This window comes from Paracoccus liaowanqingii (assembly GCF_004683865.2).
Lineage (GTDB): Bacteria > Pseudomonadota > Alphaproteobacteria > Rhodobacterales > Rhodobacteraceae > Paracoccus > Paracoccus liaowanqingii.
Genome location: NZ_CP038439.1, coordinates 3,066,656 through 3,121,458, shown reverse-complemented (window position 1 = coordinate 3,121,458; position 54,803 = coordinate 3,066,656). Strand labels below are relative to the sequence as shown.

Genomic DNA, 54,803 nt, shown 5'->3' with positions numbered 1-54,803 from the left:
CGCGGGCGTGGAATAGCCCAAGGCGGACAGGTCGTTGATCAGCCGCACCTGGTCGGCATCGGTCAGCCGCGCCAGGTTGTCCTCGTCGAAGGACCAGTCGCGGTTGGTCAGCCGCGCTTGGCCGCCGCTGACCGGGCCCGCCACGGCGATGCACATGGACGAGACATGGGGCTGGTGCTGTTCGGCCATGAACTGGCGCACCACATCGTCGAAGCTGGCGAAGTCGTCGCCCCGGAAGCGGGTGACGGTGCCGGCGTCGATGGTCCCGTTGCGCGCGATCGCCAGCCGCGCATTGGTTCCGCCCACGTCGCCCAGAAGCATCGCCATCCTGTCATCCCTTCAGTTCAGCCGTTCCCCGTCTGTAGGCGAGAAGTAGGACACTTTCGAGAGGTCGAAGGCCAGAGGGAACATCGCCCGGGGCCGGACCGCGCTTTCGGCGCGCAGGCGCGCGGTGACCGCCTTGCCGCCCAGATGGGTGACGGCGAAGGTGTCGGCGCCGGCGGGCTCGACGATCTCGATCATCACGTCGCCGCCCGCGCCTTGCGCGGTGCCGGGCAGGTGGGCGTTGCCGGTGGCCTCGTGGATGTCCTCGGGGCGCACGCCCAGCACGATCTGCGCGGGCAGGTCGCGGGCCACCGGGTCGGTGATGACCAGAGGCTCGGCCCCGTCGCGTTCGATCTCGATTCGGGTCTGGCCGCCTTCGGACCGGACGCGGGCGGGGATCAGGTTCATCGCCGGGCTGCCCATGAAATCGGCCACGAACATGTTGGCGGGGCGGTTGTAGATCTCGGCCGGCGTGCCGATCTGCTGGATCACGCCGCCCTTCATCACGACGATCTTGGTGGCCAGCGTCATCGCCTCGATCTGGTCATGGGTGACATAGACGATGCTGGCGTTCAGGTCCTGATGCAGCTTCTTGATCTCGGTCCGCATGCTGACGCGCAGCTTCGCGTCCAGGTTCGACAGGGGTTCATCGAACAGGAACAGCTTGGGGTCGCGGACCAGTGCCCGGCCCATGGCGACGCGCTGGCGCTGGCCGCCCGACAGCTGGCCCGGCTTGCGGTGCAGCAGCGGCTCGATCTGCAGCTGGCGCGAGACCTCGGCCAGTTTGCTGGCCTGCGTGGCCTTGTCGACGCCGCGCACCTTCATGCCGAAGGTGATGTTCTTGGCGACCGTCATGGTGGGGTAAAGCGCATAGGACTGGAACACCATCGCGATGTCGCGGTCCTTGGGGCTGACGCCCGTCACGTTGCGCCCGGCGATCTCGATGTCGCCGCCGGTGATCGGCTCCAGCCCGGCGATGCAGTTCAGCAGCGTGGATTTCCCGCAGCCCGAGGGGCCGACGAGGACCAGGAAGTCGCCCTCGTCGATGCTGATGTTGATGTCGTGCAGGATATGGGTGTCGCCATAGGCTTTCTGCAGGTGGTCGATCTGAAGGATGGGCATGGGTTATCCCTTGACGCTGCCGGCGGTCAGGCCGCGGATGAAATACTTGCCGGCGACGACATAGACCAGCAGCGTGGGCAGGGCGGCGATGATCGCCGCGGCCATGTCCACGTTGTAGGCCTTCACGCCGGTGGTGGAGTTGACGATGTTGTTCAGCGCGACGGTCACGGGCTGCGATCCGGCCCCGCTGAAGCTGACGCCGAACAGGAAGTCGTTCCAGATCTGCGTGAACTGCCAGATGACCGACACGGTGATGATCGGCAGCGAGATGGGCAGGAAGATCGACCAGAAGATGCGGAAGAACCCCGCCCCGTCGACCTTGGCCGCGCGGACCAGTTCCTGCGGGATGGTGACATAGTAGTTGCGGAAGAACAGCGTGGTGAAGCCCAGGCCATAGATCACGTGGACGAAGATCAGCCCCGGGATCGTGCCTGCCAGCCCCATCAGGCCCAGCATCTGCGCCATGGGCAGCAGCACCACCTGGAACGGGATGAAGCAGCCGAAGAGGATCGCGGCGAAGAGCAGGTTCGCGCCCCGGAACTTCCACTGCGCGAAGACATAGCCGTTCAGGGCGCCGATCACGGTCGAGATCATCACCGCCGGCACGGCCATCAGGACCGAGTTCCAGAAGAACGGCCGCAGCCCCTCGCACTGGGTGCCGGCGCAGGCGGTGGACCAGGCCTCGGCCCAGGGGGCGAAGGTGATGTCGCGCGGCAGCGCCAGAAGGCTGCCGGTGCGGATCTCCTCGAGGCTTTTCAGCGAGGTCGTCAGCATGACGAACAAGGGCATCAGGTAGAACAGGGCGAACAGGATCAGGATCCCGTAGAGGCCCCAACGCAGCAGGGTCTTACTGGTCACGGCGCGGCCTCAATTCACTGTAAAGATAGGGGACGACGATGGCGAAGATGACCATCATCATGATCATGGCGCTGGACGCCGCCTGCCCCAGATCGCCGCGCGAGAAGGCCATCGCATACATGTAGGTCGCGGGCAGGTCGGTGGCATAGCCGGGCCCGCCGCCGGTCAGCGCGATGACCAGATCGAAGGCCTTGATGGCCAGATGCGCCAGCACGATGAAGGCCGACAGGAAGATCGGCGCCATCGTCGGGATGATGATCGCGGAATAGATGCGGTGGGTGGGGATGCCGTCCACCTGGGCGGCGCGGATGATCTCGCTGTCGACCGACCGCAGACCGGCCAGAAACAGGGCCATCACAAAGCCCGAGGCCTGCCAGACGGCGGCCAGAACGACGGTATAGATCGCCATGTCCGGCTGGATCAGCCAGTCGAAGGTGAAATTCTCGAACCCCCAGCCCCGCACGGCCTCCTGGATGCCCAGACCGGGGTTCAGGATCCATTTCCACGCGGTACCGGTGACGATCAGCGACAGGGCCATGGGATACAGATAGATGGTGCGCAGCACGCCCTCGGCCCGGATCTTCTGATCCAGGAAGATCGCCAGCATCAGCCCGATCACCATCGAGATCACGATGAACAGCCCGCCGAAGAGGAACAGGTTGTTCATCGCCACGTCCCATCGCGGCGCGGCGAACAGGCGTTCGTATTGCGTCACCCCGTCCAGCTCGTAGCGCGGCATCAGCCGCGAGCGGGTGAAGCTGATCCAGGCCGTCCAGGCGATGAAGCCGTAGACGAAGACCAGGATCGCCACGAAGGACGGCGCCAAGACGACCTTGGGCACGTTGCGTTCAAGCCATTCCATGTTTCCGGATACCCCCAAAGGAAAACCCCGCGCCCGGACCGGGGCGCGGGGTCGTCAGACGCAGATCACATCGCGTTGGCGACGGCGTCCGACAGTTGCTGCACGGCGTCGTCCGACGACATGTCGCTGTTGAAATGCGCGGTCACCACGTCGGTGATCGCACCGGCCGGCGCGCCGCGGAGCGCCATGCCATGGGCGTAGCTGGGCAGCAGCGAGCCCGCCTCGGCATCCGCCGTCATGTCGGCATTGGACTGGGTGGCGCAGTCGTCGAACCCGTCCAGCGCCACGTCGGTGCGCGCGGGGATCGAGCCCTTGTTCAGGTTGAAGGTCTGCTGGAAGTCCGGCCCCATGATCAGGTTGGCCAGCAGCGCCTGGCCCTGCTGCTTGTCCTCGCCCTCGAGCTCGAAGAAGGCGAAGCTGTCGACGTTGTAGAGGAACCCCTCGCCCGGGGTCGGTGCGCAGACGAAATCGACGCCCGGCTCCTTGCCGGCGGCCAGGAACTCGCCCTTGGCCCAGTCCCCCATGATCTGGAAGGCGGCCTCGCCGTTCATGACCATGGCGGTGGCCAGGTTCCAGTCGCGGCCCGAGAAATTGTCGTCGACATAGCCGCGGATCACCCGCATCTCGTCGAAGACCGACTTCATCGTGTCCGAGGTCAGCGCTTCGGGGTCCAGATCGACCAGCGCCTGTTGATAGAATTCCGGCCCGCCCAGGCCCAGCACGACGGTCTCGAAGATGGTCGCGTCCTGCCAGTTCTGGCCGCCATGGGCCAGGGGCGTCACGCCCGCGGTCTGCAGCTTCTCGGCGGCGGCGTTGAACTCGTCCCAGGTGGTCGGCATCTCGATGCCATGCTCGTCCAGGATCTGCTTGTTGCCCCAGATCCAGTTCACGCGGTGGACGTTCACGGGCGCGGCGCACCACTGGCCTTCGCATTTCATGTGCTCGGCAATCTGCGCGGGCAGGACGTCGTCCCAGCCATTCTCCTCGGCCACGGGGCCGATGTCGGCCAGACCGACCTCTTCGTACCATTCCTGGATGGCGGGGCCCTTCAGCTGCACGGCGGTGGGGGCGTTGCCCGACAGCACGCGGGCGCGCAGCGCGGTCATCGCCGCATCGCCGCCGCCGCCCGCGACGGGCATGTCGGTCCAGGTGCCGCCTTCGGCCGCGAACTGTTCCTGCAGGACGGCGACGGATTTCGCCTCGCCGCCCGAGGTCCACCAGTGCAGCACTTCGGCGGTGGGTTCGGCCAGGGCGGGCCCGGCCAGCATCACGGCGGTCGAGGCCGCCAGCACGGATTTCATGTTCATGGATCCTCCCAGATCTCTGCCGCGCGGACATCGGTGATCCGCGTGTGGCGCCATCATGCCAAACCGGCAACCATGTCCGCAACGCAGCACAGCCATGCGCCCGGCAGATTTCACGACCTTGCGTTACACTCTGTTACGCAAGCCCCCCGACCGGTGTAGAACGCCCCGAGGGAGGACCCGGGATGAGCCTGCACCGCCTGCTGCTGGTCGAGGACGACGCCGACATGGCCGCCATGCTGGCCGCCTATCTGCAGCGTCAGGGCTTTCACGTGGCCCGCGCCGCCGACCGGGTGGGCGCGCTGGCGGCGCTGGCGGGCGCGCGGGTCGATCTGATCCTGATGGACGTGTCCCTGGGCGACGACAACGGCGTCGCCATCTGCGCCGAGATCCGCGAGGCGCAGGACGTGCCGATCATCATGGTCAGTGCCCTGTCGGCCGATCACCAGCGCATGGCGGGCTACGAGGTTGGCGCCGACGACTACATCGCCAAGCCCTTCAACCCCGAGCTGCTGCTGGCGCGCATCCGCGCCGTGCTGCGCCGGGCGGGCCGCGCGCCCAGCCTGTCGCATCGGCGCCGCGACAGCCTGCTGACCTTCGGCGGCTGGCGCTATGACGCGCGGCGCGACGAGGTGACGGCGCCCGGCGGCTGGCAGGTGTCGCTGTCCTCGCGCGAGACCGCCCTGCTGCGGGTGTTTCTGGCCAACCCCCTGATTCCCCTGACGCGCGAGGAGATCGCCGCCGCGCTGGACGACGACGAGGCCGCCGACAAGGCGTCGGGGGGCCGCGCCATCGACATGCTGGTGGGCCGGTTGCGCCACAAGACCGAGGCCGGGCTGATCCGGACCGAGCGCGGAACCGGCTATGTCCTGACGACCGAGGTCACGCGTGAGCCTCAGTGACCGCTTCAGCCTGCGCGTCTTGGCCAGCCTGTGGGTGGGGCTGGCGATGGCGGCGGGGGGGCTCGCGGTCTGGCTGTGGATGGCCAGCGACGCGGCGTGGCGTGGGCATCTGGACCGCGCCTATGTGGCGGGGCTGGCCTTGGCCGACAGCCTGGACAACAGCAGCGGCCTGCCCGAGGGGATCCGGCTGGTGCAGCTGCGCGACGCGCCCGCGCTGCCGCCGGGCTGGCGGCAGACGGTCATCACCCTGACCGGCGGCGGACGCCCCGATCTGGCGCGCGGCGCGCGGCTGTCGCTGCGCATCCAGTCGCCCGACATCCTCTATCCCGTGGCCGAGGTGCAAAGCCTGGGCGGCGGCAGCCAGGCGGCGGGGCTGGCCTCGGTCGCGCGGACGCTGGCGCGGTTCTGCAGCGATCCGCACCTGTTCGTGCAGCAGGATTCCGGGCCGTGGCTGCGGGTCGAGGGCGCGGCGATCTGGGGCTGCGACGCGGCCCCGCCCGACCGCCGCCTGTGGGCCGGGGCGGCGGCCGTGGCGGCGCTGGCCGTGCTGCTGGGCTGGGTGGCCGAGGTCTCGGGCGCCTTCGCGGCCTTCGCCCGCGCCCTGGGCGATCACCGAGCCCGCACCGCCGCCCTGCCCGAGGGCGGGGTCGAGGAGTTGCGCCAGACCGCGCAGGCGGTGAACGCCTATGTCGCGCAGGACCGCGCCGCGCTGGAGAACCGCGCGCTGGTCCTGTCCGGCGTCAGCCATGATCTGGGCACCCCCGCCACCCGGCTGCGCCTGCGTTCCGCGATGATCGGGGATGCCGACCTGCGCGCCCGGCTGGAACGCGACATAGACGAGATGACCGCGATGATCGACGGCGTGCTGACCTATACCCGGGCCGAGATCGGGGCCGAGCCCTTCCGCGACCTGTCCCTGACCTCGCTGGCCGAGGCGGTGGTGGCCGATTACCAGGACGTGGCCCTGCCCGTCACCCTGCGCGCGGCACCCTCGCGCCCCGCCCGCGCGGGCACGCTGTTCTCGCGCACGACCAGCCGGGCCGCGCCCGACGGGCATGCCATGCTGATGCGCGGCCAGCCCACCGCCCTGCGCCGTGCCCTGTCGAACCTGATCGACAACGCCCTGAAATACGGGCGCGAGGCGGTGGTGATGGTCGGCGGGGATGCCGACGAGCTGTGGATGACCGTCACCGACCGCGGCTCGGTCCTCAACGGCGAGGATCTGGCGCGGCTGACCGGCGCCTTCCAGCGCGGCGAAAATTCGGGGGCCCTGCCGGGGGTGGGCTTGGGTCTGGCGATCGTGTCGACCATCGCCGCCCAGCACGGCGGGCGGTTGGAGTTCGACCAGGCCCCCGAGGGGCTGGAGGCGCGGATGATCCTGTCGCGCCGATGGGCGTGACGTTGCGGCGCTTGCCACAAGGGCGGCGCCGACCGGGAACCTGCACGGCGGACCCTGCGTTTTCCTGCATAATACGCAAGAAAAGGCTGTCACCATGACCCGCGCAGATCGCATCGTCCGCCTTGGCCTCGCCGGCAGCGTCGTGCTGCTTGGCGCCATGCCCGCCTTGGCCGCCAGCCGTTCCGACCAGCCCGTTCAGGTCTGGAGCGCCATGCAGGGGATCGCACCCGCGGCCCTGCTGGAGGATGTCCAGGACCTGCCGCTGTCCGACATGGCCATCGACGATCAGCCCTATTGCGCTGCCGATCAGGAGATCGCCGCGACCCTGACCACCGATTTCAATGAGGTCCCGGTCGACCAGTCGGATGCCAGCGGCACTGAGCTGTGGGGATCGGACCAGCTGGGCACCTGGACTCTTGTCGCGCCCCGCACCGACAATACTAGCTGCATCATCGCCAGCGGAATCGGCTTTACCGCCGACCGCCAGACCGAGGCCTATTACACCGTCGCCGGTCTCTGATCAGCCGACCCGGCGCAGGAAGGCCCGCGTCCGGTCGTCCTGCGCGCGCCCGAACAGCTGTTCGGGCGGCCCCTGCTCGACGATCCGCCCTCCCTCCATGAACACCACGCGGTCCGCGATCTCGCGGGCGAACTGCATCTCGTGCGTGACGATCATCATGGTCTGGCGTCCGTCCGCGATGCGCCGGATCAGGTCCAGCACCTCGCCCACCCATTCCGGGTCCAGCGCGCTGGTCGGCTCGTCGAACAGCAGCAGGTCGGCGTCCAGCGCCATGGCGCGCCCGATTCCCACCCGCTGCTGCTGACCGCCGGACAGGGCGGCGGGATAGCTGTCGCCCCGATCGGCCAGCCCGATCTGCGCAAGGATGTCGTCGGCCCGCGCCTGCGCCTTGTCCCTGGGCCAGCCGCGCACGGTCGTCAGTCCTTCGGTGATATTGGCCCGCGCCGTCTTGTTGGCGAACAGCGCATAGTTCTGGAAGACGAAGCCCGTCCGGCGCCGCAGGGCCAGCACATCGGCATTCCTGGCCCGCGCCGCATCGACGGTCAGGTCGCCCACGCGGATCACCCCTTCCTCGGGGCGGTCCAAATAGTTCAGGCAGCGCAGCAGCGTCGACTTGCCGGTCCCCGAGGGGCCGATGATCGCCACCCGTTCGCCGGGCTGCAGGCACAGGTCGATACCGTCCAGCACCGTATTGGTGCCGAAGCGCTTGACCAGGCCGGTGATCTCGATCTCGCAGCTCATCGTGCCACCGCCTTTCCCAGACTGATCTCAAGCCGCCGCTGCCCGATCGACAGCGTCTCGACGATGACCCAGTAGAAGAGCGCCACCACGAGGAACGCCTCCAGATAAAGAAAGCTGCCGGCGGCCTCCTTCTGGGCGGCGCCCATCATCTCGGTCACCCCCAAGGTGAAGGCCAGCGAGGTGCCTTTGATCATGTCGATGAAATAGTTCATCAGCGTCGGTGCCGCCGTGCGCGCGCCCTGCGGCAGGATGATGCGGCGCAGCACCTGGCCCCGGGTCATGCCCACGGATTGCGCGGCCTCCCACTGGCTGCGGTCCACGCCCAGGATCGCGCCCCGGATGCTTTCCGCCATGTAGGCCGAGAAATGCAGCGTCAGCCCGATGATCGCCGCCGTCACGCCGTCGATCCCGGTCAGCGCGGGCATCACCTGCGGCAGGCCGAAATAGAACAGGAACAGCTGCACCAGCAGCGGGGTGGCGCGGAAGAAGCTGATGAACACCGCCACGAAGCGGTCCAGCACCGGAATGCGCAGGACCCGGACGATGGCCAGCGCGGCCCCCAGGGTCAGCGCGCCCACCATGGCCACGATCGCCATGAACATCGTCAGCGGCACATAGCCCGCGATGACCGGGACCAGGTCCCACATGTAGGCGGTGTCCAGAGGCCGCATCTTACTCGGACGCGGGCTGGGTCACGTCGGCATCCAGCCAGCGCTGCGAGATCTCGGCCAGGGTGCCGTCCTCCTTCAGCGTGGTGATGGCGGCGTCCACGCGGTCGCGCAGGGCCTGTCCCTCGGCATCGTTGCGGAACGGCAGGGCGTTCTGGATCTCGGCGAAGGGGGCACCCGCCAGGGCCAGGGGCAGCGGGCTTTGCGCGATCACCTGGGCCGAGGACACGCGGTCCATGACGAAGGCATCGACGCGGCCAAGCGCGGTGTCCTGCTCAATGTTGCTTTCATAGGTGCGGATCTCGATCTCGTCCGCATTGGGCAGCTCGCGCAGCAGCTGTTCGAAGTTAGACCCCAGGTTCACGGCCACCGTCCGGCCCGACAGGCTGTCGGGGCCGGTCACCTCGCCCTCGTTGCCCGCGCGGGTCACGACCTGCGCGCCGTCATAGACATAGGGCTGGGTGAAGGCGAAGGCGGCCTCGCGGTCGGGGGTGATGGTGATCTGGTTGGCGATCGTGTCGATGCGCCCCGATTCCAGCGACCCGATCAGCCCGGAAAAGGACATGGTCACGAACTCGACCTCGTCCCCGGTCTCCTCGGCGACGGCATTCAAGAAATCCACCTCAAAGCCCTGCAACTGATCGGCGCGGGTGAAGGTGAAGGGGAAATAGCCCCCCGACATGCCCACGCGGATCGTGTCGGCGGTGGCGGGAAGGGCGGTGGTCAGGGCAAGGGCTGCGGCGACGACAAGCTTGCGCATCGGAATTCTCCTGTAACTTCTGGCCCTTCAGGTGCGGGCGGGACGGGCGGTTCGCAAGCCGGGCGCGCGCAAATAAGGACGGCGTCGGCGTCCCGCGCAGCCCGAAGGGACGCGGTGATGCCGGGTAACGGCGGGGCCGGAACTTCGTTCCCGGAGCCTGCGGGGCCGAAGCCCTCAGATCGGGCCGTGCATCGCCTTGATCGCCGCGACATGCGCGGGCGTGGCGGCCAGCGCGTCGGCGGCCAGCGCCAGGGCGGCCGCATGCAGGTCGGCCTCGGGCAGGATGCGGTCGACCAGCCCCCAGGCCAGCGCCTCGGCCGCGTCGATCCGCGCGCCGCCCATCAGGATCATCCGGGCGCGCGAGGACCCGACCAGCCGCACCAGCCGGGCCGGATCGCTTGGCTGGGGCAGAAAGCCCAAGCGCATCACCGGATAGAAGAACCGCGCGCCGGGCACCGCCAGCCGGATGTCGCAGGCCAGCGCCATGCCGAAGGCGCCGCCCGCCAGCGTGCCGTTCAGCGCCGCGATGGTCAGGCAGGGCAGGCTGGCCAGCGCGCCCGACAGCGCCTCCCATTCGGGGGCGGTGGCCAGGGTGCCGGTCTGCGCCTCGGTCAGGTCGGCGCCTGCGGAAAAGACCCGCCCGGTCCCGGTCAGGACCAGCGCACGGGCCTCGCGGCGCCGGGCCTCCTCGACGCCCGCATGCAAGTCGCGCAGCAGGGCGGCGGTCAGGGAATTGGCCTTGTCGGGACGGTCGATCGTCAGCAGGGACAGGCCCTGATCGTGGTGGCTGCGGATCACGATTTGTTCCCTTTCCCTTTCGAAGGCACTGTGTCAGGAATGCCACGGACTCTGGGTTTGCGAAAGGTCTTCCTCATGTATCGTCCCCTTGCAACCTCGGCCATGGCGCTGATTCTGGGCGCAGGCCCGCTGTTGGCCGATGTCACGCCGAACGAGGTCTGGCAGAACCTGCGCGATGGCTATGAACAGATGGGCTATCAGGTCCAGGTCGGGTCCGAGGAAGGCTCGGGCGACCGTTTGACGCTGACCGACGTGGTGCTGACCGCCGAGGAGGAGACCGCGTCGGACATGACGCTGACCCTGCCCCGCATCGACCTGGCCGCCACCGGCGACGGCACCGTACGCTCGGTCGTCGAGGGCCAGATGGTGCTGCAGATGCGCGACACCGATCCCGAGGGCGAAGAGGTCGGCATGACCCTGACCCTGGACGCGCCGGGCAACGAGACGCTGTCCTCGGGCACCGCAGACGAGATGCAGCACAGCTTCGTCATGCCGACCCTGGTGCTGGAAGGCCGCGCGCTGGACGACACCAACGAGGTGCCCGTCACCGCCACCCTGACCAATGTCGAGGGCACGCAGACGACCGCCACCGCTGCCGATGGCAGCGCGACCCAGACCTATCAGGGCAGCGCCGACATGCTGGAGATGCAGGTCAGCGCCACCGGCCCCGCCGCCACGATGCCCGAGGATGAGGCGACCGGCGACGCGGCGCCCGAGGGCGGGGCGGATGCCACCGCCCCGGCAGACGGCGACACGGACACCGCCATTGACAGCTTCGACGCGACCATCCGCATCAGCGACCTGACGCTGGAGGGAGAGGGCACCTCGCCCGCGGGCGAGATCACCTTCGGCAACCAGCCCGCCGCTGCGCTGGAGGCGGGCGCCTCGGGCGCGGGCCGGTTCGCGATGGGCGCCATCGCGGGCAGCTTCACCTCGGCCACGACCGGCCTCGAGGGCGAGGACGCCACGGCCAGCGGCGAATTCACCGCCGCCAGCGGCGCGCTGGCCGTCTCGATGAGCGCCGAGGGGCTGACCTACGAGGGCAGCGCCACCGACATGGCGACGCAGATGACCTCGTCCGGGATGCCCTTCCCGATCTCCTATGCGGCGGCGCTGAACAGCTTCCGGCTGGCGATGCCCGTCGTGGCCTCGGAGGAGGAACAGCCCTTCGCGCTGCGCTATGCGCTGGAAGGGCTGACGCTGGACGACGCCATCTGGCAGGCGCTGGACCCCGAGGCCGCCCTGCCCCGCGATCCCGCCAGCCTGACCCTCAACGTGGACGGCCAGACGATCCTGTCGCAGAACTTCATGGACCCGACCTTTGCGGACGGCACCCAGACCGGGCCGGACGGCCAGCCGCAGATGCCCTTCCTGCCGCGCAGCCTGTCGATCAACAACCTGTCGCTGGACGCGGTTGGGGCCAGCGTCCAGATGTCGGGCGACCTGACCTTCGGCGACGATCCCAGCCAGCCGGTCGGCACGATCACCGGTCTGTTCAGCGGCATCGACACCCTGCTGGACAGCCTGGCCGCGATGGGCATCGTCCCGCAGGACCAGCTGATGGCGCCGCGCATGATGATGGCGATGTTCGCCCGCCCGGTCGAGGGCAAACCCGACCAGCTGCAGACCGAGATCGAGTTCCGCGAGGGCGGGTCCATATTCGCCAACGGCCAGCAGATCCAGTAGACCGCGATCCGGCGGCCGGGGCCCCTGCCCCGGCCGTCCGTTTTTGTCCGACCTCCATTCAGATGAGCCCTTCCATGACCGCCGATCCGACCGATCCGTTCCGCCTGAAGCATCTGGCCGAGGCTCTGGTCCAGGCCGCCCGCAAGGCCGGGGCCGATCAGGCGGATGCGCTGGCAGTCGATGGCCGGGCCATCGGCATCGATGTGCGCGCGGGCGGGCTGGAACAGGCCGAACGCTCCGAGGGGATCGAGATCGGGCTGCGCGTTCTGACCGGCGGGCGGCAGGCGGCGGTGTCATCCTCGGATCACGGGGACGAGGCGATCGCGCAGATGGCGCAGCGTGCCGTCGCCATGGCTCGCGAGGCGCCCGTCGACGACGATCTTGGGCTGGCCGATCCGTCACAGCTGACCGCGCGCCGCGACGCGCGCCATCTTGACATCGCCGAGGAAGGCGCCGAGCCAGACCCCGCCCATCTGCAGGACATGGCCCTGCGGGCCGAGGCCGCCGCCCTGTCCGCGAAGGGCATCTCCCAAGTCGAGGCCGCCAATGCCAGCTACAGCCACCGCCGCATGTGGCTGGCGGCGTCGAACGGGTTCTCGGGCGGCTATGCCCGGACCGGGCACGCCCTGTCGGTCGTGGCCATCACCGGCGAGGGGCTGGGGATGGAACGCGACTATGCCGGGGAATCGCGCGTCTATGCCGCCGACCTGCCCAGCCCCGAAGAGATCGGGGCGCTGGCCGCCGAACGCACCCTGGCCCGCGCGGGCGCCCGCAGGCCGCCGACCGGGGCCTTTCCGATCCTCTTCGACCGCCGCGTGTCGGCCTCGCTGATCGGGCATCTGCTGTCGGCGGTGAACGGCGCCGCCGTCGCGCGCGGGGCCAGCTGGCTGCGCCGCGACCTGGGCGAGGCCGTGCTGCCCCCCGGCATGGACCTGACCGAGGATCCGCTGCGCCCGCGCTATCCCTCGTCGCGCCCCTTCGACGCCGAGGGGCTGGAGACGCAGGCCCGCCGGATCGTCGCGGATGGCGTGCTGCAGGGCTGGACGTTGGATCTGGCCACCGGGCGCAAGCTGGGCATGGCCAGCACGGCGGCGGCGGCGCGCGGGCTGGCCTCGGCCCCCGCCCCGGGCCACAGCAACGTCATCCTGACGCCGGGCACGCACAGCCGGCAGGACCTGATCGCGCAGATGGGGCGGGGGCTGGTCGTGACCTCGATGCTGGGGGCCTCGGTCAACGGCACGACGGGGGATTACTCGCGCGGCGCCGCCGGGTTCTGGGTCGAGAACGGCCAGATCGCCTGGCCGGTCAACGAATGCACCATCGCGGGCAACTTGCGCGAGATGCTGATGACGCTGGTCGCTGCCGACGACGCCCTGCCGTGGCGCGCGGCCGAGGTGCCCAGCCTGCTGGTCGGGGGCATGACCGTTGCCGGCGCCTGAGGTCGATCTGGCCCTGCTGGCCGAGGCCGCCCGCGATGCCGGGCGGATCGCCCTGCGCTATTGGCGGCGCGATCCCCGGGCCTGGGACAAGGGCGGCGATGCCGGCCCGGTGACCGAGGCCGATCTGGCCGTCAACGACGCGCTGGAGGCCCGGCTGATGGGCGCGCGCGCCGATTACGGCTGGCTGTCCGAGGAAAGCGAGGCCGATCCGGCGCGGCTGGATGCGCGGCGCTGCTTCATCATCGATCCCATCGACGGCACCCGCGCCTTCATCGACGGGCAGGAGGGATTCTCCCATTCGCTGGCCGTGGCCGAGGGCGACCGCATCATCGCCGCCGTCGTCCATCTGCCGGTGCTGGACCTGACCTATACCGCCGTCGCGGACGGCCCGGCGCTGCTGAACGGCGTCCCCATCGCGCCGACCGGAGCCGATATCGATGGCGCCACCGTGCTGACCTATCGCGCCGTGACCGAGGCTGCGAACTGGCGCGGCGTACTGCCGCCCTTCCGGCGCGAGTTCCGGTCCTCTCTGGCATGGCGGCTGTGCCTGGCGGCCGAGGGGCGCTTCGACGCCGCCCTGTCACTGCGCGCGGCCTGGGAATGGGACATCGCGGCGGGCAGCCTGATCGCGGAACGCGCGGGCGCCGCGGTCAGCGATCGGCGCGGCCAGCCGATGCGCTTCAACAGCCCGCGCGCGCAGGTGGACGGGCTGATCGTCGCGGGCGACCGGCTGCACGGCCAGCTGCTGGCCGCGCTGGCCTGACCGCCCCAGACCTTCCGGATCAGAACAGCGGCGGCAGGCCGAATTCGTCCGTGGCGGGCTGCGTGGTGGCGATCGTGGCGCCCGGCCCCGACAGCGTGGCGATCTGCTGCGCCAGGATCGAGATCGCCTGGCTGAGCGCCACCGCCGTCTCGCCCGGCCCCTGCGCTGTCATCGGCACCCGGATGTCGAAGCTGCGTGCATGGTTGGTGCCGCCGCCGGTCAGCCCGTCATCGGACACGAAATAGCGCCCCGACAGGCGATAGCTGTTGTCGGCTTGGGCGAGCGCGCGTTCGACCCGCACCTCCAGCCGGCGCGCGGGGGGCTGGGCCAGGGGCCAGGGCTCTCCGATCACGGTGGCGCCGGACACCTCGCCGATGGCCCGGGCCAGCGTCGTGGTGAAGGCGCGCGAGGGGCTGTCGGCCCACAGGTTGTCCGGGTTCGACCGCACCGCGCCGTCGGGCGACTGGTAGGCCACCTCCTGATCGCCCGCATATTCGGGCAGGGACACGTCCTTCAGCTCGGCGGTGCCGAGGCGGTTGGCGACCTGCACCCCGGCGGTGGGCGGATCGATCAGGAAGCGGCCCGTGTCCTCGGGGTTGGAACAGGCGGCCAGCAGGGCCGATCCCAGCAGGGCAAGCACGGGAAAAGAAGGTTTGATCATGACTATCGTCCCAGAATGAAGGCGCGGGGATTGCGTTCGATCAGCCGGGCGACCGAGCCGATGGATTGGGTGGCACGGCGCAGCTCGCGCAGCGCGCCGATCAGTTCGCTGTTGAAGGCGGACCGGTCGCCATAGCTGGCGAACAGCGTCTCGGCGCGCGAGGCGGTCTGCTGCAGGCTGCCGATCAGCTGCGGCAGCTGCTGGACCGAGGCCGCGATCTGGTCCGCCGCCCCGCTGGCCGAGGTCAGCGCATTGTTCAGGCTGCCCACCGCCCCGCCGTCGCGCAGGTCGGTCAGCAGGCCCGTGGCGGCCTCCAGCGTGTTGGACAGGTTGCGCGGCAGCTCTTCGGCATCCTCGCTGCCCAGCATGGCGCGCAGGTCGGCCAGGATTCCCTCGGCCTGCAGGCTGATCTCGGCAAAGCCGAACTCCTCGACCGAGGCCGCGGCGACGTCGATCTGCTCGACCATCTCGGGCACGCCCACGGCGGCCTCGCTGACGGCGGTGAAGGCGGCCGAGGCCTCGTCCAGCATCCGCGCCAGCGTCTGGCCGCTGTCGGCGGCCCGCAGATCGCCGGTGATCGCGCTGATGTCGGCCAAGGCCAAGCTGCCATCCTCGATGGCCTGCAGCACGGCGCCCGGAATCGCGCGGGTGTCCTGCGAACTGGCCAGCACCGTCACGCTGTCCAGCATGTCGCGGGCCGAGGTCAGCACCTCCTCGATGGGCAGGTTGCCGATGCGGTTCACCAGCCCCTGCGCGCTGGCGGTGAAATCGTCCAGATCGCCCTCGACCGAGGGGATCAGCGGGTTTGGATCCGCGCCCGTGTCGATGGCGGCCTCGGCGGCGCCGGGGATCTGCACCAGCTCGACCATCAGCGTGGTGCCCAAGAATCCGGCGCTGGCCACGCGACCGCGCAGGCCGCCCGCGACCTCCTCGGTCAGAAGGGCCAGCGCATCCTCGGCCGTCGCGCCGTCGGGCAGGCCCAAGCGGCGCGGCGAGATGATCATCGTCACCAGCTGGCGGGGCTGGGGGGTGCCGCCCGGACCTTCGGTCAGGCTGACGGCCAGATCGACCACGCGCCCGACCCGCAGGCCCTGGAACTGCACGTCGGCCCCCTGCTCCAGCCCCTCCAGGCTGTCGTCGATCAGCATGCCGACCCGCAGCAGCGAGGCATCGTCGTCATCGAAGCGCGAGGCGCGGGCCGTGCCTTCGTCGGGCTGGACGGCGAATTCCTGCCCCGGCTCGATGGGTGCGCCGCCGCTGACGAAGGTCTCGAAGGCGACGCCGCCCTGCAGCAGCGAGGACAGCGAGTTCACGTTCAGCGCCACGCCCTGCGCGCCAAGCGACACGGAAAAGCCCGAGGTGTCCCAGAAGACGCTGGCGCTGCTGAGGCGTTCGTTATGAGGCGCGTTCACGAAGGCATCGGCCAGCACGCGGTCGCTGCCCTCGTCCAGACGGATGTTCTCCAGCCGCCCGACCTCGACCCCCCGGAACAGCACGGGCGCGCCCTCGGACAGGCCGTCCGCGCTGTCCATCGACAGGGTAACCCAGCTGCCCGGCTGGTCGTCGCGGATCAGGGGCGGGCGTTCCAGCCCGATGAACCGGTCGGCGGGGGCCGACAGATTGGAATCCCAGTAGCCCTCGATGAAGGCGCCGCTGAGGACGGTGTCCAGCCGCGTCACGCCCTGCGCGCTGACCTGCGGGCGCACGATCCAGAAGGCGGCCTGATCGTCGATAAACTGCGCGATCTCGGTATCCACGCGGACCGAGACGACGACCCGGGCCAGATCGTCGGTGAAGCGGACGCCCTCGACCCGGCCCACGGTGATCTCGCGAAAGCGCAGGGTGGTGTCGCCCGGCGTGATGCCGGTGGCATCGGCGAACTCGATCTCGACCACGCTGCCCCGGTCGCGGAAGGCGTTCCAGGCGATGCCAAGCGTCACGATCAGTGCCACGATGGGCACGATCCAGACCACGTTGATCCCGGCCTGCGCCGCCTTGGCCGCAGTCTTCCGGACCGGGCTGGCCGGCTGCAGGGGCGGGGGGGTCTCACTCATCGGTCGCTGTCCTTGGTCGTCATTTTCAGGGACCGATCAGTCGGTCTTGCTGCGCAGGGGCAGGCCCCGCCAGATCAGTCGGGCATCAAAGCTTTGCGCGGAAAGCATCGTGAAGGCAACCGACAGCGCGAACGAGACCGCCGCCGGGCCGGGATGGATGGAGGCCACGAAACCCAGCTGCACCAGCGCCGACAGGATCGCCACCACGAAGACGTCGATCATCGACCAGCGCCCGATGAATTCCACCACCTCGTAGATCTTCAGCCGGGTGTGCGCCTGCTCGACCGTCGCGGGCCGCCCGGCCACCGTCGCCAGCCAGGCGATGGCGATGAACTTGCCCATCGGCACGATGATCGAGGCCACGAAGACGATGATCGCGATGTCGTAGCTGCCGTAATGCATCAGTTCGGCCACGCCGCCCAGGATCGTCGCCTCGGAATTGCCGGCGAGGCCCGCGAAGGTCTGCGTGCTCATCATCGGGAAGACGTTGGCGGGGATGTAGCAGATCAGCCCGGCCAGCCACCACGCCCAGACCGCCTGCAGCCCGCGCCGGTCGGGCGGGACCAGATGCGCGCCGCAGCGTTGGCAGTTAACTTGGGCCGCAGGCCAGACCCGCCCGCAGCGCGCGCAGCCGGCCAGACCGGCGCGATGCGCGGTCATGATCGGGGCTGTCGGCTGTTCGGCGGGCGCGCTCATGCGTCCTCGGGACGGGGCAGGGGTTGGGGGGCCGCGGGCGCGCGCGGCCCGAATTCGGTCTGCAGCCCGGCATCCTCGATCGCGTCCCAGATCGAGGTCTGGCACATGAAGGCCCGGCTGGCCAGGTTGACGAAGATCAGCGCGCAGAAGGCCCAGAAGGCCGGGCCCAGATGCACGGTCGCCAAGCCCGCGACCTTGACCAGCGCCACCGCAGTGCCGATCACGAAGATCTCGGCCATGGACCAAGGGCGCAGGATTTCCGACCAGCGATAGGCACGGGCGGCATGGCGGCGGGGCGGGCGCCCCTGCGCCAGCGGCACCAGCGTGTAGAGCAGCAGGACCGACCGCAGGATCGGCAGGCCGATGATCATGGCCAGCACCGCCAGCACCAGGGGCAGCAGCACCCCCTCGGCGAAGGCCAGCGCCACGTCGAAGAGCGAGCTGGCATTGCCGAAACCCATGGTCGAGACCTCGAGGAACGGGAAGAACACCGCCCCCACCAGAAGCACGACCGAGGTGAAGGCCAGCGCGATCAGCTGCGCGAAGGCCCCGTCGCGGGGCTTGGCCAAGACCGTGCCGCAGCGGATGCAGCGGGCCGTCTCGCCCAAGTCGAGATCTTCCTCGACATGCAGGGCATCGCAGCGCGGGCAGGCCATCAGCCCCCGTCCGGTCGTCAGGTCATAGGTCGGTTCGCGTTCCATTTGCAGAAGATAGCCCAGCACAGCCTTAGCGCAAGCAGGCTGCACGCCGATTTGAGCTGGGGCGCGGCCCTAATGCCGCGATCCGGCCCGCGCGGCCGAGGTCAGGACCACCTGCCGGGGGCTGCCGGCGGGGCCGAGGTTGCCCTGCGCCAGCGTGAAGGCCAAGGCCAAGCGATAGGCACCGCCCTCTTCCGAGGTGCTGATTTCACCCTCCAGCTGCATCGAGAAGGCCTCGATCAGCTGACTGCCCAGCCCCGTGCTGCCCGCGGCGCCACCCGGGCCGGTCGAGTTCACGACCTCCAGCAGGCCCTGGCCCGGGCTGGGCGAGGTCAGCGAGACGCGGACCCAAGGGGGGCCGCCCTCGGACGGCCTGCCCGCATATTTGACGGCATTGGTGAAGGCCTCGGTCGTCAGCAGGGTCAGCGGCACGGCCTGGTCGGGCAGCATGGTCAGCGGCTGGATGTCGGACTGGATGCGCAGGTCGCGCCCCGACACGCGGGTCGCGGTGCTCAGTTGCGCGATGATGTCCGAGATCAGCCGGTCCGCGTTCACCGCGTCCAGCTGTTCGGCCTGATAGAGGTTGCGATAGATCGTGGCCAGCGCCGCCACCCGGTCCTGGACCGAGCGCAGCACGCGCTTGGCGTCCGGATCGTCGATCAGCCGGCTCTGCATGTTGATGATCGAGGCGATCAGCTGCAGGTTGTTCTTGACCCGGTGGTGGACCTCCTTCAGCAGGACGGTCTTTTCGGCGACGGCCTTTTCCATCGCCTCCTCGTCGCGGATCAGGATGCGCGCCATGTTGTGAAAGGTCTGGCTGACATCGGTGATCTCGGTCGGCGCATCCTCCAGCACCGGGGGGGCGGTGTCGCGGTTGCCGATGGCAAAGCGGCGCATCTGGCCGCGCAGCACGGTGATGTGGCGGAGGACCAGACGGAAGACCGCGAAATAGGCGACCGCAAGCGACACGATCCACAGAGCGGCGGGCAGCATGACGGCACCGAAGCGCGACAGCTGGAAAAGGTTGCCCCCGGCGATGCGCGGGCTCCAGCTGCCCAAGGCGTAGACGAGGCCCGGTACGACCGGCACCACCGTGAACACCCGCGATTCGCCGTTGTTGTCGATCGCGCGGAATGTCGACTCGACATCGCCCGCAAGGCTGGCCAGCGTGACGTCGCGGGGCAGCAGGCCGGTCGGATCAACGTCCTGCACATTGTCGGCGATCAGGATCCGACCGGCATGGTTGAAGGTCAGGATCCGCGCGCCCTCGGTGCCGAAATCCAGCGTATGCGTGGATTGCAGCAGATCCTGCGACAGCGACAGCGCCGTCAGACCCAGGAAGGTGCTGTCCCTATACAGGGGTTGCAGGACCACCACGACCGGCTCTCCACTGGCAGGGCCGCGCGCCATCGATGTGACGCTGGTCATCGGATCTTGCAGCAGTTCGGTGATGAAGGGCAGCCCGTTCAGGTCCAGGGGTGCGGCCCCGGGTTCCACCGAGAGGCACCGGACGATGCCGTCGACGGGGATCAAGGCCGCATGCTGGTAGGTGCCGCTGCGAAGGGCGAAATTGCGCAACAGTTCGGAACAGGCCTCGGGCCGGTCAAGCGTCTGCAGAATCGACGGACCCAAGGCGTCGGCGGATCCGAGCGCACTTTGCAGCAAGGCCCGTTCGCCCGAGGCCGCCGAGGCGGTGCGGCTGAGAAGCGCGGTCTCGATGCTGCGCTCTGCCTGACGCGACAGATGCAGGTTCTGGACCAGAGAGATCAGACCGATGGGCAGGATCGCCACGGACAGCAGCGCCCCGAGCCGAAACCCGAGGCGCCGCGTGAAGTCCATCCGTTCGATGATCCGCCGCAGCACCGCCCCCGCCTCAGCGCGAGTGCGAGTTGTTCTGGGCCATCACGGCAAGGGTGGCCTGGTCGGTCATGTTAAGTTCCTCGCCCTGTTCCAGATGCAACAGTTCGGCCAGCTTGCGCCGCCCGCGATTGGCGCGCGACTTGACGGTGCCGACGGCGACGCCGGTCATGTCGGCAGCTTCCTCGTAGGAAAAGCCCGAGGCGCCGACCAGGATCAGCGCCTCGCGCTGCTCGTCGGGAAGCTTCTGGAAGGCGGTGCGGAAATCGCGCAACGCCAGACGGCCGTCATGGTCGGGGCGGGTCGCCTGCCGGGCGGCGTGGATGCCGTCGCTGTCGCTGACCTCGCGCTTGGTCTTGCGGCGCGACGAATAGAAGGTGTTGCGCAGGATGGTGAACAGCCAGGCGCGCAGGTTCGTGCCGGCCTGGAACTTGTCCATGTTCGTCCAGGCCTTGACGATGGTGTCCTGGACAAGATCGTCCGCCGCTGCGCCCTCGCGGGTCAGGGACAGGGCGAATGCCCGCAGCGCCGGCAGGTGATCGACCAGCTGGTCGCGCGGATGGGCCGTCGAGGGTTGGGTCATGAGATTGTCTTACCGGCAGGCTGAATCGGAAAAAGGGACGCTGTCCGGGACACCGTCATTCCTGATCTTTCAGCTTTTTCAGCAGATCAAGAAACCGGTCGGGGATCTGGTCAGTGGCATCCTGCTCGTAGACCCGCTTGAGATTCTCGTCGATCTGTTTTTCCACTGCCGCTCTCCGACGGTCGTCTCGTTTGGCTGTCATATTATTGTTAGTCCCGACAAACTTGTGCGCACGCTATGCAACCGATAGGGGGTTCCGATGGTTCCTTGCAAGACGCGAAATAAGAGGACTGTGTGATGACTGCTGCCGATCTGGCCCAATCCATCGGGCGCGAGCTTCCGTTCCTCCGCCGCTACGCGCGCGCCCTGACCGGCAGCCAAAGCGCCGGTGACAATTATGCGGCCGCCACGCTGGAGGCGATCCTGACCGACCGCAGCGTGCTGGACGGCGAGGATGACCTGCGCATCGCGCTGTTCAAGACCTTCCACGCGATCTGGCAGAGTTCCGGCCAGCCGGTCGAAGAGGCGGACATGAGCGCGCGGGAACGCCGCGCCCAGGATCACCTGCGCGGCCTGACCCCCAATTCGCGCGAAGCCCTGCTGCTGCGCACGATCGAGGAGCTGCGCAGCGACCAGATCGCCCGCGTCATGCAGGTCGAGCCCGCCGAGGCCGAGGAGCTGGTCCAGATCGCGCTGAGCGAGATGGGCAGTTCGCTGCGCGGTCGCGTCATGGTCATCGAGGACGAGATGATCATCGCAATGGACCTCAAGGGCATCGTGCAGGCCATGGGCCACGAGGTCACGGGCGTCGCGCGCACCCATACCGCCGCGATCGAGCTGGCGGGCAAGCACCGCCCCGACCTGATCCTGGCCGACATCCAGCTGGCCGACGGATCGTCGGGCGTGGATGCCGTCAACGAGCTGCTGGGCAGCATGGGCGACATCCCGGTGATCTTCATCACCGCCTTCCCCGAGCGCCTGCTGACCGGCGACCGGCCCGAGCCGGCCTTCCTGATCTCGAAGCCCTACAGCGAGGAGCAGGTCCGCTCGGCCGTCAGCCAGGCGATGTTCTTCGCCTCGACCGAGGGGCTGGAGGCCTGAGGGCACCCCAACCCGCCGACCGGACAGGGCGCCCCTCGGGGCGCCCTTGTCATTTCGACTTCTCGGCCAGCAATTCGTCGAAGCCGCGCCGCGCCTCGCGCGCGGCCCTCAGGCGGCGGCGACGGGCCAGCTCGACATTGATCAGCGCGCCCAGAAGCACCGAGAACCCTGCCAGATAGAACCACATCAGCAGCGCCACGACCGTCCCGATCGAGCCGTAGATCCGGTTGTAACTGTTGAAGCTGCCCAGATAGGCCGAGAAGGCCATCGATCCCGCCGACCACAGCACGGCGGCGAAGAGCGCCCCCCAGGTGAAGATCCGGGTGCGCGGCGTCTTCACGTTGGGGCCATAGCGATAGAGGACGCCGATGGTCAGGATCACCAGCAGGAACATCCCGGCCCAAGGCAGGACCGTCAGCAGGCTGGTCCGGTAAGGCGCGAAGACCACGAAGTTCAGCAGCACCGGCACGACCACGATGGTCGCCAGCCCCGCCAGCGAAATGCCCACGATCACCAGCGTCAGCAGATAGGCCAGCAGGAAGCCGAAGATGGTGGAATGCGCCCGCACCCCATAGGCCGCGTTCAGCCCCCGGATCAGCGCATCCACCCCGGCGCGTGCCGCGATGGTCGCGATCAGGAAGGACACGAACGAAGTCCAGCCGACCGAGGTCTGGCCGTTATCCGTCAGCGTGGCCACCTGGTCGTCGACGATCTCGGCCGCGCCGCCGGGCAGGAATTCATGCGCCACGTCCAGATAGGTCAGCACCACGAGGGGATCGAACCACAGGCTCCACAGGGCGATGATCGCGGCCAGTCCCGGAAAGACCGCGAACATCGCGTAGAAGGCCACGCCCGCCGCGATCAGGGTCATGTGGGTCTTGTCCATCCGTTCGAAGATGGCACCCCAGAACGAGCCTATGTCGCGCAACCAGTCCAGCATCATTCCCCGCATCGCTTTCGGCCAGCATGGGGCCGGGGGCGCTTGCGTGCAAGAACAGCCTCAGGGTGCGGCAAAACGCGCCCAGATGGACTGATCGCCCAAGGCGGCGACGAACTCGGCATGGGCCTGGGCCTCGGCCGGGGTCAGGCGCGGCGGCAGGGGCCGCGGGCGCGGCGCGCGGGGCTGGATGCGGCCATCGGGATCGCGCGGGGCGTCGTCTTCGGCGGGCGTGTCCAGCACCAAGTCGGGCTGGCGGCCACCGATCAGCTCCAGATAGACCTCGGCCAGCAACTCGCTGTCCAGAAGCGCGCCGTGCAGCTCGCGTCCCGAATTGTCGATTCCGAAGCGGCGGCAGAGCGCGTCCAGCGAGGCCGGAGAGCCGGGGAACTTGGTCCGCGCCATGCCGACCGTGTCCAGCGCCCGCGACCAGGGCAGGACCGGATGGCCTGCGCGCTTCAGTTCGGCATTGAGGAATTTCATGTCGAAGCTGGCATTGTGGATGACCAGCTTGGCCTCGGACCCGATGAAGTCGATGAAATCCCGCGCGACGGCCGCGAATTTCGGCTTGTCGTGCAGGAAGTCGTCGCCCAGCCCGTGGACGTCGAACGCCTCTTTCGGCATCGCGCGTTCGGGGTTGATGTAGACGTGGAAGGTGCGGCCGGTGGGCAGGTGGTTCAGCAGCTCCAGCGCGCCGATCTCGACGATGCGGTCGGCGCCCTCGGCGTCGAAGCCGGTGGTTTCGGTGTCCAGCACGATCTCACGCATGGGCGGTGACCTCCTTCACGATGCGGGCGACGGCGGCACGGGCCGCCTCGGGCGTGTCGGTCGGAATGATCCAGTCGGCCCGACGGCGTTTTTCCACATCGGGCATCTGGCGCGCAAGGATCATCCGCAGCGTCTCGGGCGTCATGCCGGGACGGGACAGCACGCGGGCGGCCTGCGTGTCGGCATCGGTGGAGACCACCGCGACGCCGTCCAGATCGGGGGGCGCGGCGCTTTCGAACAGCAGCGGGATGTCCAGCACGACCAGCGGGCGGTCGGCATGGCGCGCGACGAAGGCCTGCCGGTCGCGGGCCACCAGCGGATGGACCAGAGCCTCGAGCCGCGCCAGGGCGCCCGGATCGGCGGCCAGCGCCTGCTTGAGCGCCGCGCGGTCGATCCCGCCGTCGCGCAGCGCCTCCGGAAAGGCCGCCCCGACCGGCCCCACCGCCGCGCCGCCGGGGGCGTAGAGGTCATGGACGACCGCGTCGGCGTCCCAGACCGGATGGCCCAAGTCGCGGAACATGGCCGCGGTCGTGGATTTGCCCATGCCGATGCTGCCGGTCAGCCCAAGCCGGTAGGTCATCCCAAGGCGATCCGCCGCGCCTCGTCATCGACCTCGGGGCGCTGGCCGAACCAGCGTTCGAAGCCCGGGGCGGCCTGGTGCAGCAGCATGCCGAGGCCGTCGACCACGTGGCAGCCCCGTGCCTGCGCCTCGACCAGGAAGGGGGTCATCAGGGGCGTGTAGACCAGATCCGTCACCAAGGCGCCGGGCAGCAGCGCGTCCAGCGGCACGCGCAGGGGCTGCTTGCCCTCCATCCCCAGGGAGGTCGCATTGACGACCGTGGTCGCGCCCTCCAGCATGTGGCCGACCTGCGCCCAGTCATAGACGACCAGCCGGGCGCCGAACTCGGCCTTGATCTGTTCGGCCCGCAGCCGCGTGCGGTTGGCGATGCGCAGCTCCCTGACACCGCTGTCCAGAAGCGAGGCCACCACGGCCCGCGCCGCCCCCCCGGCCCCGATCAGCGCCGCCGGACCCCGGTCGGGCTGCCAGTCCGGCGCGTGCTGGCGCAGGTTGGCGATGAAGCCGTAGCCGTCGGTGTTGTCGGCATGGATCTTGCCGTCGGGGCGGAAGATCAGCGTATTCGCGGCCCCGATCAGCGCGGCCCGGTCGGTGACCGTATCGGCCAGGGTCAGCACGGCCTCCTTGTGGGGGATGGTGACATTCGCGCCGACGAAGCCCGCACGGGGCAGGATGCGCAGAACCTCGGCCAGATGCTCGGGCATCACGGGAAGCGGCATGTAATGCCCGGGCAGGCCATAGCGGGCCAGCCAATGCGCATGCAGGCGGGGCGAGCGCGAATGCGCGATCGGCATGCCGATGACCCCCACGAGGGGCGCATGGCTGATCTGGCTGGCGGGCACGGCGTCTTGCATGGGTTCGTTCATCGCTGACCGGATTGAACCTGCAGACTAGGGGCAGGACGGGCCCGGCGAAAGACCTTGTTCGCCCCGTCGGCGGCCGATGTCACCGGACGGGTGCGGACGGGCTGTGGACGAAAGGCGGGGGGAATCGGTGCGGGGCCTGAAGACAAGATGCGTCAAGCCCTCGCGTATGCTGATTTCGCCCTGGAACGGATCCGGAACGGGCAGGGCCTCTCCACAGGTGGACAACCGGGACGGCGCCACAGGCCGATCTGTGGACAGATTGCAGGCGCGGTCATTATCCTCAACCTTATCCACATTCGATCGCTTTGTTTACAAACGATTATCAAGCTGCGTGCCGCTTTGCCCACGACATTGTCCACAAGCGCTGATTCTGAGGAAATCACGGTGGGCAGAGTCCAGATCCTTCTGTCCACAGCCCCTACTACAACAACATTCCTTTCTCTTTTCTTTTTATTTAAGTGGGAGGGAAGAGAGGTGGCGTGATGTTCGACTGGCTGGCCCTGATCTATCCCTATGCAAAGGCATTCCACGTCATGGCCGTCATTTCGTGGATGGCCGGGCTGTTCTATCTGCCCAGATTGTTCGTCTATCACGCGGAACGGGGGCCCAACGGCCCCGAGCCGACGGCCAGCTTCGTGATCATGGAGGACAAGCTGCTGCGGGTGATCATGCGCCCGGCGATGATCGCGACCTGGATCAGCGGGCTGAGCCTGGTCCTGACCCCCGGGATCGTGGACTGGTCGATGATCTGGCCTTGGGTCAAGGCCGCCGGGGTGATCGGCATGACGGTTTTTCACGTCTGGTGCGCCCGCGAACGCCGCGCGCTGGAGGGCGGCGCGGCGCAGACGGGCCGCCGCTACCGGATGATGAACGAGGTGCCGACCCTGCTGATGATCGCGATCGTGACGGCGGTCATCGTCAAGTTCTGATCGAAAAGATTGACTCGCCGGGGGTGGCGGCTTATGTGCGCCGCAACCCCGGCCGTCCGGTACGGGATTCCCGGAACACCCTGTCTTCCCCGTCCGATCCGTCGCGCGGCTGAAAGTATTTGCCCAAATGACCGAAGAACGCCTGAACCTGCTTGATCTGAAAGCCAAAAGCCCCGCCGACCTTCTGTCGATGGCCGAGGAATGGGAGATCGAGAACGCCTCGACCATGCGCAAGGGCGAGATGATGTTCTCGATCCTCAAGGAACATGCCGAGGAAGGCTGGGAGATCGGTGGCGAGGGCGTGCTGGAGGTCGTCCAGGACGGGTTCGGATTTCTGCGCTCGACCGAGGCGAACTATCTGCCCGGACCGGACGACATCTATGTCAGCCCCGACATGATCCGCCAGCATTCGCTGCGCACCGGCGATTCGGTCGAGGGTGTCATCCGTGCGCCCGGCGAGAACGAGCGCTATTTCGCGCTGACCAAGGTCGAGAAGATCAACTTCGAGGATCCTGAGAAGGCGCGCCACAAGGTCGCCTTTGACAACCTGACGCCGCTGTACCCTGACGAGCGTCTGACGATGGAGATCGAGGATCCGACCCTGAAGGACCGCAGCGCGCGGATCATCGACCTAGTTGCGCCGATCGGCAAGGGCCAGCGGTCGCTGATCGTTGCCCCGCCGCGGACCGGCAAGACGGTCCTGCTGCAGAACATCGCGCATTCCATCGAGCGAAATCACCCGGAATGCTATCTGATCGTGCTGCTGATCGACGAGCGGCCCGAGGAAGTCACCGACATGCAGCGCAGTGTGCGTGGCGAGGTCGTGTCCTCGACCTTCGACGAGCCGGCCAGCCGCCACGTCGCCGTGTCGGAGATGGTGATCGAGAAAGCCAAGCGCCTGGTCGAGCATAAACGAGATGTTGTGATCCTTTTGGATTCGATCACAAGACTTGGTAGAGCCTTCAACACTGTTGTGCCAAGCTCGGGCAAGGTGTTGACTGGTGGTGTCGATGCGAATGCCTTGCAGCGCCCCAAGCGCTTTTTCGGCGCCGCGCGCAACATCGAAGAGGGCGGCAGCCTGACCATCATCGCAACCGCGCTGATCGATACGGGCTCGCGGATGGATGAGGTGATCTTCGAAGAGTTCAAGGGCACCGGCAACAGCGAGATCGTTCTGGATCGCAAGGTCGCCGACAAGCGCGTCTTCCCGGCCATGGACATCCTGAAATCGGGCACCCGGAAAGAGGAACTGCTGGTCGACAGCAAGGACCTGCAGAAGACCTATCTGCTGCGGCGGATCCTCAATCCGATGGGGACGACCGATGCGGTCGAGTTCCTGATTTCGAAACTGAAGCAGACCAAGAGCAATTCCGAGTTCTTCGACTCGATGAACGCCTAGACGGGGCAGCGATGGACCTGATTTTCGCAGAAGCCACCCCGCCCGGGCGGGGGGGCGTTTCCGTCATCCGCCTGAGTGGAGATGGCGCGCGGGAGGCTGCCGAACGTCTGGTGGGACCGCTGGAACTGCCGAGGCATGCCTATTTCCGCGATCTGGCGCAGGATGGTGACCTGATCGATCAGGTACTGGCCCTCTGGTTCGCGCAGGGGTCCAGCTTCACGGGCGAGGAGGTGGCCGAACTGCACCTGCACGGCGCCCCCGTGATCGCCCGGCGCGTCGCGCGTGCCTTGATCGAGATGGGCGCGCGCCCGGCGGAGGCCGGAGAGTTCACGCGGCGTGCGTTCCTGAACGGACGGATGGATCTGGCCGAGATCGAAGGCCTGGGGGATCTGCTGGCCGCCGAGACCGAGGCGCAGCGCAAGCTTGCCCTGCGGGGGGTCTCCGGAGAGTTGGCCAGACGGGCGGAAGAGTGGCGGGCCCTGTTGATCGAAGCGGGGGCGCTGGTCGAGGTCAGCGTGGATTTTGCGGACGAGGATGTTCCGGATGAGGTCCCCGATCGGGTGTTCGAAGCGGTCGCGGAGTTGCGGGTCAGGATTCAGAAGGAGATCGACGGGTTCCAGGCCGCAGAGCGGATCCGGGAGGGGTTCGAAGTCGCGATCATCGGACCACCGAATGCCGGAAAGTCGAGCCTGCTGAACCGTCTGGCACGGAGGGAGATGGCGATCGTTTCGGAGGTGGCGGGGACGACACGCGACGTGATCGAACTGCGCTTCGACCTGAAGGGTCTGGCCGTCACCTTTCTGGATACGGCAGGTCTGCGCGAGGCATGCGATGCGGTCGAGTCTGCGGGGGTTGAACGTGCCCGTGGTCGTGCCCGGGATGCGGATCTTCGGATCCACCTGTCCCGGGATGCGCAGGCTGTGACGGATTTGTGGATGCCCGGGGATCTGACGGTTCGAAGCCATGCGGATGACGGTCTTCCGTCCGCCGGCTTGTCCGTCTCGTCCCTGACCGGCGCTGGTATCGACAACATGCTGGCAGACATTCAACGCGAGGTTTCCGGTCGTATCGCGGGAGCGGGGATCGTCAGCCATGATCGGCAGCGGGCGGAACTCGTCGGGGCAATCACCGCCCTGGACGGGTTGGAAAGGCTTCCTGCCGAACTGGTTGCCGAATCACTGCGCGGTGCTGCATCCTGCCTCGACCGTTTGGTCGGCCAGATCGGTGCTGACGATTATCTGGATGCAATCTTTTCGTCCTTCTGTATCGGCAAGTAGGAGATGTTCCACGTGAAACATTACGATGTCGCTGTTATTGGGGCAGGTCATGCAGGAGTGGAGGCGGCCGCCGCTGCAGCGCGGATGGGTGCCTCGGTGGTCCTTGTGACAATGCAGCAATCTGACATCGGCGCATTGTCCTGCAATCCTGCCATTGGAGGTCTGGGGAAAGGACATCTGGTCAGGGAAATCGATGCCTTGGATGGCGTCATGTCGCGGTTGGCCGATCGGGCAGGGATACAGTTCCGACTGTTGAACCAGCGGAAGGGACCAGCCGTTCGAGGCCCCAGGGCGCAGATGGACAGGCAGTTGTATCGGCAAGCCTCCTGGGACATGCTTCGCAACTATCGGGGCATCGAAATTCTTTTTTGCAAGGTAGTCGATCTCGTCGACGATGGCGGCTCAGTCCGAGGGATCAGACTTGAAGACGGGCAAGAGATAGTTTGCACGACCACCATCCTGACGACCGGCACCTTCCTCAACGCGACGATCCACATCGGTGATGTTGCACGGTCCGCGGGGCGATGGGGTGGCGAGGCATCAACGGGTCTGGCAGGCGCTCTTCGTCGCTATCAGCTGCCGTTTGGCAGATTGAAGACTGGTACTCCCCCCCGATTGGATGGCAAATCCATCGATTGGTCGGTATTGGAAATGCAGGCCGGTGACGACATTCCATCAATGTTCTCGTATCTGAGCACCCATCCCGAGGCCCGCCAGTTGTCTTGCGGAATCACGCACACAAACAGCGTCACGCACCAGATCATTCGCGATAACCTTTCGAGATCAGCGATTTATGGGGGACATATCTCAGGAAAAGGTCCGCGATATTGTCCTTCCATCGAAGACAAGGTGGTCAGGTTTTCCGACAAGACCTCCCACCAGATATTCCTTGAGCCCGAGGGGCTTGAGGACGACACCGTCTATCCGAATGGTATTTCCACGTCCTTGCCGGCGGAAGTTCAGCAACAATACGTTAAGTCCATCAAAGGACTGGAGCGAGCGCAAATCCTGCAGCCGGGTTACGCAGTCGAATACGATTATGTGGATCCGAGGTGCCTTGATGCTGCGTTGAACGTCAGAACTGTGCCCGGTCTGTTTCTGGCCGGGCAGATCAACGGCACGACGGGTTATGAAGAGGCAGCGGCGCAAGGGCTGGTCGCCGGCATCAATGCCGCATTGGTCGCTGGCGGTAAGGCACCTACATTTTTCAGCCGGACGAACAGCTATATCGGGGTCATGATCGACGACCTTGTTACCCATGGTGTCTCGGAACCTTATCGGATGTTCACCTCCCGCGCGGAGTTCCGGTTGACGCTCCGCGCGGACAATGCCGATCAGCGGCTGACGCCCGTCGGAATTGCGCTCGGCTGTGTCGGCGAAGAAAGGCGCAAAGCCTATGGCGAACGGCAAGCGTTGTATCTGGAAGCCCGGGCATTGGCGGAAGCAACACACATGACGCCCTCGGAACTCAACCGGACGGGACTCCAAGTGCGGCAGGACGGCAAGGCAAGGTCGTTGTTCTCCCTTCTCGGTCTGCAAGAATTTGATAATGCCGAACTGCGCGACAAGATCCCTGAACTGACACTGTTGCCGTCTGAAACGCTGATACAGTTGAGGAATGATGCGTTGTACAGCCAATACACTGACCGGCAAGATCGCGATGCTGCTGCTCTGCGGCAGCAGGAGAGCCTCATATTGCCCTTGGATATCGACTATCACTCGCTCGGTGGATTGTCTGGCGAGCTTTCGCGGAAGCTGGACGAGAAGCGCCCGGCGACCCTCGCAGAAGCGGCCAAGATCGAAGGGATAACTCCCGCAGCACTGACCTTGCTCATTGCCGCGACAAGGATCGGTCAGCGGAAGCTCGCATGACCAGTGTTTCACGTGAAACAATGGATCGTCTGTCGGCCTATCACGCGCTTGTTCAGAAGTGGAACCCCAAGATCAACCTGGTGGCGGCATCTACACTGCCGGACTTCAGATCCCGCCACCTCGACGACAGCTTGCAATTGTTTTCCTTGGCAGATCCGCAGGCTGGGCTATGGCTCGACTTGGGAAGCGGTGGCGGGCTGCCGGGGCTTGTCGTCGCGATCATGGGCGCCGATCGACAGATGTCGGTCGTTCTCACCGAAAGCGATCAGCGGAAATCCGCCTTCCTTCGTACTGTCATCCGTGAACTCTCCTTGACGAACGCGGCAGTGATTTCAGAACGCATCATGTCCATCGCGCCCCAGAACGCGGATCATGTCTCCGCCCGCGCTCTGGCGCCCTTGCCGCAGCTTCTAGAGATGGTTCATCTGCACATGAAACCGACGGGGACCGCCTATCTGATGAAGGGCCGAACCTGGCGAGACGAATCTGCCCATGCCAGGCACGATTGGCGATTTGATCTGGATGCCGTTCCGAGTAGTACTGAACCGGAAGCGGCAATTCTGAAAGTGACCGGAGTTTCTCATGCCTGAACAGCATATTGTGGCCATTGCCAACCAGAAGGGCGGTGTCGGCAAGACGACCACGGCGGTCAATCTGGGCGCAGCCTTGGCGCAAGCCGGGCATTCAACGATTCTTGTGGATCTGGACCCTCAAGGGAATGCATCCACCGGCCTGGGGATCACGACCGAGCAGCGCGAACATACGATCTATGAACTTCTGACCGGCGAGGTGGACCTGGAGACGGCTGCGATCGCCACCGATGTTCACAATCTGCGCCTCGTTCCGTCGACTCCCGATCTGGCCTCTGCCGATGTCCAGCTGTCACAAGTGCTGGATCGGACACGCCTTCTGGAACGCCAACTCAAGGCGGCACCTCCGGGGACCATCATCCTCATTGATTGCCCCCCGGCCTTGGGCCTTCTGACCGTGAATGCCATGGTCGCGGCGTCCAGCGTTCTTGTTCCGTTGCAGGCCGAGTTCTACGCCTTGGAGGGGCTGTCCCAGTTGCTAGCCACCGTCAAGCAGGTCCGGCAGGGGGCCAATCCGCGCCTTCGCATCAACGGGATCCTGCTCACGATGTCGGACTATCGGAACAACCTGTCCCAGCAGGTGGAGGCCGATGCGCGCGAAACCCTGGGAGATCTCGTCTACCCGACCGTCATTCCCCGCAATGTCAGGGTATCTGAGGCGCCGTCGCATGCGCAGCCCGTCCTGGTCTACGATCCGGGCTCCAAGGGCAGTGTCGCCTATCGCCAGTTCGCGGCCGAGTTCACCGCGCGCCTGAACCTTCAGCCGGAGATTGCCTGATGTCGGACAACAAGCTTGCCAAACGCGGCCTCGGGCGGGGCCTGTCGGCCCTCATGGCGGATATGGACCTGGATGGCGGCCCGGCGGCCGCTGCGGCACCCCCCGCGATCGGACCCTGGTTCCGATCGAGCAGATCACTGCGAATCCCGATCAGCCCCGGCGTAGCTTCGACCCCGAGGCGCTGCAGGAACTGGCCGCCTCGCTGAAGCAGCGGGGCGTCCTGCAGCCGCTCATCGTGCGGCCCCATCCCCAAGACAAGGGCCTTTACCAGATCGTGGCGGGCGAACGTCGCTGGCGGGCGGCGCAGATGGCGCAGTTGCACGACATCCCCGTCATCATCCGCGAGATGTCGGATACCGAGGTCCTTGAGGTCGCCATCATCGAGAACATCCAGCGCGCCGACCTGAACGCGATCGAGGAGGCCGCATCGTTCCGCCAATTAATGGACCGTTTCGGTCACACGCAAGAGCGTCTGGCCGAAGCCCTTAACAAGAGCCGCAGCCATATTGCTAACCTCCTGCGCCTCCTGTCGCTGCCGGATGCCGTGCAGGACATGGTCAAGACCGGAAAGCTGAGTGCCGGTCATGCCCGTGCCCTGATCACGGCGCAGAACGCCCCGCAATTGGCCCAAAAGATCGTCGAAAAGAGCCTGTCGGTACGCGAGACCGAGGAGATGGTCAGAAATCTTGGCCAGTCGGACGCCAAGGCCTCGCGCAAGACGTCTGCCCGCGCCTCGGACAAGGATGCCGATACCCGTGCCCTTGAAGCCGACCTGTCCGCGCACCTGAAGATGAAGGTCCAGATCACGCACAGTGGGACCGAGAGCGGTCAGTTGACCATCACCTATCGCGAACTGGATCAACTCGACAAGCTGTGCCAGCTTCTTGGCGGGCACTCTTGACCACATATGGATCGTTTAACGCCTACAGATACCAAATGTGCTATGCTTCAGGCCGGGTGACCAGATAAAGGGCGACGGTTGCACAGACCGCGCCCTGCACCCCCACCACCCACGATGGCATGCCCACGAACCACGACAGCGCGACGCCGCCCGTCATCGCGGTGATCGCCCAGATCTTCGCGATCCGGCCCACGGCGCCCCGTTCCTGCCAGGCCTGAACCGGCGGCCCATAAGTCGGATGTTCCAGGATCCTGCGATGCAAGACGGGCGAGGACCGTGCAAAGGCCCAAGCCGCCACCAGAAGGAACGGTACGGTCGGCATGACGGGCAGGGCGACGCCCACGATTCCAAGGCCCAGAAACAGCCAGCCGACGATCAGCCACAGACTCCGTCGCATGTGTCAGGCCGCCAGTTCGCGCAGGATTGCGTTCAGGACGGGGCGCCCCTCGGCAGTTGCGTGCAGGCGACCCGCGTGGCGGCGGATCATGCCCAGCTCGATCAGAGAGCCGACCGCCGCTTCGTCGAACCCATGGCCGGCCAGCGCGGCATAGCGCGCCTCGTCCAGTCCTTCGGTCAGGCGCAGGGCCATCAGCAGGTACTCCGTTGCCTGTTCATGATGGGGGATGAACTCGCGCAGGCTCTCGCCCGTTCCCTCCGCCTCGACCGCGGCCAGCCAGGCGCCAGGCATCCGGTGCGCCTCGGTGGCCATCCGCCCTTGCGGCAGGGTCAGCCGCCCATGCGCCCCCGGACCGACCGCCGCCCAGTCCCCTTGGCGCCAATAGACCAGGTTGTGGCGGCTTTCAGAGCCCGCCCGGGCGTGGTTCGAGATCTCGTAGCAGCCCATCCCGGCCGCCTCGCAGATCTCCTGCGTGTCGAAATACATGTCCGCCGACAGGTCGTCATCGGGCAGGTCGCGCAGCGTGCCGGCGGCGGCGCGGCTGCCGAAGGCCGTGCCCGGCTCGATGGTCAGCTGGTACAGCGACAGATGGTCCACCGCCATGTCCAGCGCCGTACGCAACTCGGCCCGCCAGGCGGCGCGGTCCTGCCCCTGTCGCGCATAGATCAGATCGAAGCTGACCCGCCCGAAGACCTCGCGCGCCACGTCAAAGGCCGCCCGCGCCTCGGCCACCGAATGCAGCCGCCCGAGGCGCCGAAGATCGGAGTCGTTCATCGCCTGGATGCCCATGGACAGCCGGTTCACCCCCGCCTCCGCAAAGCCGCGGAAGCGGCCCTTCTCGACGCTGGTCGGGTTGGCCTCCAGCGAGATCTCGATGTCGTTGCGAAACCCCCACCCGGCCTGCGCCGCGCGGATCACCGCATCGACGGTCTCGGGCTCCATCAGCGAGGGCGTGCCGCCGCCAAGGAAGATGCTGCCCAAAGGCCGGTCCGGCGTCTCGGCCGCCAGCCGCGCAATCTCGGATGTCAGGGCAGCCGCCCATCGCCGCTGATCGACATGGGCGGTGACATGGCTGTTGAAATCGCAATAGGGGCATTTGGCGGCGCAGAAGGGCCAGTGGACATACAAACCAAAGCCGCCGGCCCGCCAGTCCTGCGACGCGCCGGTCATCCGCGAAACGCCGTCACTTCGATCTCGACCTTCATCTCGGGGCGGATCAGCCCGGCCACGACCATCGTCGCGGCGGGCCGGATAGGGTCCAGCGCCTCGGACAGGGCCGGGGCCAGCGCCTCGACCAGATCCGCATCGGTGATCGTGTATTGCACGCGCATGATATCGTGCGGCGCGAACCCGGCCTCGGCCAGCACGGCGAAGATCGTCCGAAAGCAGTTCCGCGCCTGATCGGCCACATCCCCGGGCATGGTCATGTCGGCGTAATCATAGCCGGTCACGCCCGACACAAAGCACCAGTCGCCCCGCACCACGGCGCGGCTATAGGCCAGTTTGGCCTCGAAGGGCGACCCGGTGGTCAGCTTACGCAAATGCGGCTCCGATCATCCGGGCCACGGCGCGGGCGCGGTGGCTGAGGCTGTTCTTCAGCTCGGCCGGCATCTGGCCCAGGGTGATGTCGTGCCCGTCAGGCTGGAAGATGGGGTCATAGCCGTGCCCCTCGGCCCCGCGCGGGGGCCAGACGACCTGACCGGGCAGCACGCCCTCGAAGACCTCGTCATGGCCGTCCGGCCACATCAGCACCAGCGTGCAGCGGAACTGCGCGTGGCGCGGGGCAGGGGCGCCTGCGGCCTCCAACTCGCGCCAGGTGCGCGCCATCGCCATGGGAAAATCGCGGCCCGCGCCGGTCTCGGCCCAATCCGCGGTATAGACGCCGGGCGCGCCGCCAAGCCCGTCGACGCTGATGCCACTGTCATCGGCCAGCGCGGGCAGGCCGGTCGCCGCCACGGCGGCGCGCGCCTTGATGCGGGCATTGCCGACAAAGCTGTCCTCGGTCTCGGCGGGCTCGGCCAGGCCCATCTCGGCCGCGCCCACCACCTCGACGCCATAGGGCGCCAGCAGGGCGCGCATCTCGGCCAGCTTGCCCACATTGTGCGTGGCGACCAGCAGGCGCTTTTCGGCGAAGGGCCTCATCCGATGGCGGCCTTCTGGGCGGTGACCAGATCGGCCATGCCCGCCTCGGCAAGATCCAGCAGGCGGCCCATCTCGTCGCGCGAGAAGGTCGCGCCCTCGGCCGACATCTGCACCTCGATCAGCCGCCCGGCGCCGGTCAGCACGAAGTTCCCGTCGGTCCCAGCCTCGCTGTCCTCGGCATAGTCCAGATCCAGCAGCGGCTGGCCCGCATAGATGCCGCAGCTGACGGCGGCCACATGGTCCAGGATCGGGTCGCTGGAGATCGCGCCCGCCTTCAGCAGCTTGTTCACCGCCAGCCGCAGCGCCACCCAGCCCCCGGTGATCGAGGCGCAGCGCGTCCCGCCATCGGCCTGGATCACGTCGCAGTCGATGCTGATCTGCCGCTCGCCAAGCGCGCTGCGGTCGATGCCGGCGCGCAGGCTGCGGCCGATCAGACGCTGGATTTCCTGCGTGCGGCCCGATTGCTTGCCCTGCGCGGCCTCGCGGCGGTTGCGCGTGTTCGTCGCGCGTGGCAGCATCCCGTATTCGGCGGTGACCCAGCCAAGCCCCGTGCCCTTCAGGAAGCGGGGCGGGTTGTCCTCGATGGTGGCGGTGCACAGGACATGCGTTTCGCCGCATTTGATCAGGCACGAGCCTTCCGCGTGCCGCATCACCCCGGTTTCAATTGAAATCGGACGCATTTGGGCTAGATTCCGGCCTGACGGGCGCATGACTGTTCCTTTTCGTGAAGATAGGGTGCCCCATACCGCCCGGGGGCACCATCACGCAACCCCGTCAGGGGTCACAAGACAGGGGCCATGGGTCAGGAATCGCTGCTGAACGAGCTGAACGACCGGTCCCGCGAGGTCTTTCGCCGGGTCGTCGAATCCTATCTGGACACCGGAGAGCCGGTGGGATCGCGCACCCTGACCCGCGCCCTGTCCGAAAAGATCAGCGCCGCCACGATCCGCAACGTCATGCAGGATCTAGAGCTGATGGGCCTTCTGGACAGTCCCCACGCCTCGGCGGGGCGGCTGCCCTCGCAGATGGGCCTGCGGCTGTTCGTCGACGGGATGATGGAGATCGACGCCGTCGCCCCCACCGACCGCGCCGCCATCGACCAGACGCTTGGCAATGACGACCCCGAGACCGGCGTTCTGCTGGACCGGGTCAGCACGGCCCTGTCCTCGATCACGCGCGGCGCCTCGCTGGTGCTGATGCCCAAGCACGAGGCGCCGATCCGGCATATCGAGTTCGTCAGCCTGGGGCTGGACCGCGCGCTGGTCGTGCTGGTCTTTGCCGACGGGCATGTGGAAAACCGCATCTTCACCCCGCCGCCGGGCCAGACGCCGTCCTCCATGCGCGAGGCCGGGAATTTCCTCAACGCCATGGCCGAGGGCAAGACCCTGGCCGAGCTGCGCGGCGGGCTGGCCCACCAGATCAGCACGCGGCGGCGCGAGCTGGACGTGCTGGCGGCCGAGCTGGTCGAATCGGGCATCGCGCTGTGGGGGGCCGAGGCCGCGGATCCGCGGCTGATCGTGCGGGGCCGGGCGAACCTTCTGGACAGCGAGGCCGCCGATCTGGACCGCATCCGGGTGCTGTTCGACGACCTGGAGCGCAAGCGCGACATCGTGGAATTCCTGGAACTGACCGAGCGGGGCGAGGGGGTGCGCATCTTCATCGGCTCCGAGAACAAGCTTTTTTCACTTTCGGGTTCCGCTCTGGTGGTTTCACCCTATATGAATGCCGACCGGAAAATTGTCGGCGCGGTGGGTGTCATCGGGCCGACCCGGCTGAATTACGGCCGGATCGTGCCGATTGTCGATTACACCGCGCAGCTGGTCGGACGTGTGCTGTCCGGCCGGAAAGGATGAAGTGACCATGACCGAGCAGAACGAACAGCCGATGGACGAATTTCTCGACGACCCGCTGGCCGAGCAGGATGACGAGATCGCGCGCCTGACCGCGGAACGCGACGAATTGCGCGACAAGTGGATGCGCGCGCTGGCCGATGCGGAAAACTCGCGCAAGCGGGCCGACAAGGACCGCCGCGACGCCGAGCAGTATGGCGGATCGCGCCTGGCCCGCGACCTGCTGCCGGTCCATGACGCGCTGACCCGCGCGCTGGATTCGGCCACCGAGGAACAGCGCGCCGCCGCCTCGGCGCTGATCGAAGGGGTCCAGCTGACCCTGCGCGAGCTGTCCAACGTCTTCACCAAGCACGGGATCACCATCATCCGCCCCGAGCCGGGCGAGCGATTCGATCCCACCCACCACGAGGCCATGTTCGAGGCCCCCGTGCCCGGCACCGTCGCGGGCAACGTGATCCAGGTGATGGACAACGGCTTCATGCTGCACGACCGCCTGCTGCGCCCTGCAAAGGTGGGCGTTTCCTCGATGCCCGCCAGCTGAACGCGGCATCCGGCGGCCCGGCGATCGTGCGGGGCCGCTACCACCTTCCGCTGACTTGCCGAATGTTCCCAACAGCGCGACCTTTGGTCACGCCCGGTCAGCCAGAGGAGGGGATGATGACGAGCACTCAGGGGGTGCATATCCACCCGGCCATAGATCAAGGAATCCAGCAGGGCAGTCCCGGCTTTTCGGGGGGTGTCCTGACCTGCCATTGCGCCAGCAATCCGGTCAAGGTCCGGATCGGCGCCCAGACCGCCCACAACCATGTCTGCGGCTGCACCAAGTGCTGGAAGCCCGAAGGGGCCGACTTCAGCCAGGTCGCCGTGGTCGCCCGCGACGCGGTCGAGGTCCTGGAGAATGGCGACAAGCTGGAGGTCGTCAATGCCGACGCCCCGATCCAGCGTCACCGCTGCCGCGACTGCGGCGTCCACATGTATGGCCGGATCGAGAACAAGGACCATCCGTTCTACGGTCTCGACTTCGTCCATACCGAACTGTCGCCCGAGCCCGGCTGGTCGCCGCCCGAATTCGCGGCCTTCGTCAGCTCGGTCATTGAATCGGGCGTCGAGCCGTCGCGGATGGACGCGATCCGGTCGCGTCTGCGCGAGCTGGGGCTGGAGCCCTATGATGCGCTGTCCCCACCCTTGATGGACGCGATCGCGACCCATGTCGCCAAGAAGTCCGGCGCGCTGCCCGCCTGACGGGTCGCGTCGTCGGACAAGATGATGCAAGAATCATGCCAAGGGGCCGCGCCGTCGGCCCCTTCGCCCTGAAAAGCCCCCAAGGGAGCGAGAGGAGACAAAGATGAGAACCCGTGCCGCCGTGGCCCTCGAGGCCGGCAAACCGCTGGAAGTGATGGACGTCAACCTGGAAGGCCCCAAGGCCGGAGAGGTCATGGTCGAGATCAAGGCGACCGGCATCTGCCACACCGACGAATTCACCCGCTCGGGCGCAGATCCCGAAGGCATCTTCCCCGCAATCCTGGGCCACGAGGGCGCGGGCGTCGTGGTCGAGGTCGGCCCCGGCGTGACCTCGGTCAAGGTGGGCGACCACGTGATCCCGCTCTACACGCCGGAATGCCGCGAATGCGCGTCCTGTCTGTCGGGCAAGACGAACCTGTGCACCCGGATCCGCGCAACTCAGGGGCAGGGCCTGATGCCCGACGGGACCAGCCGATTCTCGATGCTGGATGGCACGCCGATCTATCACTACATGGGCTGCTCGACCTTCTCGAACTACACCGTGCTGCCCGAGATCGCGGTGGCCAAGGTCCGCGACGACGCGCCCTTCGACAAGATCTGCTACATCGGCTGTGGCGTGACCACCGGCATCGGCGCGGTCATCAACACCGCCAAGGTCGAGATCGGCGCCAAGGCCGTGGTGTTCGGTCTGGGCGGGATCGGCCTGAACGTCGTGCAGGGCCTGCGCCTGGCGGGCGCCGACATGATCATCGGCGTCGACCTGAACAACGACCGCAAGGAGATGGCCGAGCGCTTCGGCATGACGCATTTCGTCAATCCCAAGGAGATCGACGGCGGCATCGTGCAGCACATCGTCGAGATGACCAAGACGCCCTTCGACCAGATCGGCGGCGCCGATTACAGCTTCGACGCGACCGGCAGCACCAAGGTCATGCGCGACGCGCTGGAATGCACCCACCGGGGCTGGGGCCAGTCGGTCATCATCGGCGTGGCGGCCGCGGGCGCCGAGATCAGCACCCGCCCGTTCCAGCTGGTCACCGGCCGCGTCTGGAAGGGCACGGCCTTCGGGGGCGCGCGCGGGCGGACCGACGTCCCCAAGATCGTCGACTGGTACATGGACGGCAAAATCGAGATCGACCCGATGATCACCCACACCATGCCGCTGGAGGACATCAACAAGGGCTTCGACCTGATGCATCACGGCGAATCCATTCGCTCGGTCGTCCTTTACTGATCCTTCATGGCTGCTTAGGTATCTGTACGGCGGGGCCCCGGCCCCGCCGTCGCCATGAGAACAACGAGGAGCAGGCCCATGCGCCATCAATGGCTGGACGATGATGATGACGACGAGCCCGAGGACGATCGCCGTCATCAGGGCGACAAGGACGAGGGCCTGGGCCTTCCCGAAGGCGACAAGATCGGCAAGCTGTACTTCAAGTCGCGCACCGTGATCGTCGCGGGCGGCATCAACGACAAGCTGGCGCAGCGCACCGTGGCGCATCTGCTGGCCTTGGCCGAGGATGGCGACGGGCCGATCAACATGCTGATCTCGTCCCCCGGCGGGCATGTGGAATCGGGCGACATGATCCATGACGTGATCAAGTTCATCCGCCCCACCGTGCGCACCATCGGTTCGGGCTGGGTGGCCAGCGCGGGCGCCCTGATCTTCGTCGCGGCGAAGAAGGAAAACCGCTACTGCCTGCCCAACACGCGTTTCCTGATCCACCAGCCCTCGGGCGGGATCGGCGGCACCTCGTCGGACATGATGATCCAGGCCGAACAGGTCCGCCTGATGCGCGACCGCCTGAACCAGGTCTTCGCCGACGCGACCGGTCAGACGATCGAGCGGATCGAGAAGGACACGCAGCGCGACTTCTGGCTGAACACGCAGGAGGCGCTGGATTACGGCCTGCTGGGCCAGGTGATCCGCACCGTGGACGACCTGAAATGACCGGGACTGGCGGGGCCGTCATCCGCCCCGCCAGCCCTGCCGACCACGACGCCATCTGGGACATCCTCCGACCCGTCTATCGCGCGGGGGAAACCTACTGCATTCCCCGCGACATCGCGCGCGACGACGCGCTGGCCGACTGGTTCGCGCCGACCTTCATGGCCTTCGTGGCCGAGCTGGACGGGCGCATCCTGGGCACCAGCCATGTCGGTGCCAACCGCTCCGGGGGCGGGGCGCATGTGGCCAATGCCTCCTTCGCCACCCATCCCGAGGCGCGGGGACGCGGCCTCGCCCGTGCCTTGGCGACCCATGCCCTGACCTGGGCCGAGGGACAGGGGTTCCGCGCGATGCAGTTCAATTTCGTCGTCTCGACCAACCTGGATGCCGTCCATTTGTGGCAGACGGTCGGGTTCGGGGTTGTGGGCCGCCTTCCGGGGGCGTTTCTTCATCCGCGACATGGGCCGGTCGATGCGCTGGTCATGTTCCAGACCCTGAAGGGAGACTCCGATGAGCCTTGAAACCCTGTCCGAAACCCGCAGCTTCGGCGGCACCCAAGGTGTCTATCGCCATGCCTCGCAGGCGACCGGCACCGACATGACCTTTGCGGTCTACCTGCCCGAGATGGCGCTGCACGGGCGCGTGCCCGTCCTGTGGTACCTGTCGGGCCTGACCTGCACCCATGACAACGCGATGACCAAGGCCGCCGCCCAGCAATGGTGCGACGAGGCGGGCATCGCCGTCGTCTTTCCCGACACCTCGCCGCGCGGCGAGGGCGTGGCAAATGACGAGGCCTATGATCTGGGGCAGGGCGCGGGCTTCTATGTCAACGCCACGCAGGATCCGTGGAAGCCGCATTTCCAGATGTGGGACTACATCACCGCCGAGCTGCCCGATCTGGTGGCCGAGAACTTCGCCGTCGATGCGGACGCCATGGGGATCACCGGGCATTCGATGGGCGGGCATGGCGCGCTGACCATCGCGATGACCCATCCCGACCGCTACAAGTCCGTCTCGGCCTTCTCGCCCATCGCCAATCCGACGGAATCGGACTGGGGCCGCAAGCAGCTGACCGCCTATCTGGGCGAGGATCGCGACACCTGGCGCGCGCATGACGCCTCGATCCTGATGGCCGAGAAGGGCTATCCCGGCGAGGTGCTGATCGACCAGGGCGCGAACGACCAGTTCCTGGACCTGCTGCGCCCCGAATCGTTGGCCCATGCGATGGTGGCCCGCCGCCAGCCGGGCCAGTTCCGCATGCAGCCGGGTTACGACCACAGCTACTTCTTCGTGCAGAGCTTCATGGCCGATCACGTATTCTGGCATGCGGAACGGCTGATCTGAGGCGATTGCCGAAAATTCCCGGATCTCCTGCCGTTTGATCATAAGACTTTAGGGGCAAGTGGCAGGGGCGTCGATTGACGCAAGGGGGTGCGCGACCAACACTCGTCTTATGGATAGTCGCGGATGGAGGAACTCCGTGGCACTGCATCCAGCGAGCGGAGGAGCACTCGATGAAACATCTCTTGAACAGCGCGGCTGTCGCGCTGATTCTGACTGGCGCGTCTGCATATGCGAATGAAAGCGTCCTGACCGAAACCGCCAAGCCCGAGCAATGGGCGATCCAGACCGGCGACTATGCCAACCAGCGCTATTCCGAACTTGACCAGATCACGCGCGAGAACGTGGGCGATCTGCGGGTGGCCTGGACCTTCTCGACCGGCGTCCTGCGCGGGCATGAGGGCGGGCCGCTGGTCGTGGGCAACATCATGTATGTCCACACGCCCTTCCCCAACAACATCTTCGCGCTGGATCTGTCCGACAACGGCCGGATCCTGTGGCGTCACACCCCCCAGCAGGACCCCGAGGTCATCGCGGTCATGTGCTGCGACACCGTCTATCGCGGCGTGGCCTATGCCGACGGCATGATCATCAGCCACCAGGCTGACACGACGCTGGTCGCGCTGGATGCGATGACCGGCGAGGTCAAGTGGTCGGTCCAGACCGGCGATCCGGCCATCGGCGAGACGAACACCGCGACCGTGATGCCCGTGGGCGACAAGGTCCTGGTCGGCGTCTCGGGCGGCGAATACGGCGTCCGCGGCCGCATCACGGCCTACAACCTGGCCGACGGCACCGAGGCGTGGAAAGCCTACTCCACTGGTCCCGACGAAGAGATGCTGGTCAATGCCGAGACCACGATGCACCTGGGCGAACCCATCGGTGCCGACAGCTCGCTGAACAGCTGGGAAGGCGACCAGTGGAAGATCGGCGGCGGCTCGACCTGGGGCTGGTTCAGCTATGACCCGGACCTGAACCTGGTCTACTACGGCACCGGCAACCCCTCGACCTGGAACCCCAGCCAGCGTCCCGGCGACAACCGCTGGTCCATGACGATCATGGCCCGCGACGCCGACACCGGCGAGGCCAAGTGGTTCTACCAGAAGACGCCCCATGACGAATGGGACTATGATGGCGTGAACGAGAACATCCTCGTCGACAAGGAAATCGACGGCGAGATGCGCAAGCTGCTGGTCAACTTCGACCGCAACGGCTTTGCCTACACGATGGACCGCGAGACGGGCGAGCTGCTGGTGGCCGAAAAGTTCGACCCGGCCGTGAACTGGGCGACCGAAGTCGACATGGATCCGGAATCCGAGACCTATGGCCGCCCGATGGTCGTGTCGGAATTCTCGACCGCGCAGAACGGCGAGGATACCAACACCACCGGCGTCTGCCCGGCGGCGCTTGGCACCAAGGACCAGCAGCCCGCGTCCTACTCGCCCAAGACCGGCCTGTTCTACGTGCCGACCAACCACGTCTGCATGGACTATGAGCCCTTCCGCGTCGCCTACACGGCGGGGCAGCCCTATGTGGGCGCGACCCTGTCGATGTATCCCGCCCCCGACAGCCATGGCGGCATGGGCAACTTCATTGCCTGGGACGCCGTCGCGGGCGAGATCAAGTGGTCCCTGCCCGAGCAGTTCTCGGTCTGGTCCGGTGCCTTGGCGACCGCGGGCGACGTGGTCTTCTACGGCACGCTGGAGGGCTTCCTGAAGGCCGTCGACGCCGAGACCGGCGAGGAGCTGTACAGCTTCAAGACGCCCTCGGGCATCATCGGCAACACTATGACCTACGAGCATGACGGCAAACAGTACATCGCCGTTCTGTCCGGGGTCGGCGGTTGGGCCGGGATCGGTCTGGCAGCGGGCCTGACGAACCCCAATGACGGTCTGGGTGCCGTGGGCGGCTATGCGGCGCTGAGCGACTACACCGAACTGGGTGGTCAGCTGACCGTGTTCGAACTTCCCGACTAAGCCCGGGTCCGACGGAACGTCTCATACTTTCGTTCCGCATACGCAGGCGTGATCTGTCAAGGCGCCGCCCCGGCGATAAGCTGGGGCGGTTCCGTTTTGAGGAGAGCAGACGGAAAATGGGAGGATATCCGACATGAAAGCGATCACCAGCCTGACGGCGCTGGTCCTTGGCGCATCCCTGGCGGGTATGGCCCTGGCACAGACCGAACCGGCCGCCGATGCACAGGCAGGCGCCGGAGCGGCCGCCGCCGTGTCCGGCACGACCGAGACCCCGGCGGAGGAGACCGCAACCACCGACGACGCCGCGACCGAGGACGCGGGCACGGAGACCGAGATGGCCGAAGGTGCCGTTCTGCCCAACGGCCAGGACATGACCCCGGTCGAGGAGATGGACGGCCGCTGGCGCAACGCCGAAGGCATCCCGACCTTCAAGGTCGAGGAGGGCGTGGTCGATTTCGCCACCTTCAACGGCTTTCGCCGCTATCACGCCGAATGCCATGTCTGCCACGGTCCCGATGGTGAGGGCTCGACCTATGCGCCCGCGCTGAAGAACTCGGTGCTGCGGATGGATTACTACGACTTCATGCAGGTCGTGGCCTCGGGCAAGCAGGGCTCGAATTCGGTGATGCCGGCCTTCGGCACCAACAAGAACGTCTGGTGCTATATCGACGACATCTACGTCTACCTGCTGGCGCATGGCACCGAGACGATCGGGCGCGGTCGACCCGCCGAACGCGCCGACAAGTCCGACGACTATACCGCGCAGGAAGATTCCTGCATGTCCAGCTGATGATGCGCCCGCGCATCCTGACAGCGATGGCCCTGGCGGTCGGTATGGCGATGCCGGCCGCGGCGCAGGTGGCCGATCTTCGGTCGACGACCCAGTTCCGGGTCTGCGCGGATCCGGCCAATGCGCCGATGTCCACGCGGGACGGGACGGGGTTCGAGAACCGGCTGGCCGATCTGTTCGGCCAGCAGCTGGGCCTGCCGGTCACCTATGACTGGTTTCCCTCGGGGATGGGCTTCATCCAGCGCACCCTGCGGATGGGCACCTGCGACGTGGTGATCGGCTATGCCCAAGGCGACGAGCTGGTCCAGAACACCAACCACTACTACACCTCGGTCTACGGGATCGTGACGCGCAAGGACGGCCCGCTGGCGCAGGTGGACCGGCTGACCGATCCGGCGCTGAAGGACCAGGACATCGGCGTCGTCGCGGGCACGCCGCCCGCCACCCATCTGGCCCGCGCGGGGCTGGCGCCCAATATGCGCGGGGCCGATCTGTTCGTCGACCGCCGGGTCGAGGATCCGATGGGCGACATGCTGGCCGCCGTGCGCACCGGCGATCTGGGGGCGGCGGTGCTGTGGGGGCCCCTGGCGGGGCCGCAGGTCAAGGACGATCCCGACCTGCAATTCGTGCCGCTGCTGCACGAAGAGGCCGCGCCGCGTCTGTTCTTCCGCATCACCATGGGCGTCCGGATGGAGGAGCAGGAATGGAAGCGCGAGCTGAACAGCCTGATCCGCCGCAACCAGGACGACATCAACGCGATCCTGGCCGAGGCCGGCGTGCCCTTGGTCGACGATTACGGCCGGGAGCTGCTGCCGTGATCCGTGCCGTGGCGCTGGCCCTGCTTCTGGCGGGGCCGGCGGGGGCCGAGACGGTCCCCGAGCCGTCCGACTATCGCGGAGAGCCCTATCGCGCGCCGGTCCCCGCGACCCTGACAGGGGCCGAGGTGATCGGCATTGACGAGGCGCTGGCGCTGCATGATGCGGGGCAGGCGGCCTTCGTCGACGTGATGCCGCGCAAGGCCCGCCCCGAGGGGCTGCCCGAAGGGACGATCTGGAACGAGCCGCCCCATCAGACGATCCCCGGGGCCGTCTGGCTGTTCGACACTGGCTATCAGGCGCTGGCTCCGGCCGAGGAGGCGCGGCTGCGCGACGGCCTGACTCGCGCCCAAGGCGGGGATGCCGACCGCCCGCTGGTCCTGTTCTGCCGCACCGAGTGCTGGATGAGCTGGAACGCCGCCCGGCGGGCCGTCGCATGGGGTTTCGATCCGGTGATCTGGTTCCCCGGTGGCACGGATGCCTGGACCGAGGCGGGCCGACCGCTGGTCATGGCCGAACCGGTCGTCCCGTGAAGCTGCCGAAGGCGCGGGGGCCTGCTGGCATCTCGACCGTGCCGGTGATCTGCAGCGTGGTCGCGTCCAGCACGACCAGCGTGTTCGAATCCCAGTTGGCCACCGCTACCCCGCTGCCATCGGGCAGGGCCGCGATTCCCTCGGGGTAATCGCCGACCGTCACCTCGTCCAGCACGTCCAGCGTGGCGGCGTCGAAGACGGTGACCGTGCCGTCGTACTGGTTGGTCACAAAGCCCCGCCCGGCGGCAAAGGCCAGCGCATAGGGATGGCTGCCGGTGGCGACACGGCCCGTCAGCCGCCCGGTCCCCGGGTCGATCACCGAGACGCTGTCGCCCTGCACGTCGGCGGTGAACAGGCGCCCGTCATGGAAGGTCACGCCGAAGGGATGCGCGCCCGCCGTGGCGACCTGATGCAGGCGCGCACCGCTGGCGGCGTCGAAGATGCTGACCGAATCCGCATCCCGGTCCGCCGTGGCGACCAGCGCGCCATCCGCGCTGACCGCGACGCCCGCGGGCGCGGCGCCTGTCTCGGCGCTCCAGACCGGCTGCAGGTCCGCGTCCAGCCGTGTGACGCGGGCGCCGTACCAGTCGGTGACCACCACCCCGTCGCCCGCCACCGCCAGCCCGAAGGCCCCGGCGCCCAGATCGGCCTGCGCCAAAGGCCGAGCCGCCTCGTCCAGCACATGCAGGCGGCCGGTTTCGGCGGCGATGACATAGGCCCGCCCCTGTGCGGGGTCATAGGCCACGGGGGCGGGGGCGTCGGGGATGTCGGCCCGGGCGATGATGCGGCCATCGTCCAGATCGACGACCGACAGCGCATTGCCGTTCTGCGATGTCACGAACGCAAGATCCCCGGCCAGGGCCGGGGATCCGAGGGCGATGACAAGGGCCGTCATCCAGCCGCGCATGGCGTTACTCGACCGTGCCGAACCGTTCGGCCAGCGCCTCGAGCCCGGCGGTGTAGATGCCGTCCACGCCCGCCATCGCGGCGTCGTCGTTCAGCTCGGCCGGGGGATCGTTGTTCGGGAACCCGCGATAGAAGCCGCCGCGCCACAGCACCTCGGCCTTGCCCTCCACATCGGTGACCGACAGCGTCGAGGAGTAGTTCGTCACCGGCAGCACCGCCGTGTCGACCTCGGTGATCATGTAGCGATAGCTCATCTTCTCGTTGTCGATGCCCATCAGCTCTTCGGTCATCGTGGGCGCGCCCTCGGCGGCCAGGGTCAGCACCCGGGTCGATTCGTCGGGCACGTCGGCGGGCGATCCCTCGGGCAGCATCGCGGTCTCGGCCACGGCGGGATGCCAGCTCATGTCGTCGAAGCGGCCGATCACCTCCCACACCTCGGCGGGGGTGGCGTCCAGCAGGACCGTCTGTTCGGTCTTCAGCCGCGAGGGGCCGTGGGCTGCCGCAGCACCCGTCAGGGCCAGGACCGCGCCAAGCGCGCCGGCCAGAATCGTCGTCGTCCTCATTTCTTTCGTTCCTCCCGAAAGATCACGTTTCTTAGCAGATAGCTGTAGCCGCGCCGGAAGGCGTCGTCGGTATTGCCCCGGATCTCGACCGACCCCGCCCGCAGCGTCCGGCCGGTCTCGGCGTCGCGCAGGTGCAGGTTGATGGACTGGATCAGGTTGGACACCTTCTGAACCTCGCCCGCGATGACGTAATCGGACCCCATCTCGCGCGCGATCCGCGCATCCGCCCCGTTGGAATGGACCGGATTGAGGATCGACGCGACCGCCTCGGCGGGCGGCTCGGTCAGGGCGAAGCCGCGCTGCGACAGATCCTCGGCGATGAAGTCCTCGGTCATCTCGATGCGCGCGGCCTCGTCCGGGCGCGCGCCGTTGATCGCCCCTTCGGTCGAGCTGTCGATGAAGTGCAGCCCGAACCATGTCGCGGTCCCGGGCGGGGGGATTCCCTGCGCCAGGGCCGGGATCGGTGCCAGCAGGGCCAGCACGAGGGTCAGGGGGGGGCCGAATTGCGTCATGTCCCGACCATGCGCGCCCGTCCGGCGGGCGTCTATCAGACCAAAGGCGGAAGCCCCCCCGACCTTGGGATGAGGGAAAACTTCCCGGGACGGACAGGAACATTAACCGGCTTGCCGCAGCGGGAATCACCCCCCACCATGTCGGCAGGGAGAGACAAAATGCTCAAAGGAATCGTAGGACTTCTGGCGGGTGCCGCGGCACTGGCCCAGCCCGCTGCGGCCCAAAGCCCCGATCCGGTGCTGATCCGGGCGGCGGTCCTGCGGGTGGACAATCCCGGCCTGCCGCCGATCTCGCGGCTGGACCTGCCGCCCGAGGATCTGGGCTTTGCCGGCGCCCGTCTGGCGATCGAGGACAACGACACGACCGGCCAGTTCATGGGCCAGGATTTCGAGGCCGTCGAGGTCACCGCCACCCCCGACACCGCCGAGGCCGAGATGGCCACGCTGCTGGACGAGGGGTTCGAGTTCATCGTCGTGATGGCCGACGACGCCACCACGCTGGCGCTGGCCGATCAGGTGGGCGACCAGGCGATGGTCTTCAACGCCCTGGCGCGCGGCGACAATCTGCGCGGCGCCGACTGCCGCTTCAACACCATCCATGTCGCGCCAAGCCGCGCGATGCTGGCAGACGGTCTGGCGCAGTTCCTGATGTGGAAGAACTGGCCGCGCTGGTTCCTGATCCATGGCAGCCACCCCGAGGATCAGGCCATGGCCGAGGCCTATCGCACCTCCGCCGCCAAGTTCGGCGCGCAGGTCGTCGAGGAGCGCCTGTACGAGGATACCGGCGGCGCACGGCGCACAGACAGCGGCCATGTGCAGGTGCAGGCGCAGATCCCGGTCTTCACCCAACGGGCCGAGGATCATGACATCGTCATCACCGCCGACGAGGCCGACGTCTTCGCGGCCTACCTGCCCTATCTGACCTGGGATCCGCGCCCCGTCGCGGGCTCGGCCGGGCTAGTCCCGCGCAGCTGGCACCCGGCGATGGAGGCCTGGGGCGGCACGCAGTACCAGTCGCGCTTCGAACGCCTGGCCGAGCGCCCCGTGCGCGAGGAGGATTACCAGGCCTGGCTGTCCCTGCGCATCCTGGGCGAGGCTGCGACGCGGACCCAATCGGGTGATCCTGAGACCATCAAGGACTTCATTCTGGGCGACGACTTCGACGTGGCGGGCTTCAAGGGTCAGGCGCTGACGGTCCGGGACTGGGACCATCAGGTCCGCCAGCCGATTCTTCTGACCACCGGCGTCCTGACCACCTCGGTCAGCCCGCAGGATCAATACCTGCACCAGACCAGCCAATTGGACACGCTTGGCGTGGACCGTCCCGAAACCCAATGCCAATTCTGAGAGGCGACATGAAACATCTGCTTTCTGCCACCACCGGACTTGCCCTGCTGATGGCCGCTGGCCCCGCCATGGCCAACCGCGTCTTCGTCAGCAACGAACGCAGCAACGACATCACCGTCCTGGACGGCGAGACGATGGAGGTGATCGGCACCTATCCCGCCGGCAACCGCCCCCGCGGCATCACCATCAGCCCCGACGGGACGGAACTGTATGTCTGCGCCTCTGACGACAACGTGGTGCGCGTCTTCGACCCCGAGACGATGGAGGAACTGCACACGCTGCCCTCGGGTCCCGATCCGGAGCTGTTCGTGCTGCACCCCTCGGGCAACCCGCTGTTCATCGCCAACGAGGATGACAACATCGTCACCGTGGTGGATGTGAAGACCCGCGAGGTGCTGGCCGAGGTGCCCGTGGGCGTCGAACCCGAGGGGATGGGCGTCAGCCCGGATGGCAGCGTCGTCATCAACACGTCGGAAACGACGAACATGGCGCATTTCATCGACACCGAGACCTACGAGATCACCGCCAACGTGCTGGTCGACAGCCGCCCGCGCTTCGCGCAGTTCACCGCGGACGGGTCCAAGCTGTATGTCACGTCCGAGATCGGCGGCACGGTCAGCGTGATCGACCCCGCGACGCAGCAGATCACCAAGAAGATCAGCTTCGAGATCCCGGGCGTGCTGCCCGAGGCCATCCAGCCGGTGGGTGCGCGCGTCACCTCGGACGGCACGAAGCTGTACGTGGCGCTTGGCCCCGCGAACCGCGTCGCGGTGGTGGATGCCCAGACCGACGAGGTGATCGACTATCTGCTGGTCGGACAGCGCGTCTGGCAGCTGGCCTTCAACCCCGACGAGACCCGGCTCTACACCACGAACGGCAACTCGAACGATGTCTCGATCATCGATGTCGAGACGGACGAGGTGCTGCGCTCGGTCCAGGTGGGCCAGCAGCCCTGGGGCGTCGTCGTCGCCCCCAACTGATTTCCATACCGGAGGAGAAACACCCATGAACACCATCACCAGACTGATGTCCGGGGCCGCGCTGGCGCTTGTCATGACCGCCCCCGTCTACGCCCAGGACGCCGAAGCACCCGCAGGCGACGCCGTGGTCGGCGAGGAGGCCGCGCCGGGCACGCAATCGGGCGAGGCGACCGATCAGGCCAACGATCCCGCCGCCGAGGGCATGGACGACGACGATGATGACGACGAGGAGGAGACGGCCGAAAGCGAGGGCGTCTACGAGGCGGGCGCCATGCACGAATACGGCTTCTCGGGCCTTCTGTCGCGCGAGAACCGGACCGACCTGGCGCCGCTGACGCTGGCCTCGGGTCAGCCGGTCTCGGGCGGGGAATACATCATCAAGTCGGGCGGCTACTACCGCATCAACATCGTGGCCGACGGCAGCCAGGAACTGGCCCTGTCGGGCGGCGACTTCTTCCGCGCCATCTGGATCAACGAGATCGTCATCGGCGATACCGAGGTCCGTCCCATGGGCATCCACAGCCTGGAATTCGACGCCGAGGGCACGGCGGTGCTCAGCTTCGTGGCCGTCCTGCCGGGGCGCTACACGCTGTCGGTGCCGGGATCGTCGGGGGACACGATGCAGGCGGTCTTCAACATCCAGTGACCCCGTGACCGCCGCCGCGCTGCAGATCGACCATGTCAGCCACAGCTTCGGTGCCACGCAGGCGCTGACGGATGTGTCCCTGACCGTGCCGCGCGGCGGCTTCACCGCGCTTCTGGGGGTCAACGGGGCGGGCAAGACGACGCTCTTCTCGCTGATCACCAGGCTCTACAACAACCGCTCGGGCACCATCCGGGTCGGCGGCCACGACTTGCGGCGCGAGCCCGCGCGGGCGCTGGCCCGGCTTGGGGTCGTGTTCCAGAGCCGCGCGATGGATGCCGACCTGACGGTGCGCCAGAACCTGATCTATCACGCCAGCCTGCACGGCATCCCGGGGCGGCTGGCGCGGCCCCGGATCGACGAGGTGCTGGACCAGGTCGATCTGGCCGACAAGGCCGATGCCCGCGTCTCGGCCCTGTCGGGCGGCCAGTCGCGACGGGCCGAGATCGCCCGCGCCCTGATCCACCGCCCCGAGCTGCTGCTGCTGGACGAGGCGACGGTGGGGCTGGACGTGAAATCGCGGGCCGAGGTGCTGGCCCTGACCCGCCGCCTGATCGCGCGCGACGGGGTCTCGGCCCTGTGGGCCACCCATATCATGGACGAGATCGCGCCCGACGACGATCTGGTGATCCTGCACCGGGGCGAGGTGCTGCGCGCCGGCACCGCCGCCGCCATCGCCGGGTCGCAGGGCCTGACGCAGGCCTTCCTGGACCTGACCGGAGTGGCGCCATGACCCATCCCACCGGATCGGCCCGCGGCTGGCTGACCGCCTTCCTGGGCATCTCGCGGCGCGAGACGCTGCGCTTCATCAACCAGCGGGGCCGGTTCCTGGCGGCGCTGGTGCGCCCGCTGGTCTGGCTGTTCATCTTCGCCGCCGGATTCCGGGCCGTGCTGGGCCTGTCGATCACCCCGCCCTACCAGACCTATGTGCTCTACGAGGTCTATGTCACGCCCGGCCTCGTCGCGATGATCCAGCTGTTCAACGGCATGCAGTCGTCGCTGTCCATGGTCTACGACCGCGAAACCGGCGCGATGCGCACGCTGCTGGTCAGCCCCTTCCCGCGCTGGTTCCTGCTGGGATCCAAGCTGGTGGCGGGGGTCTTCGTGTCGATCATCCAGGTCTTCACCTTCCTGGCGATCGCGTGGTTCTGGGGCATCCGCCCGCCCGTCTGGGGCTATGTCGCGATCATTCCCGCGCTGATCCTGTCGGGGCTGATGCTGGGCGCGATGGGGCTGTTCCTGTCCTCGGCCATCCGCCAGCTGGAGAATTTCGCGGGGGTGATGAACTTCGTGATCTTCCCGATGTTCTTCGCCTCGTCCGCCCTCTATCCGCTGTGGCGGATGCAGGAAAGCTCTCCGCTGCTGCACGACATCTGCGCCTTCAACCCCTTCACCCATGCGGTCGAGCTGATCCGGTTCGCGCTGTACCTGCAGGTCAACTGGACCTCGCTGGCGGTGGTCATGGGATGTTTGGCGGGGTTTTTCGGGGCCGCGGCCTTCATGTATGATCCCCAGAAGGGCCTTTGGGCCCGCAGGAAAGGAGGCCCTGCATGATTCGTCCCACTTTGGCCGTCATGGCCCTGCTGGCCGCCGGCCCCGCCTTCGGCGCGGCGGGCATCGACCCGGACTGGCCCTGCATCCAGCGCAAGCAGCCCAACCTGTCCATGGGGCAGGTCTGGACCGGCCCGATCCCCGACGAGGCCGCGCTTGAGCTGGCCCGCGACCCGCAGATCGTCCGCCTGGCCGACCGGCTGGAACAGCGCCGCCTGCCGATCGAGGAGGCCGAGACGACCATCGCCGATTTCGCCGCCGAAGCCGAGGACGGGCAGCTGGTCGCGCTGATGCAGGCGATCTTCGACCGGATCGAACGCGACCGCAGCGCGCTGATCGCGGGCATCGCCCGCTATGGTCAGTCGCAGCTGAGCCTGTCACAGCGCATCGAGGAGCGCCGCGCCGAGATGGCCGCGCTGGAGGCGGCCGAAAGCCCCGACTTCGACGCCATCGACGCCGCCGAGGAGGCACTGGAATGGGACCAGCGCATCTTCACCGAGCGCCAGCAGTCGCTGACCTATGTCTGCGAGACGCCGGTGATCCTGGAACAGCGGGTCTTTGCCCTGGGCCGGGCCATCGTCAGCCATCTGGACTGACCGGGACCGGCGGGGGTCATTCCGACCTGGACAGGCGCAGCACCTCGGCATGGGGGCGGTCCAGTCGCCCGGCCAGCCCGTCGCGCATCGCCAGGTCCAAAAGGCTGCGAAACAGCGCCGCATCCGGGCCGTAATCGCCCGCCTTGCGCCGCCACTTGCGCGCCAGCACCGGCACCAGCGGCCAGAACCACGGCCCGGCGGCCACGCGATAGGCCAACAGCGCATTGCGATACATGTAGAAGACCTTCCACATCGGGCGCAGCACCACGCCCGTCTGGCCCTGCTGCGCCAGGGTGTCGTGGTCGAAGCGGACCTGCGGGGCAAAACCGATGCGCAGGCCCTGCCGCCGCATCTGCAGCGTGTAGAGCTGGTCGTCGCCATAGATGAACAGCCGCGGATCGGGCAGGCCCGCCCGCATCAGCGCCGCCCGCGACAGGAACAGCCCGACGAAGCTGGTCATGTCGACGGGGCGGACCGGCGCCTCGGCCCGGTAGGCCGCGTCCCCCAGGTGGAACCCCGCCCGCCCGCGCCCCAAGGGCATCCGCGCCAGCGTGCGCAGAAAGGCGCCGGGATTCCAGAAGGGGTTGCGATAGGGGCGGTTCATCTCGCAGATGCGCCCGTCGGGGTGAAAGACCGCCGCGCCCACCGCATCCCACCGCGCAAGCTCCATCGCCCGGAAGGCGGCCACGGCGCCAGGCTGCGGGCGCCCGTCATCGTCCATCAGCACGATCCAGTCGGCCTGGGTGCGGTCGCGCGCCAGCTCCATCGCCCTTGAGAAGCCGCCGGCCCCGCCCAGGTTGCGCTCGCTGCGATGCAGGATCAGCCGGGGATCACCCCGCGTGGCCAGCCAGTCGGCGGTGCCGTCGGTCGAGGCGTTGTCGACCACGACGACATGGTCCACCGGCTCGGCCAGCAGGCGGTCGATGGTCACGCGCAGCTTGTCCAGCCGGTCATGGGTCACCACGACGGCGGCCAGGGTTGGGCCGGTCCGGGTCGGAACAGACGGGCGCGGAGCGGTCGGGGCCATGGGCAGGGGCCTTGCGGTTGCGGCCGGACCAGATGCCCGGCGGATGCGATTGCCGCTATCACGCCCCCGCGGGCGCAGGCAACCACCTGCCCATCGCGGCATCACCTGTAGCGCGGGGGCTTCTGTTGCCAAGCGGACCGGGTCATACAACCATCGATAGATGCTGACAAGTTGCGCTGTCCGCCCTAGACAGCATGCGTAACCTGAAAGCCGAGGTCCTGATGCAGATCGACCCTACCCCCCTGTCCGATGTTTTCATCCTGACGCCTGCGCGTCATGGCGATGCGCGGGGCTTCTTCTCGGAAAGCTGGAACCGGCGCACGCTGAGCCAGGCGGGCGTCGATCTGCCCGAGTTCGTGCAGGACAACCATTCCATGTCGGTGCAGGTGGGCACGCTGCGCGGGTTGCACTATCAGGCACCGCCGCATGCGCAGGGCAAGCTGGTGCGCTGCGGGCGGGGATCGCTGTTCGACGTGGCGGTGGACGTGCGTCTTGGCAGCCCGACCTATGGGCAGTGGTTCGGGGCCGAGCTGAGCTTCGAGAACGGGCGCCAGCTGTGGATCCCGGCGGGCTTCCTGCACGGCTTCGTCACCCGCGAACCGGACACCGAGATCGTCTACAAATGCACCGACCATTACGACAAAACCTCGGACGGGGCGGTGGCCTGGGACAGCCTGGGCATCGATTGGGGCGTCAGCGATCCGCTGCTGTCGGACAAGGACCGCGCCGCGCCGGCCTTTGCCGACTGGACATCGCCCTTCACCCATGAGGCCCAGGCATGAAGATCCTGATCACCGGTGGCGCGGGCTTCATCGGCTCGGCCGTGGTCCGGCTGGCCGTGGCGCGCGGGCATGAGGTCGTGAACCTTGACGCGCTGACCTATGCCGCGAACCTTGCCAATGTGGCCGAGGCCGGGCAGTCCGACCTCTATTCCTTCGAAGAGGCCGACATCCG

The 54,803-nt window shown here is 67.4% G+C and carries 61 protein-coding genes and 1 pseudogene (2 of these 62 running past the window's edge); 33 read left to right on the top strand and 29 right to left on the bottom strand.

The features are described from left to right. The 5 genes from E4191_RS15110 to E4191_RS15090 form a co-directional block, all read right to left on the bottom strand. Nucleotides 1–327, bottom strand: the 5' portion of a protein-coding gene (locus E4191_RS15110; protein WP_135314131.1) for a glucokinase. It extends 600 nt beyond the left edge of the window; 327 of the gene's 927 nt are visible here — the first part of the coding sequence; its start codon is at nt 325–327; the stop codon falls past the left edge of the window. Nucleotides 328–339: 12 nt separating this feature from the next. Then, the gene (locus tag E4191_RS15105) at nt 340–1,446 is read right to left on the bottom strand and encodes an ABC transporter ATP-binding protein (protein WP_135314130.1); all 1,107 of its coding nucleotides are present in this window, start codon (nt 1,444–1,446) and stop codon (nt 340–342) included. A gap of 3 nt (nt 1,447–1,449) precedes the next feature. After that, entirely contained in the window at nt 1,450–2,304 is an 855-nt protein-coding gene (locus E4191_RS15100; protein WP_135314129.1) for a carbohydrate ABC transporter permease, read from the bottom strand. Further along, nucleotides 2,294–3,166, bottom strand: coding sequence for a carbohydrate ABC transporter permease (locus E4191_RS15095; protein ID WP_135314128.1), 873 nt, complete (start codon nt 3,164–3,166; stop codon nt 2,294–2,296). Before E4191_RS15095 ends, E4191_RS15100 begins: the two co-directional genes overlap by 11 nt. Nucleotides 3,167–3,231: 65 nt before the next feature. Further along, nucleotides 3,232–4,473, bottom strand: a complete 1,242-nt coding sequence (locus E4191_RS15090) for an ABC transporter substrate-binding protein (protein ID WP_407947026.1) — start codon at nt 4,471–4,473, stop codon at nt 3,232–3,234. Between the two features lie 182 nt (nt 4,474–4,655). Here E4191_RS15090 and E4191_RS15085 point away from each other — a divergent pair, with 182 nt between their 5' ends. The 3 genes from E4191_RS15085 (at nt 4,656) to E4191_RS15075 (ending at nt 7,291) form a co-directional block, all read left to right on the top strand. Beyond that, the gene (locus tag E4191_RS15085; RefSeq protein WP_135314127.1) at nt 4,656–5,372 is read left to right on the top strand and encodes a response regulator transcription factor; all 717 of its coding nucleotides are present in this window, start codon (nt 4,656–4,658) and stop codon (nt 5,370–5,372) included. After that, nucleotides 5,359–6,771: a sensor histidine kinase gene (locus E4191_RS15080; protein ID WP_135314126.1), complete on the top strand. Its 1,413-nt coding sequence runs from the start codon at nt 5,359–5,361 to the stop codon at nt 6,769–6,771. The genes E4191_RS15085 and E4191_RS15080 overlap by 14 nt, the downstream gene beginning before the upstream one ends. 94 nt (nt 6,772–6,865) lie before the next feature. Continuing rightward, nucleotides 6,866–7,291, top strand: a complete 426-nt coding sequence (locus tag E4191_RS15075; protein WP_135314125.1) for a hypothetical protein — start codon at nt 6,866–6,868, stop codon at nt 7,289–7,291. Here the strand turns inward: E4191_RS15075 and E4191_RS15070 are convergent, their stop codons facing one another. The 4 genes from E4191_RS15070 to E4191_RS15055 all read right to left on the bottom strand — a co-directional run bounded on the left by E4191_RS15070 (nt 7,292) and on the right by E4191_RS15055 (nt 10,258). Next, a complete protein-coding gene (locus tag E4191_RS15070) occupies nt 7,292–8,032 on the bottom strand; it encodes an amino acid ABC transporter ATP-binding protein (protein WP_135314124.1) in 741 nt (246 codons plus the stop codon). Continuing rightward, the gene (locus E4191_RS15065) at nt 8,029–8,703 is read right to left on the bottom strand and encodes an amino acid ABC transporter permease (RefSeq protein ID WP_135314123.1); all 675 of its coding nucleotides are present in this window, start codon (nt 8,701–8,703) and stop codon (nt 8,029–8,031) included. Before E4191_RS15065 ends, E4191_RS15070 begins: the two co-directional genes overlap by 4 nt. A 1-nt stretch (nt 8,704) precedes the next feature. After that, the gene (locus tag E4191_RS15060; RefSeq protein WP_135314122.1) at nt 8,705–9,460 is read right to left on the bottom strand and encodes an amino acid ABC transporter substrate-binding protein; all 756 of its coding nucleotides are present in this window, start codon (nt 9,458–9,460) and stop codon (nt 8,705–8,707) included. A 174-nt stretch (nt 9,461–9,634) separates the two neighbouring features. After that, nucleotides 9,635–10,258 (bottom strand): enoyl-CoA hydratase/isomerase family protein, encoded by a 624-nt coding sequence (locus tag E4191_RS15055; protein ID WP_135314121.1) that lies wholly within the window; start codon nt 10,256–10,258, stop codon nt 9,635–9,637. Nucleotides 10,259–10,333: 75 nt separating this feature from the next. On the opposite strand from E4191_RS15055, the gene E4191_RS15050 reads away from it, so the two are divergent. The 3 genes from E4191_RS15050 (at nt 10,334) to E4191_RS15040 (ending at nt 14,146) form a co-directional block, all read left to right on the top strand. After that, nucleotides 10,334–11,944, top strand: a complete 1,611-nt coding sequence (locus tag E4191_RS15050; protein WP_135314120.1) for a hypothetical protein — start codon at nt 10,334–10,336, stop codon at nt 11,942–11,944. Between the two features lie 74 nt (nt 11,945–12,018). Then, complete coding sequence (locus E4191_RS15045; protein ID WP_135314119.1) at nt 12,019–13,383, top strand: TldD/PmbA family protein; 1,365 nt, start codon at nt 12,019–12,021, stop codon at nt 13,381–13,383. Further along, nucleotides 13,370–14,146 carry a 3'(2'),5'-bisphosphate nucleotidase CysQ gene (locus E4191_RS15040; protein ID WP_135314118.1) on the top strand — a complete coding sequence of 259 codons (777 nt, stop codon included), beginning with the start codon at nt 13,370–13,372 and terminating at the stop codon, nt 14,144–14,146. The genes E4191_RS15045 and E4191_RS15040 overlap by 14 nt, the downstream gene beginning before the upstream one ends. A gap of 19 nt (nt 14,147–14,165) precedes the next feature. On the opposite strand, the gene E4191_RS15035 is transcribed toward E4191_RS15040, so the two are convergent. The 7 genes from E4191_RS15035 to E4191_RS15005 are packed head-to-tail and all read right to left on the bottom strand — an operon-like array spanning nt 14,166 to nt 20,861. Beyond that, on the bottom strand, nt 14,166–14,807 hold the full coding sequence (locus E4191_RS15035; protein WP_135314117.1) for a PqiC family protein: 642 nt from the start codon (nt 14,805–14,807) through the stop codon (nt 14,166–14,168). Nucleotides 14,808–14,809: 2 nt separating this feature from the next. After that, entirely contained in the window at nt 14,810–16,861 is a 2,052-nt protein-coding gene (locus tag E4191_RS15030) for a PqiB family protein (protein ID WP_135314116.1), read from the bottom strand. Between the two features lie 36 nt (nt 16,862–16,897). Further along, a complete protein-coding gene (locus tag E4191_RS15025) occupies nt 16,898–17,557 on the bottom strand; it encodes a paraquat-inducible protein A (RefSeq protein ID WP_135314115.1) in 660 nt (219 codons plus the stop codon). Then, complete coding sequence (locus tag E4191_RS15020) at nt 17,554–18,279, bottom strand: paraquat-inducible protein A (RefSeq protein WP_331459607.1); 726 nt, start codon at nt 18,277–18,279, stop codon at nt 17,554–17,556. Before E4191_RS15020 ends, E4191_RS15025 begins: the two co-directional genes overlap by 4 nt. A 48-nt stretch (nt 18,280–18,327) precedes the next feature. After that, entirely contained in the window at nt 18,328–20,118 is a 1,791-nt protein-coding gene (locus E4191_RS15015; RefSeq protein WP_135314114.1) for a sensor histidine kinase, read from the bottom strand. Nucleotides 20,119–20,128: 10 nt separating this feature from the next. After that, on the bottom strand, nt 20,129–20,695 hold the full coding sequence (locus E4191_RS15010) for an RNA polymerase sigma factor (protein ID WP_135314113.1): 567 nt from the start codon (nt 20,693–20,695) through the stop codon (nt 20,129–20,131). A gap of 55 nt (nt 20,696–20,750) precedes the next feature. After that, nucleotides 20,751–20,861, bottom strand: coding sequence for a NepR family anti-sigma factor (locus E4191_RS15005; RefSeq protein ID WP_228461377.1), 111 nt, complete (start codon nt 20,859–20,861; stop codon nt 20,751–20,753). Nucleotides 20,862–20,992: 131 nt separating this feature from the next. On the opposite strand from E4191_RS15005, the gene E4191_RS15000 reads away from it, so the two are divergent. Continuing rightward, nucleotides 20,993–21,796: a response regulator gene (locus E4191_RS15000; RefSeq protein ID WP_135314111.1), complete on the top strand. Its 804-nt coding sequence runs from the start codon at nt 20,993–20,995 to the stop codon at nt 21,794–21,796. 49 nt (nt 21,797–21,845) lie between these two features. Here the strand turns inward: E4191_RS15000 and E4191_RS14995 are convergent, their stop codons facing one another. From E4191_RS14995 to E4191_RS14980, 4 genes are read right to left on the bottom strand one after another with little or no spacing between them, the layout of a single operon-like run. Beyond that, the gene (locus E4191_RS14995) at nt 21,846–22,748 is read right to left on the bottom strand and encodes a YihY/virulence factor BrkB family protein (protein ID WP_135314110.1); all 903 of its coding nucleotides are present in this window, start codon (nt 22,746–22,748) and stop codon (nt 21,846–21,848) included. 48 nt (nt 22,749–22,796) lie between these two features. Beyond that, nucleotides 22,797–23,501, bottom strand: a complete 705-nt coding sequence (dnaQ, locus tag E4191_RS14990) for a DNA polymerase III subunit epsilon (protein WP_135314109.1) — start codon at nt 23,499–23,501, stop codon at nt 22,797–22,799. Continuing rightward, nucleotides 23,494–24,081, bottom strand: coding sequence for a dephospho-CoA kinase (gene coaE / locus E4191_RS14985; RefSeq protein ID WP_135314108.1), 588 nt, complete (start codon nt 24,079–24,081; stop codon nt 23,494–23,496). Before coaE ends, dnaQ begins: the two co-directional genes overlap by 8 nt. Then, entirely contained in the window at nt 24,078–24,932 is an 855-nt protein-coding gene (locus E4191_RS14980; protein WP_135314107.1) for a shikimate dehydrogenase, read from the bottom strand. The genes coaE and E4191_RS14980 overlap by 4 nt, the downstream gene beginning before the upstream one ends. A 494-nt stretch (nt 24,933–25,426) precedes the next feature. Here E4191_RS14980 and E4191_RS14975 point away from each other — a divergent pair, with 494 nt between their 5' ends. The 7 genes and pseudogenes from E4191_RS14975 (at nt 25,427) to E4191_RS14945 (ending at nt 32,690) form a co-directional block, all read left to right on the top strand. After that, complete coding sequence (locus E4191_RS14975; RefSeq protein ID WP_135314106.1) at nt 25,427–25,873, top strand: CopD family protein; 447 nt, start codon at nt 25,427–25,429, stop codon at nt 25,871–25,873. 127 nt (nt 25,874–26,000) lie between these two features. After that, nucleotides 26,001–27,272, top strand: coding sequence for a transcription termination factor Rho (gene rho, locus E4191_RS14970; protein WP_135314105.1), 1,272 nt, complete (start codon nt 26,001–26,003; stop codon nt 27,270–27,272). Nucleotides 27,273–27,283: 11 nt separating this feature from the next. Continuing rightward, the gene (mnmE, locus tag E4191_RS14965) at nt 27,284–28,549 is read left to right on the top strand and encodes a tRNA uridine-5-carboxymethylaminomethyl(34) synthesis GTPase MnmE (protein WP_135314104.1); all 1,266 of its coding nucleotides are present in this window, start codon (nt 27,284–27,286) and stop codon (nt 28,547–28,549) included. Nucleotides 28,550–28,552: 3 nt separating this feature from the next. Further along, the gene (gene mnmG / locus E4191_RS14960) at nt 28,553–30,421 is read left to right on the top strand and encodes a tRNA uridine-5-carboxymethylaminomethyl(34) synthesis enzyme MnmG (RefSeq protein ID WP_135314103.1); all 1,869 of its coding nucleotides are present in this window, start codon (nt 28,553–28,555) and stop codon (nt 30,419–30,421) included. Then, nucleotides 30,418–31,011, top strand: coding sequence for a 16S rRNA (guanine(527)-N(7))-methyltransferase RsmG (gene rsmG, locus E4191_RS14955; protein WP_135314102.1), 594 nt, complete (start codon nt 30,418–30,420; stop codon nt 31,009–31,011). Before mnmG ends, rsmG begins: the two co-directional genes overlap by 4 nt. Next, a complete protein-coding gene (locus E4191_RS14950; protein WP_135314101.1) occupies nt 31,004–31,789 on the top strand; it encodes a ParA family protein in 786 nt (261 codons plus the stop codon). Before rsmG ends, E4191_RS14950 begins: the two co-directional genes overlap by 8 nt. Then, nucleotides 31,789–32,690, top strand: a pseudogene (locus E4191_RS14945) (ParB/RepB/Spo0J family partition protein). The gene E4191_RS14950 and the pseudogene E4191_RS14945 overlap by 1 nt, the downstream one beginning before the upstream one ends. A 40-nt stretch (nt 32,691–32,730) precedes the next feature. Here the strand turns inward: E4191_RS14945 and E4191_RS14940 are convergent. The 5 genes from E4191_RS14940 to rph are packed head-to-tail and all read right to left on the bottom strand — an operon-like array spanning nt 32,731 to nt 35,939. Next, nucleotides 32,731–33,087, bottom strand: a complete 357-nt coding sequence (locus E4191_RS14940) for a YbaN family protein (RefSeq protein WP_135314100.1) — start codon at nt 33,085–33,087, stop codon at nt 32,731–32,733. Nucleotides 33,088–33,090: 3 nt separating this feature from the next. After that, nucleotides 33,091–34,257, bottom strand: a complete 1,167-nt coding sequence (hemW, locus tag E4191_RS14935; protein ID WP_135314099.1) for a radical SAM family heme chaperone HemW — start codon at nt 34,255–34,257, stop codon at nt 33,091–33,093. Continuing rightward, a complete protein-coding gene (locus tag E4191_RS14930) occupies nt 34,254–34,628 on the bottom strand; it encodes a RidA family protein (protein WP_135314098.1) in 375 nt (124 codons plus the stop codon). Before E4191_RS14930 ends, hemW begins: the two co-directional genes overlap by 4 nt. Then, the gene (locus E4191_RS14925) at nt 34,621–35,229 is read right to left on the bottom strand and encodes a non-canonical purine NTP pyrophosphatase (protein ID WP_135314097.1); all 609 of its coding nucleotides are present in this window, start codon (nt 35,227–35,229) and stop codon (nt 34,621–34,623) included. The genes E4191_RS14930 and E4191_RS14925 overlap by 8 nt, the downstream gene beginning before the upstream one ends. After that, nucleotides 35,226–35,939, bottom strand: a complete 714-nt coding sequence (gene rph, locus E4191_RS14920; protein WP_135314096.1) for a ribonuclease PH — start codon at nt 35,937–35,939, stop codon at nt 35,226–35,228. Before rph ends, E4191_RS14925 begins: the two co-directional genes overlap by 4 nt. An 87-nt stretch (nt 35,940–36,026) precedes the next feature. On the opposite strand from rph, the gene hrcA reads away from it, so the two are divergent. From hrcA to E4191_RS14865, 11 genes are all read left to right on the top strand, one after another. Further along, entirely contained in the window at nt 36,027–37,082 is a 1,056-nt protein-coding gene (hrcA, locus tag E4191_RS14915; protein WP_135314095.1) for a heat-inducible transcriptional repressor HrcA, read from the top strand. Nucleotides 37,083–37,113: 31 nt separating this feature from the next. Then, nucleotides 37,114–37,620 (top strand): nucleotide exchange factor GrpE, encoded by a 507-nt coding sequence (locus tag E4191_RS14910; protein WP_407947068.1) that lies wholly within the window; start codon nt 37,114–37,116, stop codon nt 37,618–37,620. Nucleotides 37,621–37,736: 116 nt separating this feature from the next. Continuing rightward, nucleotides 37,737–38,321 carry an S-(hydroxymethyl)glutathione synthase gene (gene gfa / locus E4191_RS14905; RefSeq protein WP_135314514.1) on the top strand — a complete coding sequence of 195 codons (585 nt, stop codon included), beginning with the start codon at nt 37,737–37,739 and terminating at the stop codon, nt 38,319–38,321. A gap of 103 nt (nt 38,322–38,424) precedes the next feature. Further along, the gene (locus tag E4191_RS14900; protein WP_135314093.1) at nt 38,425–39,555 is read left to right on the top strand and encodes an S-(hydroxymethyl)glutathione dehydrogenase/class III alcohol dehydrogenase; all 1,131 of its coding nucleotides are present in this window, start codon (nt 38,425–38,427) and stop codon (nt 39,553–39,555) included. Between the two features lie 78 nt (nt 39,556–39,633). Beyond that, the gene (locus E4191_RS14895; protein ID WP_135314092.1) at nt 39,634–40,272 is read left to right on the top strand and encodes an ATP-dependent Clp protease proteolytic subunit; all 639 of its coding nucleotides are present in this window, start codon (nt 39,634–39,636) and stop codon (nt 40,270–40,272) included. Further along, complete coding sequence (locus E4191_RS14890) at nt 40,269–40,790, top strand: GNAT family N-acetyltransferase (RefSeq protein WP_135314091.1); 522 nt, start codon at nt 40,269–40,271, stop codon at nt 40,788–40,790. Before E4191_RS14895 ends, E4191_RS14890 begins: the two co-directional genes overlap by 4 nt. Beyond that, entirely contained in the window at nt 40,780–41,613 is an 834-nt protein-coding gene (fghA, locus tag E4191_RS14885; protein ID WP_135314090.1) for an S-formylglutathione hydrolase, read from the top strand. Before E4191_RS14890 ends, fghA begins: the two co-directional genes overlap by 11 nt. Before the next feature lie 170 nt (nt 41,614–41,783). Then, the gene (locus E4191_RS14880) at nt 41,784–43,586 is read left to right on the top strand and encodes a methanol/ethanol family PQQ-dependent dehydrogenase (protein ID WP_135314089.1); all 1,803 of its coding nucleotides are present in this window, start codon (nt 41,784–41,786) and stop codon (nt 43,584–43,586) included. A 133-nt stretch (nt 43,587–43,719) separates the two neighbouring features. Continuing rightward, nucleotides 43,720–44,376: a c-type cytochrome, methanol metabolism-related gene (locus E4191_RS14875; RefSeq protein ID WP_228461375.1), complete on the top strand. Its 657-nt coding sequence runs from the start codon at nt 43,720–43,722 to the stop codon at nt 44,374–44,376. Continuing rightward, nucleotides 44,376–45,194: a quinoprotein dehydrogenase-associated putative ABC transporter substrate-binding protein gene (locus tag E4191_RS14870; RefSeq protein ID WP_135314088.1), complete on the top strand. Its 819-nt coding sequence runs from the start codon at nt 44,376–44,378 to the stop codon at nt 45,192–45,194. The genes E4191_RS14875 and E4191_RS14870 overlap by 1 nt, the downstream gene beginning before the upstream one ends. Further along, nucleotides 45,191–45,724 carry a PQQ-dependent catabolism-associated CXXCW motif protein gene (locus E4191_RS14865; protein ID WP_228461373.1) on the top strand — a complete coding sequence of 178 codons (534 nt, stop codon included), beginning with the start codon at nt 45,191–45,193 and terminating at the stop codon, nt 45,722–45,724. The genes E4191_RS14870 and E4191_RS14865 overlap by 4 nt, the downstream gene beginning before the upstream one ends. Here the strand turns inward: E4191_RS14865 and E4191_RS14860 are convergent. Genes E4191_RS14860 through E4191_RS14850 form a run of 3 tightly spaced genes read right to left on the bottom strand, consistent with a single transcriptional unit; the run spans nt 45,699 to nt 47,705 of the window. Beyond that, nucleotides 45,699–46,619, bottom strand: a complete 921-nt coding sequence (locus tag E4191_RS14860) for a Vgb family protein (protein ID WP_228461371.1) — start codon at nt 46,617–46,619, stop codon at nt 45,699–45,701. The genes E4191_RS14865 and E4191_RS14860 overlap by 26 nt on opposite strands. A gap of 16 nt (nt 46,620–46,635) precedes the next feature. Continuing rightward, nucleotides 46,636–47,193 carry an SRPBCC family protein gene (locus E4191_RS14855; protein ID WP_135314086.1) on the bottom strand — a complete coding sequence of 186 codons (558 nt, stop codon included), beginning with the start codon at nt 47,191–47,193 and terminating at the stop codon, nt 46,636–46,638. Next, entirely contained in the window at nt 47,190–47,705 is a 516-nt protein-coding gene (locus E4191_RS14850) for a DUF3280 domain-containing protein (RefSeq protein ID WP_135314085.1), read from the bottom strand. Before E4191_RS14850 ends, E4191_RS14855 begins: the two co-directional genes overlap by 4 nt. 159 nt (nt 47,706–47,864) lie before the next feature. Between E4191_RS14850 and E4191_RS14845 the strand changes: the two genes are divergently transcribed. The 6 genes from E4191_RS14845 to E4191_RS14820 are packed head-to-tail and all read left to right on the top strand — an operon-like array spanning nt 47,865 to nt 52,822. Then, nucleotides 47,865–49,052: an ABC transporter substrate-binding protein gene (locus E4191_RS14845; RefSeq protein WP_228461369.1), complete on the top strand. Its 1,188-nt coding sequence runs from the start codon at nt 47,865–47,867 to the stop codon at nt 49,050–49,052. Nucleotides 49,053–49,060: 8 nt separating this feature from the next. Further along, complete coding sequence (locus E4191_RS14840; protein ID WP_176562721.1) at nt 49,061–50,032, top strand: YVTN family beta-propeller repeat protein; 972 nt, start codon at nt 49,061–49,063, stop codon at nt 50,030–50,032. Between the two features lie 25 nt (nt 50,033–50,057). After that, nucleotides 50,058–50,678 (top strand): cupredoxin domain-containing protein, encoded by a 621-nt coding sequence (locus E4191_RS14835; protein WP_228461367.1) that lies wholly within the window; start codon nt 50,058–50,060, stop codon nt 50,676–50,678. A 4-nt stretch (nt 50,679–50,682) separates the two neighbouring features. Beyond that, nucleotides 50,683–51,408: an ABC transporter ATP-binding protein gene (locus E4191_RS14830; RefSeq protein WP_135314083.1), complete on the top strand. Its 726-nt coding sequence runs from the start codon at nt 50,683–50,685 to the stop codon at nt 51,406–51,408. Beyond that, nucleotides 51,405–52,229, top strand: coding sequence for an ABC transporter permease (locus tag E4191_RS14825; RefSeq protein WP_135314082.1), 825 nt, complete (start codon nt 51,405–51,407; stop codon nt 52,227–52,229). The genes E4191_RS14830 and E4191_RS14825 overlap by 4 nt, the downstream gene beginning before the upstream one ends. Next, nucleotides 52,226–52,822, top strand: a complete 597-nt coding sequence (locus E4191_RS14820; RefSeq protein WP_135314081.1) for a hypothetical protein — start codon at nt 52,226–52,228, stop codon at nt 52,820–52,822. Before E4191_RS14825 ends, E4191_RS14820 begins: the two co-directional genes overlap by 4 nt. A gap of 16 nt (nt 52,823–52,838) precedes the next feature. On the opposite strand, the gene E4191_RS14815 is transcribed toward E4191_RS14820, so the two are convergent. Beyond that, nucleotides 52,839–53,849 (bottom strand): glycosyltransferase, encoded by a 1,011-nt coding sequence (locus E4191_RS14815; protein ID WP_135314080.1) that lies wholly within the window; start codon nt 53,847–53,849, stop codon nt 52,839–52,841. A gap of 221 nt (nt 53,850–54,070) precedes the next feature. Between E4191_RS14815 and rfbC the strand changes: the two genes are divergently transcribed. Further along, nucleotides 54,071–54,631, top strand: coding sequence for a dTDP-4-dehydrorhamnose 3,5-epimerase (gene rfbC / locus E4191_RS14810; RefSeq protein WP_135314079.1), 561 nt, complete (start codon nt 54,071–54,073; stop codon nt 54,629–54,631). Further along, nucleotides 54,628–54,803: the beginning of a dTDP-glucose 4,6-dehydratase gene (gene rfbB, locus E4191_RS14805; RefSeq protein ID WP_135314078.1), read on the top strand. The gene runs 862 nt beyond the window's last position; 176 of the gene's 1,038 nt are visible here — the first part of the coding sequence; the start codon lies at nt 54,628–54,630; its stop codon lies beyond the right edge, outside the window. The genes rfbC and rfbB overlap by 4 nt, the downstream gene beginning before the upstream one ends.

Bases quoted from the DNA above. Each gene is read 5' to 3' on its own strand.
- E4191_RS15105 (WP_135314130.1), bottom strand. From the start codon at position 1,446: ATGCCCATCCTTCAGATCGACCACCTGCAGAAAGCCTATGGCGACACC.
- E4191_RS15095 (WP_135314128.1), bottom strand. From the start codon at position 3,166: ATGGAATGGCTTGAACGCAACGTGCCCAAGGTCGTCTTGGCGCCGTCC.
- E4191_RS15090 (WP_407947026.1), bottom strand. From the start codon at position 4,473: ATGAACATGAAATCCGTGCTGGCGGCCTCGACCGCCGTGATGCTGGCC.
- E4191_RS15085 (WP_135314127.1), top strand. From the start codon at position 4,656: ATGAGCCTGCACCGCCTGCTGCTGGTCGAGGACGACGCCGACATGGCC.
- E4191_RS15075 (WP_135314125.1), top strand. From the start codon at position 6,866: ATGACCCGCGCAGATCGCATCGTCCGCCTTGGCCTCGCCGGCAGCGTC.
- E4191_RS15070 (WP_135314124.1), bottom strand. From the start codon at position 8,032: ATGAGCTGCGAGATCGAGATCACCGGCCTGGTCAAGCGCTTCGGCACC.
- E4191_RS15065 (WP_135314123.1), bottom strand. From the start codon at position 8,703: ATGCGGCCTCTGGACACCGCCTACATGTGGGACCTGGTCCCGGTCATC.
- E4191_RS15060 (WP_135314122.1), bottom strand. From the start codon at position 9,460: ATGCGCAAGCTTGTCGTCGCCGCAGCCCTTGCCCTGACCACCGCCCTT.
- E4191_RS15050 (WP_135314120.1), top strand. From the start codon at position 10,334: ATGTATCGTCCCCTTGCAACCTCGGCCATGGCGCTGATTCTGGGCGCA.
- E4191_RS15045 (WP_135314119.1), top strand. From the start codon at position 12,019: ATGACCGCCGATCCGACCGATCCGTTCCGCCTGAAGCATCTGGCCGAG.
- E4191_RS15035 (WP_135314117.1), bottom strand. From the start codon at position 14,807: ATGATCAAACCTTCTTTTCCCGTGCTTGCCCTGCTGGGATCGGCCCTG.
- E4191_RS15030 (WP_135314116.1), bottom strand. From the start codon at position 16,861: ATGAGTGAGACCCCCCCGCCCCTGCAGCCGGCCAGCCCGGTCCGGAAG.
- E4191_RS15025 (WP_135314115.1), bottom strand. From the start codon at position 17,557: ATGAGCGCGCCCGCCGAACAGCCGACAGCCCCGATCATGACCGCGCAT.
- E4191_RS15010 (WP_135314113.1), bottom strand. From the start codon at position 20,695: ATGACCCAACCCTCGACGGCCCATCCGCGCGACCAGCTGGTCGATCAC.
- E4191_RS15000 (WP_135314111.1), top strand. From the start codon at position 20,993: ATGACTGCTGCCGATCTGGCCCAATCCATCGGGCGCGAGCTTCCGTTC.
- E4191_RS14995 (WP_135314110.1), bottom strand. From the start codon at position 22,748: ATGCGGGGAATGATGCTGGACTGGTTGCGCGACATAGGCTCGTTCTGG.
- dnaQ (WP_135314109.1), bottom strand. From the start codon at position 23,501: ATGCGTGAGATCGTGCTGGACACCGAAACCACCGGCTTCGACGCCGAG.
- coaE (WP_135314108.1), bottom strand. From the start codon at position 24,081: ATGACCTACCGGCTTGGGCTGACCGGCAGCATCGGCATGGGCAAATCC.
- E4191_RS14980 (WP_135314107.1), bottom strand. From the start codon at position 24,932: ATGCAAGACGCCGTGCCCGCCAGCCAGATCAGCCATGCGCCCCTCGTG.
- E4191_RS14975 (WP_135314106.1), top strand. From the start codon at position 25,427: ATGTTCGACTGGCTGGCCCTGATCTATCCCTATGCAAAGGCATTCCAC.
- rho (WP_135314105.1), top strand. From the start codon at position 26,001: ATGACCGAAGAACGCCTGAACCTGCTTGATCTGAAAGCCAAAAGCCCC.
- mnmE (WP_135314104.1), top strand. From the start codon at position 27,284: ATGGACCTGATTTTCGCAGAAGCCACCCCGCCCGGGCGGGGGGGCGTT.
- mnmG (WP_135314103.1), top strand. From the start codon at position 28,553: ATGTTCCACGTGAAACATTACGATGTCGCTGTTATTGGGGCAGGTCAT.
- rsmG (WP_135314102.1), top strand. From the start codon at position 30,418: ATGACCAGTGTTTCACGTGAAACAATGGATCGTCTGTCGGCCTATCAC.
- E4191_RS14950 (WP_135314101.1), top strand. From the start codon at position 31,004: ATGCCTGAACAGCATATTGTGGCCATTGCCAACCAGAAGGGCGGTGTC.
- E4191_RS14940 (WP_135314100.1), bottom strand. From the start codon at position 33,087: ATGCGACGGAGTCTGTGGCTGATCGTCGGCTGGCTGTTTCTGGGCCTT.
- hemW (WP_135314099.1), bottom strand. From the start codon at position 34,257: ATGACCGGCGCGTCGCAGGACTGGCGGGCCGGCGGCTTTGGTTTGTAT.
- E4191_RS14925 (WP_135314097.1), bottom strand. From the start codon at position 35,229: ATGAGGCCCTTCGCCGAAAAGCGCCTGCTGGTCGCCACGCACAATGTG.
- rph (WP_135314096.1), bottom strand. From the start codon at position 35,939: ATGCGCCCGTCAGGCCGGAATCTAGCCCAAATGCGTCCGATTTCAATT.
- hrcA (WP_135314095.1), top strand. From the start codon at position 36,027: ATGGGTCAGGAATCGCTGCTGAACGAGCTGAACGACCGGTCCCGCGAG.
- E4191_RS14910 (WP_407947068.1), top strand. From the start codon at position 37,114: ATGGACGAATTTCTCGACGACCCGCTGGCCGAGCAGGATGACGAGATC.
- gfa (WP_135314514.1), top strand. From the start codon at position 37,737: ATGACGAGCACTCAGGGGGTGCATATCCACCCGGCCATAGATCAAGGA.
- E4191_RS14900 (WP_135314093.1), top strand. From the start codon at position 38,425: ATGAGAACCCGTGCCGCCGTGGCCCTCGAGGCCGGCAAACCGCTGGAA.
- E4191_RS14895 (WP_135314092.1), top strand. From the start codon at position 39,634: ATGCGCCATCAATGGCTGGACGATGATGATGACGACGAGCCCGAGGAC.
- E4191_RS14890 (WP_135314091.1), top strand. From the start codon at position 40,269: ATGACCGGGACTGGCGGGGCCGTCATCCGCCCCGCCAGCCCTGCCGAC.
- fghA (WP_135314090.1), top strand. From the start codon at position 40,780: ATGAGCCTTGAAACCCTGTCCGAAACCCGCAGCTTCGGCGGCACCCAA.
- E4191_RS14880 (WP_135314089.1), top strand. From the start codon at position 41,784: ATGAAACATCTCTTGAACAGCGCGGCTGTCGCGCTGATTCTGACTGGC.
- E4191_RS14875 (WP_228461375.1), top strand. From the start codon at position 43,720: ATGAAAGCGATCACCAGCCTGACGGCGCTGGTCCTTGGCGCATCCCTG.
- E4191_RS14870 (WP_135314088.1), top strand. From the start codon at position 44,376: ATGATGCGCCCGCGCATCCTGACAGCGATGGCCCTGGCGGTCGGTATG.
- E4191_RS14860 (WP_228461371.1), bottom strand. From the start codon at position 46,619: ATGACGGCCCTTGTCATCGCCCTCGGATCCCCGGCCCTGGCCGGGGAT.
- E4191_RS14855 (WP_135314086.1), bottom strand. From the start codon at position 47,193: ATGAGGACGACGACGATTCTGGCCGGCGCGCTTGGCGCGGTCCTGGCC.
- E4191_RS14850 (WP_135314085.1), bottom strand. From the start codon at position 47,705: ATGACGCAATTCGGCCCCCCCCTGACCCTCGTGCTGGCCCTGCTGGCA.
- E4191_RS14845 (WP_228461369.1), top strand. From the start codon at position 47,865: ATGCTCAAAGGAATCGTAGGACTTCTGGCGGGTGCCGCGGCACTGGCC.
- E4191_RS14840 (WP_176562721.1), top strand. From the start codon at position 49,061: ATGAAACATCTGCTTTCTGCCACCACCGGACTTGCCCTGCTGATGGCC.
- E4191_RS14835 (WP_228461367.1), top strand. From the start codon at position 50,058: ATGAACACCATCACCAGACTGATGTCCGGGGCCGCGCTGGCGCTTGTC.
- E4191_RS14825 (WP_135314082.1), top strand. From the start codon at position 51,405: ATGACCCATCCCACCGGATCGGCCCGCGGCTGGCTGACCGCCTTCCTG.
- E4191_RS14820 (WP_135314081.1), top strand. From the start codon at position 52,226: ATGATTCGTCCCACTTTGGCCGTCATGGCCCTGCTGGCCGCCGGCCCC.
- E4191_RS14815 (WP_135314080.1), bottom strand. From the start codon at position 53,849: ATGGCCCCGACCGCTCCGCGCCCGTCTGTTCCGACCCGGACCGGCCCA.
- rfbC (WP_135314079.1), top strand. From the start codon at position 54,071: ATGCAGATCGACCCTACCCCCCTGTCCGATGTTTTCATCCTGACGCCT.